The organism is Xanthomonas arboricola (assembly GCF_003353015.1).
GTDB lineage: Bacteria > Pseudomonadota > Gammaproteobacteria > Xanthomonadales > Xanthomonadaceae > Xanthomonas > Xanthomonas arboricola_E.
On sequence record NZ_QREM01000009.1, the window covers coordinates 1,312,400 to 1,359,123 of the forward strand.

Consider the following 46,724-nt stretch of genomic DNA (forward strand, 5'->3'; position numbering starts at 1 on the left):
AGCCGCCCAGAAAGGCGCGACACCAGTCGAACAAGGCATCGGTGCGCGCCGCCAGCGGTGCACCGTCGTCGATCAGCAGCAGCTCGAAGGCGAAATCGCGGTCTTCCAGCTGCGCCACCGTGGCCTGACGCATCTGGTCCAGCGCCCCGCCCTGCCTGGGCGCCACCTGCGCGGTGTCGGCCAGGATGCGCGCCAGCCAGTCGCCACTGTCGGCACCCCCGCCGGACAGCCAACCGCACAATCCACCATGCAACTCCGCTGCGGAGGAAGCCAGCTCCAGCTGGCGACTTTCGTTTTGCACGGCGGTTACATCGGGCAGATCCATCGGGTCATCCAGGCTGGGAACGGAAGGTACCGGCACGGGCGCCGGCGATGTGACTCCCCAGTGTATCAAGGCACCCTGCATCGGCCGCCAGCGGCACGTTCCATGCAGCGTTCCACGCGCATGACGCCGGCTGGGCCGAGGCCCGTGCCAACCCTTGTCGGGGTTGGCCCGACGGCGGGTGAGCGGGCGGCAACCGGGCGCTTGACCGCCGCGCGCACGCGCCCCTATCGTGAGCAGATGGACAACGCCGCTGCCCTCGCCCAGATCCGCGCACTTGCCGCCCGTGTGGAGGCCCTGGTCGAGCGCAGCCAGCGGTTGACCGACGAGAACCGCAGCCTGCGCCATCAGCAGGAACAGTTGATCGGCGAGCGCGCGCAACTGCTGACCAAGAACGAGCAGGCGCGCTCGCGCGTGGAAGCGATGATCGTGCGATTGAAATCCCTGGAGCAGCACACGTGAGCACCAACGAGCCGGTCAGCGTGCGTATTCTGGATCGTGAATACACGGTTGGCGTCACTGCCGAGGAACGCGAGAGCCTCACCGCTGCGGCGCGCCTGCTGGACCTGCGCATGCGCGAGATTCGCGGCAGCAATCGCATGGCGGCGGTGGACCGCGTGGCGGTGTTGGCCGCACTCAACCTGGCGCACGAATTGCAGCAGCTGCGCGATCAGCAGGCACGCTACGACCGCGAACTGGCCAGTACGCTGGACAACTTGAATCGCCGCCTGGACAGCGTCGCCGACACGCCGCGTTGAGCTGCAGTTCGCACTGTCGTCGCAAATATGAACTTTCAATTGCGCCGGCCGACGAATGGGCTAGCCATCGCGCAGCAGAGGTCTATACTTCACCTGCGTTCTCTGCTGTAAACGACAGCGTGCAAAACATTCGCCTTGTCCCTTAATTACGACCACGGGGGCGCGACGAAGCCGGGAGTGCAAGTCCGCCTTGTAGCGGGAAGCCCGATGGCCTCACAACGTCCCCACTTGAACCCCGGGTTCAAGGTCGTTTCGCCCGCATCGTTCACGGCGGAGAATGCAAGTCTGAAACGGCGCCTTCGGGCGCCGTTTCTTTTTGCGTGCCTGGAACATCTTGTGTGCCTGGAACATCCGGCATGCGCGCGCAGCGCGGCTGCGCCACTGCGGCGATCACTGCGTCCGGACATGATGCGTGCATGCGCGACGCGCAACCCGGCCACCGCTTCACGCACATGCGCTCAGCGACAGGCCAGAGCCGTGCAGGAGCTGGCAATCCGTCGATACACACGCACTAGGCAGGCGCATCCACGCCATCGACAATACCGGCCTGCCTATCGCTGCGAGACACCATGACCGACGACCGAGATGCCTTGCGCCAGCAGTTGCGCGCACTGCGCCGCAGCCTGCCGGCGACGCAGCGACTGGCGGCCGCCGATGCGCTGGCCGAGCGCCTGCTGGCGCTGCCGTTTGCGCCGCAGACCGGTGCGGTGGCCGGGTACTGGGCGATGGATGGCGAAATCGCGCTGCACCGTTGGCAACTGAGCCTGCCGGCCGGCGTGCGTTACTGCCTGCCGGTGCTGGACGGGCGTATGTTGCGCTTTGCGCCGTGGCGGCCGGGGCAGGGCCTGGTCAGCAATCGCTACGGCATCCCCGAGCCGGACGTGCAACGCACCGACCTGCTGGCACCCGAGGAGATGGCGCTGGTGGTCACGCCGTTGACCGGCTTCGACGCGCAGTGCCGTAGGCTGGGCATGGGAGGCGGCTGGTATGATCGCAGCTTCGCGTTCCGGCATCGCCAGACGCCGCCGCCCTGGCTGGTCGGCGCCGGCTTCGCCGCGCAGCAGCTGCCCGCCTTGCCCACCGAGTCGTGGGATGTGGCAGTGGATGCGATCTGCACCGAACACGCCACCTTCCTGAAGGACAACGCCGTTTCCGTATGACTGCCCGCAAGCGCTACTGGTTGATGAAGTCCGAGCCGGACACGTTTTCCATCGATGATCTGGAGCGCGTCGGCACCGAGCCGTGGAACGGCGTGCGCAATTACCAGGCGCGCAACTTCATGCGCGACGGCATGCAGGTCGGCGACGGGGTGTTTTTCTACCACTCCAACTGCAAGGTGCCGGGCATTGTCGGCATTGCCAGGGTCGCCAGCGCAGCATATCCGGACGACACCCAGTTCGATCCCAAGTCCGACTACCACGACCCCAAGGCCACCCGTGAAGATCCGCGCTGGATGCTGGTGGACGTGGCCTTCGAACGCAAACTCAAGCGCACCATCGCACTGGACGAGATCAAGCAACAGGCCGATGCGCTGGGCGAAGGCTTCCCGCTGATCGCCCGCGGCAACCGCCTGTCGATCCTGCCGGTGACCGCCGCGCAGTGGAAATTGCTGCTGGCGATGGAATAGCCGGGATTGGGGATTGGGGATTGGCCCCCTGCCCGCCCGCGTTGCACCGCTTTGACGAATCCCGAATCCCCAATCTCTAATCCCGAGCTCTTACCCATGTCCGAAGCAAAACGCCTGGCCGCCGAAAAAGCGATCGATTACGTGGAAGACGGCATGATCGTCGGCGTCGGTACCGGCTCGACGGTGGCCTATTTCATCGATGCCCTGGGCCGCATCAGCCATCGCATCAAGGGCGCGGTGTCCAGCTCCGAGCAGAGCAGCGCGCACCTCCGGCGCCATGGCATCGAGGTGCTGGACCTCAACCACACCGGCAACCTGTCGCTGTATGTGGATGGCGCCGACGAGTGCGACCCGAACCGCTGCCTGATCAAGGGCGGCGGCGCGGCGCTGACCCGCGAGAAGATCATCGCCGAGGCCAGCGAGCGCTTCATCTGCATCGTCGACCCGAGCAAGCAGGTGCCGGTGCTGGGCAGGTTCCCGCTGCCGGTGGAGGTGATTCCGATGGCACGCAGCCTGGTGGCCCGCCAGATCCTGGCGCTCACCGGCGGCCAGCCGGTATGGCGCGACGGCGTGGTCACCGACAACGGCAACGTGGTGCTGGACGTGCACAACCTGCAGATCACCGACCCGGTGGCGCTGGAGCGCAGCCTGAACCAGATTCCCGGCGTGGTCTGCGTCGGCCTGTTCGCGCGTCGCCCGGCCGATGTGGTGATCGTCGGCGGCGAGCCGCCACGGGTGATCTGAGCGATCGCATGCGCATACGCGCAGTTGCAGCCCGGTTTGCGAAGCGACCACGGGCCTGAGCGATCACATGCAATGACCGTACAGCGCGCCACACCTGCTTGACGCACGCGGCCGCTTGGCAGATGGTGCGGCATCCCCGCCCGCTGGTATGCCGCATGCGTCGTCTTCGTTTTCTCGCCCTTGCGTCCTTGATCCTGCTCGGCGGCTGCGCCAGCAGCGGCGGCAGCTGGGTGGAACTGGCCGGCACGCGCTACCAGGTGGAGCTGGCGCAAAACGATGCCGACCGCGCCAAAGGCCTGATGTTTCGCGATGCCATGCCCGACGATCACGGCATGCTGTTCGTCCACGACCGCCAGGAACCGCTGGCGTACTGGATGAAGAACACCAAGATCGCGCTGGACATCCTGTATTTCGACGAGGAGCGCCGGCTGGTCTCGCAGCAGCGCGACGTGCCGCCGTGTTCGGCCGGCGATGCCTGCCCGCCCTACCCCAGCAAGCGTCCGGCCCGTTACGTGCTGGAACTCAATGCCGGCCAGGCCGCCAGGATCAACCTGCAGGACGGCGCCACATTGACCCTGAGCCCGGACATCCCAAAGCTCAAGTAAATCTCATACGACAGGCCGTTGCTGTCAGGAAGTACCGGACTTGAACCCGGCGCCGCTTGCCGACACTCTTGGGGCATGGTCGATATGCTCCCACTTCCCCATTGGACTGCGCTCGCCAGCCTGGACGACGATGCCGTGCCGTTGATGTCCACCGCGCTGCTGATCGCGCGCGACGAGTACCCGCAGCTGGACGCCGAGCTGTACGACACGCTGGTGCAAAGCCACGTCGAGCATCTGCGCCGCGAGGTGGAGGCGATCGACCTGTGGCCGTTGAAGATGGCCGCGGTCAATCGCTATCTGTTCGACGAGCTGGGCTATTCAGGCAATCACGACGAGTACTACGACCCGCGCAACAGCTACCTCAACCAGGTGTTCGAGCGCCGCCTGGGCAACCCGATCTCGCTGGCGATGGTGCAGATCGAGGTCGCGCGCCGGCTGGGCATTCCGCTGGCGGGCGTGTCGTTTCCCGGGCATTTCCTGGTGCGCCTGCCGGTGGACGACGGCGTGCTGGTCATGGATCCGTTCAACGGCGGCCGCCCGCTGGGCGTGGACGAGCTGCGCGAGCGTGCGCGTCCGCACCTGGGTGGCGAGATTCCCGACGACCGCGCCCTGGCGCAGATCCTCGACCCCGCGCCGCACCGCGCGATCCTGATCCGCATCCTGCGCAATCTGCACGGCGTCTATGCCGATGCCGAGCATTGGGACCGCGCCGCACGCAGCGCCGACCGCATCCTGAAGCTGGTGCCGGACCAGCCCGAGGCGCTACGCGATCGCGGTCTGGCCTATCTGCATCTGGGCCATCGCAACGGCGCACGCCACGATCTGTCGCGCTACCTGCAGCTCAATCCCGGCGCGCAGGACGCGGCCAATCTGCACGAACATCTGGTCGAATTGAACAGCCAGCGCGCGCGGGCGCACTGAAAAGCATCGCCTGTCCGGCCGTGGCCGGCACTGTGCCCACCCGCGCAGGCGATGTCATGGCGCGCAAAGCGCAGCCACCCGGCTGGGCAGCCAAGGCTCAGTCGATCTCGACCATCTCGAAGTCGTCCTTGGTCACGCCGCAATCGGGGCAGGTCCAGGTGTCGGGAACGTCTTGCCAGGCGGTGCCCGGGGCGATGCCTTCTTCGGGGATGCCGTCGGCCTCGTGGTAGAGAAACCCGCAGACGACGCACATCCAGGTGCGGTAGGTGGTCGTGGATGTCTCGCTCATCGGATAATCGCGGTCACGCAACGGTGGGACTGCATTGTCCCATCCCACCCACCGCTTCCGGAAGCGCTGCCATGCCCGACCTGCACAACGCCCGCGGCGTCTACCTCATCACACCCGACGAACCCGACACCGCGCGCCTGCTCGCGCGCACATTGCCGCTGCTGCCCGCGGTCGCCTGGCTGCAGTACCGCAACAAGCAGGCCAGCGCCGCGCTACGCCTGGAGCAGGCCAGCGCGCTGCAGGCGGCCTGCGCCGCGCACGCCGTGCCGTTGATCGTCAACGACGATGCGCAGTTGGCGTTGCAGGTGGGCGCGCAGGGCGTGCACCTGGGTGAAGACGACGGCGAGGTAGCGACCGCGCGTGCGCTGTTGGGCGCACAGGCCATCATCGGCGTGTCGTGCTACGACGAGATCGCGCGTGCGCACGCAGCGGTCGCGGCCGGTGCCAGCTACGTGGCCTTCGGTGCGTTCTTCCCCACCACCACGAAGGTGACGACACGTCGCGCCACGCCCGCGTTGCTACAGCAAGCGGGAGAACTGGGAGTACCGCGGGTGGCGATCGGCGGAATTGCCGCTGCGCAGGTACCCGCGTTGGTGGCTGCGGGCGCCGAGTTGATTGCGGTGGTGAGCGGCGTCTATGCCGCGCCGGATCCGCTCGCGGCAGTGCATGCCTATCGGGCCGGGTTTGCACGGTAGCGTGGCTGGCAGGTAACAGACAACAACCGTGGCGGGCCACGCGCGCTAGCGAAGACACCGGAAACCAGGATTCGAGTCGAAGCATCGTTTATTTGATGCAGTCACAAGCTGCGTGAGTCGAGGGCGCAGCACCCCGACCGCTCGTGGACACGCCGTGCATCCGTCCCTGAAGGCTCCGTGGCGGCATCCATGCCGCCAAGAGTCCCGCAATCGGTGAGGACACCGCACCAGAAAGTTGGTCGGCGCTCTTGTGAAAAGCTGTCTCTCGTGCGGTATGCATGAAGACGTGAAGCCGTTGCTCCACGATCCAACGAGGCGCATCCAGCACCGCTCTTACCGTGCACACCGACCATCTCGATTGGTCCTTGCCCGCTCACCGTCGCGGGACCCTGAGCGGCATGGATGCCGCGCCGGAGCCTACATGGACGTACTTGCGGCGCGTCCCGCGATGGTGGGNCGCTCACCGTCGCGGGACCCTGAGCGGCATGGATGCCGCGCCGGAGCCTACATGGACGTACTTGCGGCGCGTCCCGCGATGGTGGGCGGACAAGGGCCGTGCAGCCAACTCGCAGCGTCGTTCGCGGTGCCCTCACCGCTCGCGGGACGCGCCGTGCATCCGTCTCTGGAGGCTGCGTGGCGGCATCCAGGCCGCCAGGAGTCCCGCAATCGGTGAGGACACCGCACCAGGCAATTGGTCGGTGATCAGGCAAACCCTGCGTGTTGCGAGACCTACATTGAGACGCTGAGAAAGTTGGGCGCTTATTTAAAAGCTTGTTACTCGAACTGCGATGGGGGATTTTCAGACGCAACGTGGTCCAAACAATGCACGCCCAGCCCTGCTCGCAACCACGCACACCGACCATCCCGACAGGTCCTTGCCCGCCCATCGTCGCGGGACCTTACGCGGCATGGATGCCGCGTAAGAGCCTACAAGGACGTACTTGCGGCGTGTCCCGCGATGGTGGGTGGGCAAGGGCCCGGCAGCCAAACTGCAGATCAACCGCTCTACAACTGATCTATGCGCGCGACTAATCCTCCATCAGCGCATACGAAGGGCGACGTGACGTGCAGACAACAAGGCAGCGACGAGTGCCATCACGCGTCGCTGCCGGACCGACCTTACCGCTTGGCGCGATTAGAAGTCGTAGCTCAATGTCACCCGGCCCGAGCGCGGTGCCTGGTAGGCCACGACCTGATCCCAGAGCGGATTGGTGGTGTTGTCGGGCAACTGCGAGAACGGGTAGATGTTGGTTGCGGTCTGCTCGTTGGTGATGTTGAACACGTCAAAGCGCAGTGCCAGCTTGCCGGCGGCAAATGCCGGCTTGTAGGTCACGCCCATGTCGAGCTGCGCGATCCAGCCCAGCCGCCCCTGCGAGCCAGGAGGCGACGCCACGCCGGTGCCGGTCTCCGGGTTGTAGCAGTAGTGGTAAGGACCGCCGGTGATCGCGCTGCCGCCGTAGCCGGCCGGGTCGGTGCCGGTGTAGTTGTCGCCGTAGTAGTTGCCCAGGCAATTGTGCGGTGCGCCCGAGATCAGGCTGAAGTTGGCCGACGCGCCCCATTGCGGGTTGAACTGATAGAAGCCGAACAGCTTGAGCTGATGACGGTGGTCGTTGGATTGATCGCCGTTGAAGTGCTCCATCAATGCCGCGTGGTCCCAGCTCTGGGTGGTCGAGACCGAGGCCTGGCCCTGGTAGCTGCCCAGCGCACCGCCGGTGCGCCACAGGTCCGAACGTACCTGGCCTTCGGTGGTGCCGTAGCTATGCGACCAGACGTAGTTGACCTTGGCGTACCACTTGCCGTCGAACGGACGTTCCAGGTTGAATTCGACCGCCGAGTAGTTGCGCTTGAATTTCGGGAAGCCGGCCGCCTCGCGGCTCACTGATACCTCATGGAACTGGCCATCGGTGCCGATCACGCCCCAGGTGTTGGTCTGGCCGGGATTGATCAGCGATGCACCGGCAACCTGCGAGAAATCGATGGTCACACCCTGCGCGGCCGCGGCGTTGATCAGCGCGGTGTTGGCGACGTCGTAGTTCTGGTCGTCGATACCCGCATTGAGGCGACGATGCGTGCCGCGCACGCCCAATATCCAGCCGGTGTCGAGCTGCTTGGTGAAGCCGAGGATGATTTCGTCCTGGTTCTCGCCCTCGATGTCCTTGACCACCGCGGTGCGCACATCGGCGATGCGGCCGAAGCGCGAGTTCGCCGACACCGCCGACCCCAGCTGCTGCGCCAGGACCGGCGTGCCATCGGCATTGACGCCGCTATAGGTAAAGTAGGTATCGGTAGTGATCTGAGGTGTAAAAAGACTCACTGCCGATAGCGGCAGGCCAAGATAATAACGGCCGATGTTGCCGAACACCTTCAGGCTGGAATCGCCGTTGACGTCCCAGCTGAAGCCCAGGCGCGGCGCCCAGGCATTATCCACTTCGATGTAGGGATCGCCGAACGGGGTGTAGTTGGTGAACTCGTCCTTGCGCAGGCCCAGGCTGAGCAGCAGGTTGTCGGTGACCTGCCACTTGTCTTCGATGTAGTAGGCGCGCTGTTTGGCCTCATACGAATACAGGCTGGTATTGATGTTGCGTACCACGTAGTAGCCGCTGGAGCCGTTGACCGGATCGACCAGGCCCGGGCTCGGTGCGCCGATGCCGCCGGCCTCGTTGGCGGACTGGCTGACCAGCCCGCCCGACCGTACACCGTTGGGATCATCGGTCTGGCCATAGGTCCATGCAAAGCCCGGGCCGGAGAGCACTGAACCGACGTCAATCCCTTCGGACTTCTGGTTGTCGATACCGAAATTGAGTGTGTGGTGGCCGATGCGCCATTCCAGATTCAGGCGCTGATTGTCTTTTTTGTATTCGCGGTCGGGTGAACTGACTGAGGTAACCAGCTGATTGCCGAGACGCGCCGTTCCGCCTGTGTAAGCCGGATTCTGCAGTGCGGCGCTGGTGATGAAGGGCCCATTGGCCGCATTGTAGTTGGAGGGCGTCAGCTCGTCGGGCGTGTTCATCTTGCCGTATAACGCGGTCACAGTGAGGTTGTCGTTGAGATAACCGGTGTATTTGCCAGTGAACAGCGTCGGCCCGATTTTCAAGGTGGAGTCGTTATTGTAAAAGCTGCCGCGCTGGCGATCGACATAGTTATAGCGGTAGATTGAACCGCTGGCCTCCGCTTCGTCGCTGGCACCAGTCACCTCGATCAGGTGGTCGTCGGTGATGTTCAAATCAACTTTGGCGTACCAACGCTTTTGCTTGTAGTCGTAGTCAGTAAGGCCGCCTACACGGCCGTTATCGGAGTCGCGATTGGTGGCGACGCGTACGCCCTCAGAATCCACCTGTTCGGCTGCCAGGAAGAAGAACAGCTTGTCCTGAATGATCGGGCCGCCCACATAGGCGCTGTAGGTGGTCTGGCTGGCCTCAGCCTCGCTCTGGGGCTGGTACAGGCCATTGGCCAAACGGGCAAAACGGTACGCAGCGTTGCCGATGGTGGTGCCCTGGCTGTCCGGGCGCCAGTAGATGTCGCGCTGGTTGGCCTTGAGGCCGTTCGGCTCCCAGATCACTGCAGTGCCGAACTTCCACTCGTTGGTGCCGCGCTTGCCGATCTGGTTGATCACGCCGCCATTGGAGCGGCCGAACTGCGCGCCATAGCCGCCGGTGAAGATTTCCTGCTGGTCGATGGCGCCGTACGGCAACGTCAAGCCGCCCAGGTTGTTGCTGATGGTGGTGGTGTTGAAGCCGTTGAGGTAATAGGCGTTTTCGCTGGCGGCCGAGCCGCCGAAGCTCGGCAGCGAGCCGCCGAGCGGGCCATTGTCGAAGCCGCCGCTGTTGACCACCACGCCCGGTGCGAGCAAAGCGATCGCCTCGGCGGTGCGCCCCAGCGGCAGCTGCTGCAGCTGTTCGGAGGTGATCACCGTGCGCGTGTCCACGCTGCTGACGTCGATCGTGGTGAGACTTGCGGCGCTGACGGTGACGCTGTCCAGGGTCTGCACGCCGCTGCCCGCGCCGCTGGCGGCAGCGAATGACACGTCGGTGTTGGCGCCGACGGTGATCGCGACGTTCTCGCGGGTTTCCACCACCGCGCCATCGCGCTTGACGGTGACCTTGTAAGTGCCCAGCGGCAGATTGCCGGCGGTGTAACGGCCGCGCGCATCCACCGGCACTTCGCGGCTGAAGCCACTATTGTTTTCCACCAGCACGCTGGTGCCGCTGCTCTGTCCCACGCTGCCGACGATGCTGCCGCTGGTGGACTGCGCGTGGACGCTTCCCATGGCCACGACCAGCGCCAACGCCAAGGCACGCTTCTGGATACTACGGTTCATGCTGTCTCCCCAAGTCTGGAACTGTCGGCAACGCGACAAAAATGAACGGCGCCTGTGGCTACCGGAATCACACTCTCTGAACATCTGCTGGAAGAGGCCAATGACCGCGGGTCATCTGCTCATGCCAAACCGTCGATCCCGTCCCGTTCGATCATAGGCAGCCGCGTTGCCCCACCCGCCCGCTCCGACGGGTAGGCAGGCACCTGGTGGGTAGGCGGACGGGGGCCGCAAGCCTGACAATGGCGGGTGCGCTGCCCGCAGTCGGGCAGCGCCGCCCCCCATCGGCACCACTCAAGGATCTGCGCGCATGAACCACACCCGCTCCCACGCCCTGTTCGCCCAGGCGCAGACGCTGCTGCCCGGCGGCGTCAACTCACCGGTGCGTGCATTCAAGTCGGTCGGCGGCGAACCGTTCTTCGTGGCACGCGCCGATGGCCCGTACCTGTATGACGTGGACGACAACCGCTACATCGATTACGTGGGCTCGTGGGGGCCGATGATTGCCGGCCACAATCACCCCGCGGTACGCGAAGCGGTGGAGCGCGCGATCCGCGATGGCCTGTCGTTCGGCGCACCGTGTGCGGCCGAGGTCACCATGGCCGAGACGATCCATCGGCTGGTGCCGTCCTGCGAGATGGTGCGCATGGTCAATTCCGGCACCGAAGCCACGCTGTCGGCGGTGCGCCTGGCGCGCGGCGCCACCGGGCGCAGCCGCATCATCAAGTTCGAGGGCTGTTATCACGGCCATGGCGACTCGTTCCTGGTCAAGGCCGGCAGCGGCATGCTGACCCTGGGCGTGCCGACCTCGCCGGGCGTGCCGCCCGGCCTGAGCGAGCTGACCGCCACCCTCTCCTTCAACGACTTCGAAGGCGCCACCGCCATGTTCGACGAGATCGGCGCCGACGTGGCCGCGGTGATCATCGAGCCGGTGGTCGGCAACGCCAACTGCATTCCGCCGCAGGCCGGTTATCTGCAGCACCTGCGCACGCTGTGCACCCGGCACGGCGCACTGCTGATCTTCGACGAGGTGATGACCGGTTTCCGCGTTGCGCTGGGCGGTGCGCAGGCACACTACGGGGTGACCCCGGACCTGAGCACCTTCGGCAAGATCATCGGCGGCGGCATGCCGGTGGGCGCCTACGGTGGCCGGCGCGACCTGATGGAGCAGATCGCGCCGGCCGGCCCGATCTACCAGGCCGGCACCTTGTCGGGCAACCCGGTGGCGATGGCGGCCGGCCTGGCGATGCTGGAGCTGGTGCAGGAGCCGGGCTTCCATGCCCGCCTGAGCGCGGCTACCGGCGTGCTGTGCGAGGGGCTGGAAGAGGCCGCGCGCGCCGCCGGCGTTGCCGTCACCACCAACCAGGTTGGCGGCATGTTCGGCCTGTTCTTCAGCGACGAGATCGTGGAGAGCTACGCGCAGGCCACTGCCTGCGACACCACCACCTTCAACCGTTTCTTCCACGCGATGCTGCAGCGGGGCGTGTACCTGGCACCGTCGGCGTACGAGGCCGGCTTCATGTCCAGCGCGCACGACGCGGCGGTGATCGAGGCCACGCTGGCCGCCGCGCGCGAGGCGTTCGCGGAAGTGGCGCACTAAGACGCATCCAGGCCTCGCGTTGCCGGCGCGTCGGCTCGGCGACGCTGGCCTCTGTGGCGCGTTGAAAACGAGGTGCGATCGCCTGCGTCTCGGTGGCCACTGGTGACGCTGGCCGCAGGACCCTTCGCATCGGCGCAGGCCCAAGCAGCCTTTGCAGGCCCGCGCCGACGCGGCACAGGCGCGGCGCCAGCGTTACAGCCGGTTCCATAGCGTCCAGACGGACCCGGCCGTTCCTTGCGCTTGCGCACATCCCGCGCCATCGCTCGATTCATTGCTGCACCGGCGCAGCGACAGGCTTTGCTTTTGTCTTGAGGCTGTCATACCTTTCTGAAAGGTGCCCACGGATGGGCATGGGTGGGGACCCTCGAAGCAGCCGATGAGACGTTGTCGCCGATGACGGTGACGCCCTCTGCATCGCCGCTGTTTCATCACGGTCTGCAGCGTGTCGAGCCGGCGCGCTGCCGACGCTTGCCAGGGCCGCCCTCGCCTCATGCTCAAGCCTGTTGCGTTGCTCACGCCGCGCCCCTCACCGCCGCGCGATTCCGCTCTTCCCGATTGGCTGCTCGCCAGCAAGCTGGAGCCGCCGCTGCCGCGTCCCGGCGCAGTGATGCGTGGCACCTTGCTGGCGGCGCTGGATCAGGCCCAAGCCCGGCCGCTCACCCTGCTGCTGGCGCCGCCCGGATTCGGCAAGACCACGCTGCTGGCGCAGTGGCATGCGCAGCTGCGCGCGCGCGACCATGCCGTGGCCTGGCTATCGCTGGACGAAGAGGACGCCGATGCCGCGCGCTTCCTTGGCCACCTGGCATTGGCGATCCAGCACGCAGGCGCCGATCCGGCACTGTGTGCGGCGGTGCTGCACGACCGCGACCAGGATCCGCGCGAGGCGGTGACGGTGCTGCTCCGCGCGCTACGCGCTGCGCCCCGGCGCATCAGCGTGATTCTCGACGATTACGACCGGCTCGGCAGCGGCATCGTCGACGAGCTGGTGCTGCGCCTGGTCGAACACGGCGGCGGACGCCTGCACCTGTTGCTGGCCACCCGGCGCGTGCCGTCACTGCCGCTGGCGCGACTGGACCTGCAGGCGCAGCTCAGCCGTCTCGGCAGCGCGCAGCTGGCACTGGATGAGACCGAGGCGCAGGCCTTGCTGGGACCGCAGGTACCGGCGCCGGTCGTGGACGAATTGCTGCGCTACACCGAAGGCTGGCCGGTGGCGCTGCATCTGGCGCGCCTGTGGCTGGAAGGCGGCACGCAGCGTCAACAGGAGGTGGCCGCGCGCTTCTCCGGCCGCAGCGCGCAGATTGCCGCGTATCTGGCCGAGCAGGTGGTCAACGACCTGGATGCCGACACGCGCGACCTGCTGTTGCGGACCAGCCCCCTGGAGCGCGTCAACGCAGCGCTGGCCGATGCGGTGCGTCAGCGCGACGACAGCGGCCGGCTGCTGGCGCGGCTGGAACATTTCCACGGCCTGCTGGTACCCATGGATGGCGAGCGCGAATGGTTCCGCTATCACCCCTTGTTTGCCGACTTCCTGCAGCAACTGCTCGATCGCGAATATCCCGGTCAGACCACGCACCTGCATCAACGGGCCGCCCGCTGGTTTGGTGATCATCGGCACCTGGCCGAAGCGGTACGGCACGCGTCAAGAGCCGAGTGCGGCGACCTGGCGGCCAGCTACATCGCGCGTGCCGGCACCTGGCAATTAGTGCTGAGCCACGGCACGCACGCGGTGCGCGCACTGCTGCGGCATTTCGAACACCGCACCATCCGCGATACCCCGGCGCTGAATCTCACCCAGGCGCACCTGCACGCCAGGCTCGGCGAGTTCAGCCATGCGCGCCTGTTGCTGGAACGCTTCCGCGACTTCCCGGCTGCGCTGCGCGAGCCCTTGCAGCGCGATTACACGGTGGTGGTAGCGCTGTTGCGCGATCGCCTCGACGAGATCTGCAGCAATCCGCATGGCCTGACCCAGATCGCTGCGCAGGCGTCCGCGCTGGATGAGGACGACCACCTCGGCCGTGGCATGCTGCTGTGCATCTGCGCCACCACCGCCATTGCGCAGGGCGCCTTTGCGACCGCCGAACGCTACGCCCTGAACGCGCGCGATGCGATGCAGCGCGGTGGCAGCGAAGCGGGCGCAAGCCAGGCGCTGCTGGCGCTGGGCCAGAGTTTTTTCTATCGCGGCCAGCTTGGCGACGCCGAAGCCTGTTACCGGCAGGCCCTGAACTGGTGTGCCCGCTCCCCGCAGCCGGATCGCGTGCTCGAGGCCGCCGGCCAGTGCCTGCTCGCACAACTGCATTACGAACGCGGCCACCACGACGATGCGGCCGACCTGCTGCATCCGGCACTGGAACTGCTGGAACAGCACGACGGCGGCATGGACGTGCTGGCCGCCGCCTACGACACCGCGCTGGGACTGGAGCGTGTGCGCGACCACAGCGGGCGTAGTGCCTTGGCGCTGCTCGAACACGTCGAACAGATCGCGCACGGGCGCAAGTTGATGCGCCTGTCGGAACTGGCTGCGGCCTGGCGCTTGATGCTGTTGCTGGAGCATCCGGGCAATGCCGCCATCGATGTACTGATTGCACGCACCGGCGGCGAATCCGGATTGGCGCATACGCTGCGCTCGCCGCACCGCTGGCGCGACCGCGCGGCGATGGGCTTTGCGCTGGCACGCTGGCATCGGCTGGCCGGACGCAGCAGCGCCGCGCTGAACCTCCTGGGCCAGATCGAACAGGCCTGCCTGGCCAACGACAACCTGTGCCACCTCGCGCGCACCCGCGCACGCATCGCCCTGGTGCTGCAGCAACGCGGCGAACTGGTCGCGGCGCTACCGCACCTGTATAGCGCGCTCGACCATGTGGCGCTGACGCAAAGCTGGCAGGCGATCGTCGAACTCGGCCTGCCGGCCAAGGCGATGCTGCGCTCGCTGCGTCAGCACGACCCGCAAACCGTCGGCGGCACCACCCGCGCACTCACCATCCAGGCCCTGCTCGAACGCCTCAGCGGCGACGAGGACCCGGCCGGCGACATCTTCAGCCAGCGCGAGCTGGAAGTACTCGCGCAACTGGCACGTGGGTATTCCAACAAACAGATCGCACGCTGTTTGCACCTGTCGGAAAACACGGTCAAGTTCCATTTGAAAAACCTCTATCGCAAGCTCGATGCACGCAGCCGCGAAAGCGCGTTGGCGCAGGCCTCGCAACGGGGATTATTGCGCGCAGCGGATCCACCCGGCAGTTCGGCGACGGTGCCGGGCTGATCGCCAGCGACGGTGCCGACGCGCGGCAAGACGGCACACCAGGCGGGCGGTGCGGTGGTAAAACCTGCACGCGGCGGCAAGCCGGGCTATCTCGACATCCACAAGCGGCCCGGTCACCAGACCCCGTAGGGCCTGGCGCAGCAGCTCGCCTTCATTTACGCGCAGGTGTCCGCGCGCCGTCTACGACGGTCGCGGGCGCTGCCATCCGCTCCGCTCCTGCTCTCCCTGGAGCACGCGGCGGGTGCGCGTGCCAGCTCCCCTGCACATCACTCCTGCCACGGCCACGTGCGCCGGCGGCAGCTGATACCTCACCCGAAACTCAGCGTGCCCTTCATCATTGCCCAGTGCCCCGGGAACGAGCAGAAGAAGGTGTAGTCGCCGCCCTTGCTCAGCTTGCTGGTGGGAAAGCTCACCGTGGTGCTGTCGCCGCCGCCGATGACCTTGGTATGTGCGATCACGCGCGCGTCGGCCTTGGGCAGATAACTGTCGGCGATGGTGGCGCGTACGCCGGCATTGGCCACTGCCTGGAAGTCGGCGGACTTGGTCAGCACCCAGTTGTGCCCCATCACCGTGGCGGCCATCTTGCCGGAGTGCCTGAGCGTCAGGTCCACCTGCGTGCAGTCGGGCGCCAGCTTGATCGCGCTCTGGTCGAACTTCATCTGGTCGTTGCCGGTGATGGTAACGGCGCAGGTGCGCGCCCATGCCGAAGGCGCCAGCAGCACCAGTCCAAGCACCGCAATCGTCGAAAACAGCTTCAAGGGAACACTCCTGCGATAAAAGATGCGCGACGCCCAGCGCGCCTGGTCACCCCAACGCGTTCGCATGCGCCGGTGTGACCAGAGTAACGCCTCATGCGTATCGGAAAAAAGCATCCATCGGATCATGCACATCGGCCGTGGCCTCCGGCAGCGGCAATGGGCCACGCTTGCCGGCCATCACCTGCACGAACGCCTGCTTGAAGCGCGCCATCTCCGCGTCGGTGCCGACCGTGATCCGCGACCAGGTCGGCCACACCGGCCAACTGCGTCCGATGAACACGCCATGGGTGGCCATGTCGTCCTTGAAGCCGGCAGCCGGACGCTTCACATCGACCATGAAGCAGTTGCTCTCCGAGGCGGTGCAGGCATAGCCCTGCCTGGCGAGAAACGCCATCACGTCCTTGCGTGTGGCCGCGGTGCGTGCGCGCCGCTGCGGCACCAGTGCAGGATCGCGCAGGCTGGCCAGGCCTGCGGCAGCCGCGGTCACCGGCAGGCTGTTGACGCTGTAGAACATCAGCTTGGCCAGCAGGTCCGGGCGTGCGGCCGCGTAGCCCAGGCGGATGCCGGCCATGCCGTAGAGCTTGGAGAAGGTGCGCAGCACCACCACGTCCTCGCCCGCGGCAACCATGTCGACCACGCTGCTGGTGCTCTGCGCAAAGTGGATGTAGGCCTCGTCGACAACCAGCACGCTGCCCTTGGGCTTGTGCGCCAATGCATAGTCCAGGTCCTTGCGCGCGGTGACCGAGCCGGTGGGGTTGTTGGGATTGCAGATGTAGATCACGCCGGGGCTGGCGTCGGCGGCGCACATCGCCTGCACATCGTGCGAGAAGTCCTTGCGCAACGGCACCTTGATCAGTTTTGCGCCATTGCGGCTGGCGGCGCGCCAGCCGGATTCGTAGGTGGGATCGGCGGTGACGAGCGCAGCGCTGGGCGAGGTGAACGCCAGCATCGTGTAGTCCAGTGGCTCGGTGGAACCGGCGTAGGCCATCAGGTGATTGACCGGCAGCTTGAGCTCGGCGGCCAGGGTCTCCATCAGTTCCATCTGCACATCGCGCAGGTAGCGCCCGCCTTGCGGCGCGATCTGCGCGATGGCCTTGACCGCGGCGGCCGACGGGCCATCGGGAAACTCGTTGGAACCGATCATCACCGGCGACAGCGCACTGGCCGGTGTCGGCGCGACGGCGGCGGAACGTTCGGCGGCGCCGGCCAGCAGCGGTAGCGCACTCGCACCGGCAGCGCCGGCAAACAGCGCGGAGTCACGGAGAAACATGCGGCGCGAAAGAGCAGTTTTCATGACACCCTCCAGCAGGACGACAGCACGGATTCAGGGACGAACGGCGACCACTTCGATTTCCACCCGATACAGCGGATTGCCGAGCGCGGCGATCTGGAAGGCCGAGCGCGCCGGCAGGTTGGGCTGCTCCTTGGTGCCGAAGAACTGGCGGTACCCCTCCATGAAACCGTTGAAATCCATCTTGCCGCCCATGGCCGGATCGCCGACCAGAAACACCTGCATCTTCACCACATCGCCCATCCCCAGGCCGAGCGCCGCGAGTTGCTGCTTGATCTGGTTCAACACGCTCACCGTCTGCGCCTTGGTGTCGCCGTAGGCGGCAATCGAATCCTTCGGTGCGCTGGCATCCACCACCGCCGGCACCTTGCCGCTGACATAGACGGTGGCCTTGCCGGCGGGAATCTCCACCGCGGCGGCGATGGGGAAATCGCTGTTGGGGATCTTGTGGCGGATCACCTCGGCGGCATGCGCAGCGGCGAGCCCCGCAGACCACAGCAGGGCAGCAGCGAGAACGGTGGTCACTGGACGGAACATGGCAACTCCTTGCATGAGAGAGAAAGGGAGAATCAGTGGCGCAGCAATTTGACGTCCTCGACGGTGACGCGCTCGGCATGAGCGTTGCCGAAGTGCGTGCGCACATAACTCACCACCTCGGCCACCTGGCGGTCGTTGAGCATCTCACCGAACCCGGGCATGCCCGCATGGCCGTCGAGCACCATCATGGTGACGTAGGGGCCGGCGGCCAGCTTGGGGTTGCCGGCAAGCGCGGGGTAGTCGCCCGCACCCTGCGCACCGCGACCGCCCGGCATGTGGCAGCCCTGGCAGATTGCCTGGTAGACGTCCTGGCCGGATGCCTTGGCAAAGCCCTGTTGCGGGAACAGCTGGGTGGCATCGGAGCTCTGCGCCCGCGCATCGTGGGCGCCTGGCGGCACCAGCAACGCAGCGATTGCAGCGACGAACGTGGCTACGACCATTCGTGATGACAGGCTCATGCGCGACCTCCTCCGGCCAGCACCCTGCGATGCAGACGGCCCACGACATCGTGCGCGGACAGGATCGCGCCTTCCTGCCAGGCCGGGATATAGGAGACGTGTTCACCGGCCAGCGCCAGGCGCCCGTCGATCTGGCACAGCGGCGTGTAGTGTTCGGCACGCGCCTGCTCGCTCCACATGCCGAAGCAGCCGTGCGTGAACGGCACGCGGTGCCAGCCGACCGAAACACCGTTCTCGAACTCGCGCGGATACTGCGGATGCAGCTGCGTGCCGTACTCGACCGCCTTGCGCACGCGCTGCTCCGGGGACATCGAGGTGAACTGGTAGGCATCCAGTCCCCACACATACGCACCGAGCAGCACGCCCTTGCCGGGACTGTGATAGTTGGTGCTGGGATAGCTGATCAGGGTGATCGGCAGATCGGTATAGCTGATGCCGCCGTAGATGGCCTCGTCCTCTTCCCAGAAGCGGCGCTTGAATTGCAGGCCCACCTTCACCGATGCCGCATACGGCACCTGGCCGATCGCGGTGGTCATCGCGTCACTGGCGGTGACCGGAATGCGGCTGAGTACCGACAACGGAATCGTGCAGATGCACCAATCGGCGCTGGCGATGCGTTCTTCGCCGCCGTGCGCGGCATCCTGCCAGGACACGCGCACACCGTTGCCGTCCTGATCGATCCTGGTGACCTTGGCGTTGTAGGTGATGGCATCGCCGAGCCGGGACGCAAATGCCTTGCCGATCTGGTCCATGCCGCCCACCGGCTGGAACATGGTGGTCTGCATTTCGTAGTTGTTGCCGGCCGCCAGCGTGGTCCACAGACGCGAGCGCAACACGTCCTGCACGCTGAACGGATCGGAGAACTCCGGCTTGCCCGACAGGCCGCCACCGGGATACCGCGCGAAACCGCGCCGCTCGCTGCTGTCCTTGCCCTTGACGTAGCCGAACTTCTGGTCGAGCGCGCCCCAGGTGCGCAGGGATTCCAGCAGCACTTCCTGGTCTTCGCGGCTCACGCTCGTGTCCAGCGCCTGCTGCTGGGTGCACTTGGCCAGCAACTCGGACACGTGGCCCTTGTAATCGGCATCGATGGCGCGAAAGCGCTGCGGTTTGCCGCCAAAGCCTTGCTGGCTGTGCAACAGCGCGTTGTAGTTGACCTGGTTGAACGCCTCCAGCGCCACGCCGAATTGTTTGCAGTAACCCAGCACCGCCTTGTGGTGATGCGGAATGCGCCACGGCCCCGGATTGAGATACAGCCCGTCATCGAACTGGCAGTGTTGCGTTGCCCCGCCGAGCTCTGTGTAGCGGTCGCCGCCGCGCAGCGTCCAGTTACGCCCGCCGGGGCGGTCGTTGTATTCCAGCAACTGCACGCGGTACCCCGCCTTGTGCAGTTCGAAGGCCGCCGCCATGCCGGCCAGCCCCGCCCCCAAGATCAGCACCGAGGCGCCCTTCGGGTCGCCATCCAGCTGCAGCGGCCCCTTGAAATCGGATTCGGCCGCCATGCCCAGGCTGCTCATCGCCTGATACATCATCGCGCCGCCAGCGGTCATGCCGATGCGCGCCAGCAGTTGCCGCCGTGTCATCGCCCCAGAGTGGTTGCCTTGCATCAACGCGTAGTCCTTGCATGTCATGGATCGAGTCCGACGGACACCACCGATGGTGCGGCCGGCAGTGACGCCGGCCACATCACTCCCTCAGAACGTGTAGGCCAGGCTGGCGAACAGCTGGCGTGGGGCGATCAGCTGGTACGAACCGGAACTTTCGTTCGGGAACACCGCGCCGATTGCATCGTCCTTGTCGAACAGGTTGTAGACCGACAACTGCAATCTGCCGCCTGCAAGAAAGCCGCTGTCCTCGCCCTGATAGCCGACGCTGCCGTTGACGATGAAGGTGGCATCGACCTGGTCGGTATTGAGCGTGTCGCCGTAGCGCTTGCCGGTGTATTTGGTGTCGAGGTTGGCGAAGAAATGCTCGCCCTCCCAACCGCCGTTGAGGCTGAACATCACCTTGGGCGAGTCCGGCACTTCGTTGCCTTCCACCTGCACCAGGCTGCCGCTGACCGGGCCGAAATAGTTGTCCTGGAACTCGGACTTGTTCCAGGTCAACGAGGCGCCCAGCCGCCAGCCCGGCGCCGGCTTCCACATGCCGGACACTTCCGCCCCGTAGGTCTGCACGTCGCCGACGTTGGCGTAGACGGTGGGCGCGACCACCAGCGGGTCCGGGTCGGTCAGCGCGATGATGCGGTTTTCGTAATCGATCTTGTAGGCGGCGACGTAGCCGCTCCACTGGCTGGATTCGGCGCGGATGCCGATATCGATATTGGTGGATTCCTCCGGCGCGATATCCGGGTTGAACGCGCCCGAGGTCAGCGCCAGCCGCGGCGCCGAGCTGAAGTTCTCCGCATAGTTGGCAAACACCTGCACACCCTCGGCAAGCTGGAAGCTGGCGCCGACCTGGGGCTGGAACCAGTCGCTGTTCTTGATGGTGACATCGCGGCGCACGCCGACATTGAAATCATCGAGATTGGCGATGCCGTTGTAATCGCGTTTGACATCCAGCCCCTTGGCGCCGAATTCCATGGTGAGCCGGTCATCGAGCAGGCGCAGCGTGTCCTTGATGTAGAGCTGCTTCACCTCGGTGGAGAAGTGATTGTCGTAATAGACCACGATCGGCAACGCGCCCTTCAGCAGCGCGCCGGTGGCCGGGTCCAGGTTGTACAGCGGGCGCACCTGGTCGAAGTCGTAGTTTTCGTACCACGCACCGACTTCGAGCTTGTTGTGCTCGGTCTCCCACGACACTGCGCTGGTTACGCCGTAGCGATCGCCGCCCATGATTTCCTCGCGCCGGGTCATCGCACCGACGCGGATGACATTGCCGTTGGCATCGACGATCTGCGGGTCGTTGATGGCGATATCGGTGCGACCCGGCGTGCCGGCGATGGCGTCGTTGTACAGGCCGGTGGCGGTGCTCGGCGGCGTGCCGCCGACGCCATAACCATGCTTGTTTTCGTAGTAGCCGGTGAAGGTGACACCGATCGCATCGTTGAACAGGAAATCGCCGTGCAGGCTGAGCAGCGAATCGCGGCGGCCGTTCTTCCATTCGCTGTAATGCTCGGCATCCACTTCCGGATTGCCGGTGATGCGTTCATGCAGATCCCACGCCACCGACCCGTCGGAGTTGTACGACTGCACGTCGTAGTCCTTGCGGTTGTTGTAGATCCAGCCCAGGGTCAGGCTGCCCACGTCCCAGGCCTGTCGGATCTTGGCTTCGAAGTGATCGCTCTTCTGCGTGGCCGGCTCCATGTCCCACACCCCGCCCTGTGTACGCGAGGCAGACAGGTACGCGCTGGGGCCGCCGTCCCACCAGTCCGGCGTATCCAGGCGCACGAAGCTGCGCACCAGATCGTCCGAGCCGATGGTCTGGGTGAGGTTGCCGCTCCAGCTGTCGCCGCCCTTCGGTGGCAGGCTGGTGTAACGGATCGCGCCGCCCAGTGCGTGGTACGAAGGCTGGGTGACATCGCCGGAGCCGGCCGACACGGTGACGTCGAGCAGGTTCTCGCTGGACACGTAACGGGTGATCGGGCCGCCTTCGCGGGTGTCGAAGGTTTCGATCGGGATGCCGTCCAGGGTCACGCCGATCTGGTTGGCGGAAAAGCCGCGGATGGTCATCGAGTCGCCGAACTCGTACAGCCCGAACGGATCGGTGGTCTGGACATTCACGCCCGGCAGGCTGGCCAGTAGCTGCTGCGGCGCCACGCCGGGCACCTGTGCCTGGATGTCGTCGACGGAGATGGAGGCGGTGGTGCGCGTGGAGCCGGTGCCGACCACGCTGATCGCGTCCAGCGTGCGCGCTTCCTGTGCCAGGACCGGCAGGCTGTGTGCGCCAGCCAGCGCCAAGGTCATCGAGGCCAGCGTGCGACCACGCGTGGCGGTGGTGAGAATGGCGGCAACCGACGCCGCCAATTGATCGGTGTTCAAGCGCTTGCGCATGCAATCGACCCCCTGGATGGTGTGACGTGCTGAGTGACCGGGCCCGCTCCCCAAGACCGGCTGACACCGCGGATGCGGCATGCATCGACCATACCCAGCGCAGTTCCGCTCCACGCGCCGCGCGGAGGGTAGGGGCGGTGCGGGTGGGTAGGTCGCTGCCGGATTCAACGATCTGAATAGGCGCGTTCCCCACCCACCTGCGGGCACCCCCGGCATACCAGGTACTGCGCACTTGCCATGCCGCGCCGAATCGACAACGCTGCGCAGCCGCATCCCGAGTCTGCTCATGCCGCCTGCCGTACCGGCCCTGTTACTGCTCGACTTCGACGGCGTGCTGGCCAGCTACGCGCGGCCGCGCCGTCTGGCCGCGCTGGCCGCTGCGGCGGGATGCACGCCGCAGCGTGTGCAACAGGTCTTGTTCGAGCAGGGCCTTGAGCGCGCCTACGATGCCGGCGCGATCGACACGTCGGCCTATCTGGCGCAGCTCGGCGAGGGGCTTGGCGGCATGATCGATCGCGCCACCTGGATCGATGCGCGCGTGGCGGCGTGCCGCGCCGACCCGGCGATAGGGGCACAGGTAATGGCGGTGTCTGCAACGACCGCGGTAGCGGTGCTCACCAACAACGGGCCGTTGATGGCGGAAGCGATGGAGCGGATCGTGCCGTCGTTGTTTCCGCTATTGCAGGGCCGCGTGCTGTGCAGTGGCGCCCTCGGCGGCCGCAAGCCGGAGCTGCATGTGTATCAGCGCGCGCTCGCGCGGCTCGATGCGACCGCGTCGCGCACCTTGTTTGTCGACGACCTGTTCGTCAACGTGCGCGGCGCACGTGCCGCCGGCCTGCATGCGGACACGGTGCGCGATGCGCGTGGATTGCGGAGGGTGTTGAAGCGGTACGGGCTGGGGTGAAGGGCCGGGATTGGGGATTGGGGATTGGGGATTGGGGAATCGGGAATCGGGAATCGGGAATCGGGAATCGGGAATCGGGAATCTTTGAGCATCGCGGAACACCTGTCACTCTCTCGGGGTGACGCAAGACGCTGCTCGCAGCATTGACGCTTCGGCGTCCACGATCAGGGACCGCGTTGGCGCCTAGAGTCGGTGTCGGGTTAACGACGAACGCAGAAGCGAGCCCCTCTCCCGTCGGGAGAGGGGTTGGGGTGAGGGTACGGTAGAGCGATAAAACTCAAACCTCCATGCCCCCCGCCGTTATCCAATCGCTGCTGCAAGAGGGCAGCATCGCGCGATACGCAATCCGCATCAGCTACGCAACGCGGTCTTCATGCAGATCCTGCAACTGCCGCGCAGGTACGTGCGGCAGCAACGCCACGGCTCCTGACAGGGCCTGGCGCAAATCGGGAAACACAACGACCTGCACCTCCTCCCCAACCACGCTCACCGGCACAGCGCCGGCCGCGATGGCGCAAGGAAGCGCAGAGGCCGATCACTTCTGCGCGGCGTACTCGGCAACGGCCAGGCGCAGGCGCGCCAGGCCATCGGCCAACTCGGCATCGGTCAGATTCAGTGCCGGCACGAAGCGCAGCACATCCGGCCCCGCCTGCAACAGCAACACACCATGCTTGGCCGCAAAATCCAGGATCGCGCCGGCCTGCCCGGCATGCGCCGGTGCCAGCACCGCGCCCAGCATCAGGCCGCGTCCGCGGATCTGCGCGAACAGGCCGAACTCGGCATTGAGCGCCTCCAGGCCGGCGCGCAGCGCCGCCGACTGACGCTCCACATTCTCGGCGATCTGCGGCGAAGCCAGCTTGCGCAGCGCCACGCGCGCCACCGCCGCGGCCAGCGGATTACCGCCGAAGGTGGTGCCGTGCGCGCCGAACTGCATGGTCTCGGCCACCTTCGGGCCGGCCAGCATTGCGCCGATCGGGAAGCCGCCACCCAGCGCCTTGGCCAGCGTCACGATGTCCGGCGTCACCTGCTCCTGCCAATGCGCGAACAGCGTGCCGGTGCGGCCCATGCCGCACTGGATCTCGTCCAGCACCAGCAGCGCATCGTGCTGGTCGCACAGCGCGCGCACGCGGCTCAGGAAACCCGGCACGGCCGGCATCACCCCGCCCTCGCCCTGGATCGGCTCGACCATCACCGCGGCCACGTCGCCCGAGGCCATGGCCGCCTCCAGTGCCGCCACGTCGTTGAAGTCCACATAGCGAAACCCGCCAGGCAGTGGCTCGTAGCCTTCCTGGTACTTGGGCTGAGCGGTTGCGGTGACCGCGGCCAGGGTGCGCCCGTGGAAGCTGCCGCGGAAGGTCACGATCACGCGCCTGTCGGCCGCGCGGCCCTGAGCGCTGGCCCACTTGCGCACCAGCTTGATCGCCGCTTCGTTGGCCTCGGTCCCCGAATTGCACAGGAACACCTTGTGCGCGAAGCGCGAGGCGGTCACCAGCTCTTCGGCCAGCTGCAGCGGCGGTGCGCTGAAGAACACGTTGCTGGTGTGCCATAGCTTGCCGGCCTGCTCGGTCAGCGCGGCCATCAGGTCCGGATCGTTGTGGCCCAGCCCGTTGACCGCGATGCCGGCGGACAGATCCACATACTCGCGGCCCTGGTCGTCCCACACGCGACTGCCCTGGCCACGCTCCAGCACCACCTGGCGCGGGCGGTACACCGGCAGGTAGTAGTGCGCGAGGGACAGGGGCGAATCGGCAACGGTGCTCATGATGGTGGGTCGCAGAAGCGGAGGGAGAACGCGCATTCTCGCGCATTCGCCGGCCTGCGGCACAATGCACGGATGCGCCCTTTCTCCGATCCCCAGCTCACTCCCGCCACCGACGACGGCTGGCGCCGGCAGTGGTTTGACATCATCTACCGGCACGACACCCGTCCCTCGCGCAATTTCGACCTGATGCTGGTGATGGCGATCCTCACCAGCGTGGTGGTGATCATGATCGACAGCGTGCCGCGCATCCATTCGCATTCGGCGCACTGGCTGGTGCCGCTGGAATGGGCGTTCACGGTGCTGTTCACGGTCGAATACGCGTTGCGCCTGGCGGTGGTGCGGCGCCCGCTGCATTACGCCCTCAGCATCTGGGGCGTGATCGACCTGCTCTCCATCCTGCCCAGCTACCTGTCGTTCTTCGTCCCCGGCGCGCAGACGCTGCTGGTGGTGCGCGTGCTGCGCATCCTGCGCCTGTTCCGCATCCTCAAGCTCACCCGCTACATCGAGGAAAGCGGGCAGCTGGTGAACGCGCTCTGGCGCAGCCGGCGCAAGGTGCTGGTGTTCCTGTTCAGCGTGCTCACCATCACCGTGATTGCCGGCGCCACGATGTATGTGATCGAAGGCCCGCAACACGGCTTCACCAGCATCCCGACCAGCATGTACTGGGCCATCGTGACCATGGCCACGGTGGGCTTCGGCGACCTGGTGCCACAGACCACGCTGGGCCGCTTCGTCACCTCGGCACTGATCCTGATCGGCTACAGCATCATCGCCGTGCCCACCGGCATCTACACCGCCGAACTGGCCAGCTCGCTGCGCGAGGGCGGCCACGCCGGCAAGCGCGATACCCGCAACTGTCCGCGGTGCGGGCTGGAAGGCCATGCGCCGGACGCACGTTACTGCCGGCAATGTGCCGAACCGCTGCCGGAACTCTCCAACGGCTAAATTGTCTTGGAGTGGTTTGGAGTGGTTGGGCAGTGCGGGTGGATCAGGTGTGGAGCGGCTGATCTGCGGCTTGGTTGCAGGGCCCTTGCCCGCCCACCCTCGCGGGACACGCCGCAAGTACGTCCTTGTAGGCTCTTACGCGGCATCCATGCCGCGTAAGGTCCCGCGAGGGCGAGCGGACAAGGACCCGTCGAGATGGTCGGTGTGTGTGGTCCAAGCAATGCATGGCGTGCGTTTTCTGATAACGGCGGATCCTGCCAACTTTCCAACACAACGCGATCAACAGGCTGGCTTTCATCCAGTCACCGACCAACTTTCTGGTGCGGTGTCCTCACCGGTTGCGGGACCGTGTGGCGGCATGGATGCCGCCACCGAGCCCCTACGGACGGCTTCACTGCGTGTCCCGCGAGCGGTGAGGGCACCGCGCCCTCGACCAACGCGGCTCCAGACCAACTCAAGATTTGGCGGCCATTCGGAATAGCGCTGAGTGTGGAACCTGCCAGTCACTGTGCGATGCGATTTGACAACGCAGCAGTGAAGAGCGCGCAGCATCAATGCGACATGCGATTGCTCATGTCGATCAGATCGTTGTAGCTGGCCAGCACGGCCTGGCGNCCTGCCAGTCACTGTGCGATGCGATTTGACAACGCAGCAGTGAAGAGCGCGCAGCATCAATGCGACATGCGATTGCTCATGTCGATCAGATCGTTGTAGCTGGCCAGCACGGCCTGGCGCGTACCGCCCGGTGGGAGCGAGCCGCTTTCCAGCAGCATCTGCTCGCTCTTGTTCAATGGTGTCTTGGTGCGGATACGCTCGACCAGTCGTCCCGACTCGCGTGCCAGCTTGTCGGCAGAACGCTCCATGTGGCCCCACATCGCATCGCCCTGGCCGATCTTGGCCTTCTGCGCCTCTTCCAGGATGCCCTGGTAGCGTGCGAGCTGGGATTGCGCTGCGGCAAGATCCGGCGTCTCGCTGTCGAGCACCTGCACCAGCTGCTTGCCTTCGCCGATGATCTTCAGGTGATACCAGGAGGCGCTGCGGCCTTCTTCCTTTTCGATCGCATCGATCTGCGCCTGGCGACGCATGTCTTCGTTGCGTTCGAGTGCGGCATTCATCGCTTCGCCGGCTTCGAAGAATGCGTGATAGGCCTGCATCAACGGCGCGTGCAGTGCCTTCATGCCCTTGCCGTCATCGCGCAGATACTCCTCGCGATCGTAGTAGCGCACCGCTTCGCCGATACGTTCGTTGAGCGTGGTGAAGCGTTCCTGATAGGTCTTGGCCACCGGATCGAGCTGGGGGTTGGCGGGCGTTTGCGCCAGTGCCGCGGTCATCGGCGCCCCGCATTCGTCCACGTGATGCGACAGCACCGTGCCCGGTGCATGGATACCGCTTTCCTTGCCGGTCGGGCCCGCCTCGGGGTCCTGCATCCAGCCGATGTATTGCTGGTAGCTCTCATGGATCGGCTGCTCGACACCGTTGAAGCAGGTGATGTAGGCATTGATCTTGTCGGCGCCTTCCACCGCGGCGGCGGGCGCGTTTTTCTGGCAGCCGGCAAGCAGTGCGGCAAACGCGATCGCCGCGGCGAGCGGCGCATGACGAAGTTGGTGGGTCATCTTGTGTTCCATTGATGGGTTGAAGAAGGTGGCGCCGCAGCGTGCGGCGGAAAGGCATCCGGCGCAGCCAGTCGCCCGGCACGCGCGCGATGGCTGGAAACAGCACTGATTACTGGCGATTGCTTTGGAACACCAGCGCGTTATAGGCGTTGAGCAACTTGCGCGGCGAGCCTTCCGGCGCCAGCGAGGGGCTATCCAGCCAGCCCTGCTCCATCTTGCTGTAGGGCGTTTTCTCGACCACGCGCTTCACCCGCGCCTTGGCTTGTCTGCGGAAGGTTTCTGCAGCGGTTTCGAAGCTGTTCCAGTCCAGCTTGCCCGGCTCCTGGTCGGCCACCTTGGCGTGCGCTTCATCGGAGAGACGGTTGAAACCGTCCAGCAGCGCGTTGGCTCGTGGCACGTCGAACTGCTCTTCTTCCAGTGCATCGGCGATCTGCTTGGCGTCGAGCATCATCGCCAGCCGGTAATACTCGCGTGTGCGGCCTTCGCCCTGCTCCAGCGTCTTGAGTTTTTCGCGTTGCGCCGCATCGTTTTGCACGTCCAGTTCGGCGCTGAAGGCGGCGCTGGCATCGGCGTAGGTGGACAGTGCCTCCATCAGCTGCGGGTGCAGCTGCTTGCCCTTGGCAAACTGGTCGTCCTCGTAATCCTGGCGGGTGTAGTAATCGGCCACTGCGTGACTGATCGGCTGCAGTGCCTTCAATGCCGCGCGATAGTCGCCTGCTGCCTTGTCCAGCGTCGGCAGCGCTGGCTTTGCCACAGCGGCCGCGCTGACCGGCGCGTCGCACTGCTGCATGTCGCCATCGTCGATATCGTACGGACCGGTCATGCCGGACTCGCCACCGGTCGGGCCGGCAAACGGGTCCTGCATCCAGCCGGTGTAGTACCTGGCGCCGGCGTGCACTTTCGCGTTGACGCGGTTGAAGCAGTCGATATAGGCGCCGAGCTTGGCAGTCACGCCTTGCAGGGCGTCCGGCTGTCTTCCGGTCGTTTTGGTATCGGCACCGCTTGCAGGCTGCTGCGACCTGCCGCCACAGGCGGCCACCAGGACGGACACGCAGGCGGCCAGAACAAGCACACGAAACTTCGAAGACACGCGCGGTACATCCTTGTTGGAAACGGTTTCAGCCGCACACCATAGCAAACCCGACGGTGAACCGGGTGTGCGCGCTCCAGCTCCGACCTCCAGCTGGGCCGCCACGGCGCGGCCGCTGGTCGGCCGCACCCGCACTCGCGGCAACTGCGCGGCCAACGCCCGGTCGCGCTCCGTCTCCCGCCAACGGGCGCGGGCCGTGATGTTGGCCGCGCTCAGTCGAGAAACAGGTCCGGCAGCAGCGCACGCGACGGGTCGACCGCGTAGCCGCTCAGGTCGGTGATGCCGGCCTGGGCCAGGACGTCGTCGTCGATCAGGAACTGGCCATGGAATCCAGCCGCCTCACGCGTCAGCACCGCGTGCGCCGCGCCGGCCATGATCTCCGGCCGGCGGCACGCGGCCGCGTCCACGCCGTCGATCATGTTGATCGCATCGGTGGCGATCACGGTGCGTGGCCACAGCGCATTGATCGCCACGCCTTGCGGGCCGAATTCGGCTGCCAGCCCCAGGGTCACCAGGCTCATGCCCATCTTTGCCAGGGTGTAGCCGGTATGCGCGCCCCACCACGCCGGGTTCAAGGACGGTGGCGGCGCCAGCGTGAGGATGTGCGGATTGGGCGCCTGCAACAGATACGGCAGGCATGCCTGTGCACACAGAAAACTGCCGCGCGCGTTGACCTGCTGCATCAGATCGAAGCGCTTCATCGGCGTGTCCAGCGTGCCGCGCAACCAGATCGCACTGGCGTTGTTGACCAGGATATCGATGCCGCCAAACGCCTCGACCGTGGCGGCCACGGCCGCACGCACCTGGTCGTCGTCGCGGATATCGCACTTGAGTGCCAGCGCCTGCCCACCGGCCGCCGTCACCGCCGCGGCCGCGCTGTGGATGGTGCCGGGCAACTTGGGATTGGCCACCGCCGACTTGGCCGCAATCGCCACATTGGCCCCATCCCGCGCCGCCCGCAACGCAATCGCCAAGCCAATCCCGCGCGAGGCACCGGTGATGAAGAGGGTTTTGCCGTTTAGGGTCATGGGATTGGGGATTTGGGATTGGGGATTCGCAAAAGCTTATAACCCGCGCAAGAACGGTGCGGGATTTGAGCTTTCGGATTCGCAAAAGCGTGTCGCCTCACCCCTCGCATCGACCAACCCACAGCCCAAGCCATGCGCCGTTGCGAATCCCCAATCCCAACTCCCCAATCCCGGCACTTCAGGGCTTCGGCCCCTGCCCCTCGTTGTCTTCCCAGTGCAGCACGCGGCGGGTCACGAAGCGGTAGACCGGTTTGCCGGTGGCGAACCACAGCTTGCGTACCCAGGAGGTGCGCTTGAGCACGCGGCGTTCCACCGGGGTGAGCGCGGCCGGGCAATACATGCGCTTGTGCTTGAGCAGGTGACGCAGGTCCTCGCGGGCAAGCAGGCGCATCCAGGGTGCGCGGGGATTGCCGCGTACCGCCAGCTGGAAATCGATGACCGCCGGGCTGCCGTCGTCCTGCACCAGCCAGTTGGCTTCCTTGGCCAGGTCGTTGTGCGCCACGCCGCGCCGGTGCAACTGCTGCAACAGCTTGCGCGCACTGCGGAAGTAGGCCAGATCGCCGCGCGGCGGGCGCCGGTACATCGCATCGCCGGCCAGGTAGCTGCGATCCAGATGGCGCCCGTCCCAGTGGAGCAGACGCGGGGTGCGCGGCAGGCCGTCCAGCTGGCGCAGCGCCAACGCCTCGCGCCGTGCCAGCCACCACGCGACGCCGCGCAACAGCCGCGGCGCCACGCTCAGATCGCGCCGCACGAACAGGCGATCGGCCTCGCGGATCAACAGGATGCGCCCGAAGGTATCGGACTTCAGCGGCAGATTGGCGGCGGGATCGTCACTCATCCCCCATTGTAGGCGGGGCGCCGGCATCGTCGCAGCGCGCGTTACGCGTGCGGTCTTGTCCGCTCGCAACCTGAGGTGAAGCGGACAGGCCGATGTGATGGCGGCGGGGTCATCTCGTCGCCATGCCCACCTATAATCGCCGGATGAATTCATGGATCGACGCCACGCTGGAGTGGATCGGACACCACCCCACCCTGGCTGGCGTGGCGATCTTTGCCATCGCATTTTCCGATGCGGTGATCGTGCTCGGCGCCATCGTGCCGGCGCTGCCGTTGCTGTTCGCCATCGGCGTGCTGATCGGGCTGGGCCAGATCAACGGTCCGTATGCGGTGGCCTGCGCCGCGCTGGGCGCCTTCGTTGGCGATGTGCTGAGCTTCTGGGTCGGCCATCGTTGGGGTCACCAGTTGCACACCTACTGGCCGTTCCGTCGCTACCCGCAACTGCTGGAGCGCGGCGAGCTCCTGTTTCGGCGCAATGCCTTCAAGAGCATCCTGATCGCCCGTTACGTGGGCGCAGTGCGGCCATTCGTGCCGGCCATCGCCGGCATGTCGCACATGCCGTTCAAGCGTTATCTGGTCGCCAGCAGCCTGGCCTGCATCTCCTGGGCGCTGTTGTTCCTGGTGCCCGGCTGGGTGCTGGGCACCGCCTACGACGCGGTGGCCGCGGTGGCCGGCCGCCTGTTCGTGGTGGTCACCTTGCTGGCCGCAGTGATCGGCCTGGCCTGGGCGATGGTGCTGTACTCCTACCGCTGGTCGGCCGGCCATCTGGATGCCCTGCTGGCGCGGCTGCTGGAATGGTCGCATCGGCATCCGGTACTGGGTAACTGGTCGGTCAGCGTGTTCGACCCGCGCCGCCGCGAGTCGGTGCCGCTGGCGATGATGGCCTTGATGCTGTTGCTGCTGGGCTGGGGCTGGTTCGTGTTGCTGATGGTGGTGCTGGCGCATGGCGAGCCGCTGCGCGTGGACCTGGCCGTGCACGATCTGATGCTGGCACTACGCAACCCGCTGGCCGACTACCCCATGGTGGCACTGGCCTCGCTGGGCGACTGGCAGGTGCTGCTGCCGGCGATCGCGGCGGCGATGGGCTACCTGGCCTGGCGGCGCCGCTGGATGGCGGTGACGCACTGGGTGATCGCACTGGCCTTCGGCCTGGCGTTGACCCAGTTGCTGGGCGCCACCGTGCAGGTGGTGCGCCCGCCGGCGGCCAGCAGCGGTTTCGGGTTTCCGTCGGTGGCGGTCACCATGGCCACGATCGGCTTCGGCTTCTTCGCGCTGCTGATCGCGCGCGAGCTGCCGGGCCGGCGCCGGGTGTGGCCGTATCTGGTCAGTGGCGCGATGGTGTCGCTGATCGGCTTCGCGCGCCTGTACCTGGGCGCGCACTGGCTCAGCGACGTGGTCGGCGGCATGCTGTTCGGCATCTTCTGGCTGCTGGTGCTGGGCATCGCCTATCGCCGCCGGGCCACCCGCGCGTTCTGGGTCAAGCCGGTCTCGTGGATCTTCTACGGTGTGTTCCTGACCTGCGCGATCGTGTTCGCGCCGCGCAATCTGGACACCAAGCTGGCCAAGTTCGAACCGCCGCCGCCATTGTTGATGGAATTGCCCGCCAGCGACTGGTGGAACGGCCAGTGGCGCCTGCTGCCCGCACGCCGCAACGAATTCGACGACGACCAGCGCTGGCCGCTGGACGTGCAACTGGCCGGCCCGCTGGCACCGCTGCAGCGCCAGCTGGAAGCACGTGGCTGGCGGGTGCAACCGCAAGCCGGCTGGGAACAGGCGCTGCATCTGCTCGATGTCAGCGGCCGCCCGGACGAGGCGCCGATCCTGCCGGCCACGCTGGACACCCAGGTCGAAGCCCTGCTGATGGTGCGTCACGCCGCGCCCGGCCATGTGCATGTGTTGCGCCTGTGGCCGGCGGCCGCGCGCCTGCAACCCGGCGCCCAACCCCTGTGGGTGGGCAGCACCCAGACCCTGCGCTACAGCCGGCACTTCAGCCTGATCGGCCTGTGGTATCCGCTGCGCGGGGTCGACCCGGCACTGAGCGCCTTGCGCCAGGCACTGGACCCCTTGCCGCATCGCCTGGAACAGCGACGACGCTCGCAGGTACCGGTGATCCTGATCGACACCACCTCGGGAAATGCACTGCGGCCAGAGGACAACGACAACGCTGCACCGCAGACGGAAACCACGGCAGCCGACCCGGCGGCATCGGGCCCGTCACAACCGCGCCGTTGATCGATCGGGCTACAGCGGCGATCGGCCTGTGACCGCACGCGCAGCCCTGTAGCCAAGAGCTGCCAGCAAAGCCCCTTGAACGCTGTAGCGATGGCGGCAACGCGTTCGCGTCGCCTGGATGCAGCGGAAGGTTGAGGTCAAAAGCCCTGGTGAGTCGAAGGCGCGGTGCCCCGACCGCTTGCGGGACACGCCGTGAACCCGTCCGTGGGGGCCTGGTGGGGACAGTGTGGCGGCATGCATGCGGCCACACTGTCCCGCAATCGACAAGGACACCGCCCCGGGACGTTGGTCGGTAGGTACGTAAAAGCTGGCGGTCTCGCGAGTTGCATTGGCCTGCTGATGCGGGTCGCAGAATTACATGTGAGCTAGCGCAGTAAAAGCACCTCATGCATTGCTCGCACCCTGCACACCGATCCATCTCGACAGGTCCTTGTCCGCCCACCATCGCGGGCTCTTGTGCGGCATGGATGCCGCGTAAGAGCCCGCGATGGACGAATGTACGGCGTGTCCCGCGATGGCGGGCGGGCAAGGGACCCTGCAGCCAAGCCGCAGATCAACCGCTCTACAACCGACGCATCCGCATCGGTCGATTACCTCCCAGGGCGACCGAAAGCTTGCGCTTCAGCGCCGTTTGGATACGCACAAACCGCATTGGTGCAGGCGCGATGCACTCACCACAGCACGCCATCCACCGGCTGCACCGGCTCCGGCGCCTGTTCGCCGATTGCCTGCAATGCGTCGATCTCCACCGTGCGGCACATGCTGTCCAGCGGCAGATCGTGGATGGTGTTGGCGAACGGATCGACCAGTTCGTCGCCGATCTTGAGTACCGCCAGGAACATCAGGCCCGCCACCGTCGACCCCACCGGCGTTGCGTACTGCAACGTCTCCACCAGGCCGATCGGCAGCAGGACGCAGAACAGCCGCGTAAACAGGTTCGGATAGAACCGGTATTGATACGGCAATGGCGTATTTTTCAGCCGCTCCATGCCGCCCTGCGCGTTGGCGATATCCACCAGGATGCGCTCGACACTGGCTTGCTGGATGCTATCGATCCAGCCATCGCGACGCGCCTGCTCGACGTCGCGCCCGGTGATGTCGAGCAGGCCATTGGCGACATTGGTGCGCGTGATCACCGCGGCGACTTCGTCGGCATGCAGGCGCGGTTCCAGCGCCATCGCCACCGGAAGCCGCCGTAGCTGGCAACGCAAGGCATTGACGTAGGCAATCTGGCGCAACGCGATCCGGCGGCCCAGCGCTGCCGCCTCCGGCGCGGACAGGATGCTGATGCCCAACCGCACCAGATTGCGCGATGCATTGATCATCTGGCCCCACAGCACACGCCCTTCCCACCAGCGCTGGTAGGTCGAGTTGGCACGAAAGCCCAGGAACAACGCCAGGGCCGAGCCGAAGATGGTCAACGGCAATGCAGGCGCGCGGAACGGCAGCACGTAGTAGATGATCGTGATCAACACGTCCCATACGAACAACACCGCCAGGGTCCGCCAGACCTGGCTGAACACATCCGCCACACGCGGTTTGACATCGATGATCAAGGCACACTCCGTGGATCGATAACGAGTGACGCCAATGCGCGCAGTGACTGCACGGATGCCATCGGGAGCGCACTCAAGCGCGGCGAGTGTGCCGTTGCAGGGGTGCAAGCGCGGTGATGGGTCACGCGCGCCGTCGTCTTAGTATCACGGCATCCAGGCGAGCAACTGGTCCAGGCGCCGGTGCGGATCGTGCTGCTGCAACAGCGACAGACGCTGCTGCTCGGTCAATGGCAGCAGTTCGGCCAGCCGCCAGCCGACCCACGCCGCCTGGTCCAGCAGCTCCGGGCCGGCGGAGGCGGATTCGCCGCCGACCTGTTCGAGCAGGCGCTCGAGCACGGTCGCCAGCAAGCCATGCTCGGGCCGCAGTTCGTCGTCGCTGTCGGGCTCGCACCAGCTCACCTCGCCCACCACCAGCCCGTTGTCGCGGATGCGCGAGCGCCGCACATGGAAGCGACGCGTGCCGCGCAGGCGCAGCACCAGCACGCCGTCGGCGCCGACATCGAAATCCTCGATACGTACTTCGGTGCCGAATGCCGCCGGCGTTGCCGGCACGCCGACCTCGCTGCCATCCAGGATCAGGCACACACCGAAGCTGCTGCCTGTACGGCCGCTCTCGCGCACCAGATCCAGGTAGCGGCGCTCGAACACGCGCAGGCCCATCGCCGCACCTGGCAACAGCACGCTGTGCAACGGAAACAGCGGCAAGGCGCTGGTGTCGTTGGTGGTCGTGAGGTCGGTCATCGGGACAATTGCGCCAGGAAGCGGCGCGGCGCGCCGTCGAAACCGCCATTGGACATGAACACCACATGGTCGCCCGGCTGCGCGATCTCGCCCAGCGTCTGCAGCAATGCCTCCACGTCATGCGCCACGTGCGCATCGCCGCGCACCTGCGCGATGATCGGTTCCGCATCCCAGGCCAGTTCCGGCCGATGCAGGAACACCACCGCATCGGCATCGCGCAAGGACGGCGCCAATGCCTGCGCATGCGCGCCCAGCCGCATCGAATTGCTGCGCGGCTCCATCGCCAACAGCACACGCGCCGCACCGACCTTCGCGCGCAGGCCCTGCAGGGTGGTCGCAATCGCAGTGGGGTGATGGGCGAAATCGTCGTACACGGTGATGTCGTGTGCCTGCCCCAGCAGCTCCAACCGCCGTTTGACGCTTTGAAAGCGTGCCAGCGCCGGCATCACCGTCGCCGGATCCACACCCACCGCATGCACGGCCGCCAGTGCTGCCAACCCATTGAGCACGTTATGCCGCCCGACCAGCGGCCACTGCACCTGGCCGATCTCCACCCCACGCTGCAGCACCGCGAAGGCACTGCCGTCGGCGGCGATCAAGCGGGCGCTCCAGTCCAGCGCCGCATCGAAACCGAAGCGCTCCACCGGCGTCCAGCAGCCCATCGCCAGCACCTCGGCCAGGCGCGCATCCTCGCCGTTGACGATCAGCCGCCCGCGCGCCGGCACCGTGCGCACCAGATGGTGGAACTGGCGCTGGATCGCGGCCACGTCCGGAAAGATGTCGGCGTGGTCGTACTCGAGGTTGTTGAGGATCGCCACCAGCGGCCGGTAGTGCACGAACTTGCTGCGCTTGTCGAAAAAGGCGGTGTCGTATTCGTCGGCTTCCACCACGAACTCACGCCCCTGGCCCAGACGGGCCGACACGCCGAAGTCTTCGGCCACGCCGCCGATCAGAAAACCCGGGGCACGCCCGGCGGCGTCCAGCAGATAGCTCAGGATGGTGGTGGTGGTGGTCTTGCCGTGGGTGCCCGCAACGGCCAGGGTGTCGCGGCCCGGCAACACCTGCTCGGCCAGCCATTGCGCACCGGAGCTGTAGCGACGGCCGGCGTCGAGCACCGCTTCCACCGCCGGGTTGCCGCGCGACAAGGCATTGCCGATGACGACATCGCTGGCATCTGCCGAGATATTGGACGGCGCGTAGCCTTGTACCAGCGCGATGCCAAGGGTTTCCAGCTGGGTGGACATCGGCGGATAGATGGCCTGGTCACTGCCCTCTACCTGCCAGCCCAGTTCGCGCGCAAGGGCGGCGACACCGCCCATGAAGGTCCCGGCAATGCCGAGGATGTGGAGTTTGGTCATGGCTCACATTGTCGCCGATCGCCGGAGTTGCGGGCCATTCCATGCAACCGCCGGGCGCAGCGTCAGGAAACCCCTACCCTGCTGTCGGGATTTTCCCGATATGCGAACTGCGTCACATCCATCACTATGCTGAACGCCAGTCGCAGCACCCCTTTGGTCCTACTCCCCAAGAGGCCAAATCCCCAGGGAGCTCATGCTGTGGGGCTCTGAGCAAGCTCATTACTGGCGTTATTCTGCCCCGGGCGTCTTGTACGCCCGGGGTTTTTCTTTTGCGCAATCAATGGGTTGCGAGCCCGCGCAATTGCCGGCGAAAGGCCGGACGCACGGACCGGCCCACCCCGACTCAGCGACCGAGCGCGGTGCCGATACGCGCCAGCACCTCATCCAGCGAGCCCACCCCGTCCACGCGTGCCAGCTTGCCGCGCTGTTCGTAGAAACCGATCACCGGCGCCGTGGAATCGGTATAGACCTGCAGGCGCTTGCGCACCGACTCGGGATTGTCGTCCTCGCGGCCCTCGGCCTTGGCACGGCCGGCGATGCGCTCGACCAGCAACTCGCTGGCGACATCCAGTTGCACCACCGCATCCAGCGGCTGGCCGATCTTGCCGAGCAGGTCGTCCAGCGCATTGGCCTGCGCCACATTGCGCGGATAGCCGTCGAGGATGAACCCCTTGGCGACATCGGCCTGACCGAGCCGCGCCTCCAGCATGCCGAGCAGGATCTCGTCGGAAACCAGATCGCCGCGTGCCATCACTTCCTTGGCCTTCAGGCCCAGCGGTGAGCCGGCGGCCACTTCGGCACGCAGCAGATCGCCGGTGGAAATATGCGGGATCCCAAACGTGTCTTTGAGACGTGTCGCCTGGGTGCCCTTGCCCGAACCGGGCGGTCCCAACAGAACCAATCGCATCAGTGGACTCCACTTTCGAATAAAAACGCGTTGCGGTTGGCGGCGTTAGACTCAGGTCTTCGCCAGCGCTGACCGTATGGTCGTGCAGCTTACCGCATCCGGGGAATGTCCCGGCACTGTCCCCTGCGCCATGTCCCATGTGAGGAGCCGTCCCCCTATGTCCACTGGCAACTTGTTGTATGCCCAATCCGGCGGCGTCACTGCCGTCATCAACGCCACCGCCGCCGGCGTGATCACCGAGGCGCGCGCACGCAAGATCAAGGTACTGGCCGCACGCAACGGCATCCTGGGCGCACTGCGCGAGGAGCTGATCGACACCTCGAAGGAGTCTGCCGCCACGATCGCCGCACTGGCGCAGACCCCGGGTGGCGCGTTCGGCTCGTGCCGCTACAAGCTCAAGTCGCTGGAAGAAGACAGCGCCAAGTACGAGCGCCTGCTCGAGGTGCTGCGCGCACACGATGTGCGCTGGTTCCTCTACAACGGCGGCAACGACTCGGCCGATACCGCCTGGAAGGTCTCGCAGCTGGCCAAGGCCTATGGTTACCCGCTGCACTGCATCGGCGTGCCCAAGACCATCGACAACGATCTGGCGGTGACCGACACCTGCCCCGGCTTCGGCTCGGCGGCCAAGTACACCGCGGTGTCGGTCCGCGAGGCCGCACTGGATGTCGCCGCCATGGCCGACACCTCCACCAAGGTCTTCATCTATGAGGCGATGGGCCGCCACGCCGGCTGGCTCGCTGCTGCCGCAGGCCTGGCTGGCCAGGGCCCGGACGATGCACCGCAGGTCATCCTGCTGCCCGAGCGCGCCTACGACCAGGCCGTGTTCCTGGCCAAGGTCAAGCAAGTGGTAGAGAAGGTCGGCTGGTGCGTGGTCGTGGCCAGCGAAGGCATCCAGGACGCGCACGGCAGCTTCGTCGCCGATGCCGGCGGGGCGGCCGACTCGTTCGGCCATGCACAACTCGGCGGCGTGGCCTCGTTCCTGGCCGCGCAGGTCAAGCAGGAGCTCGGCTACAAGGTGCACTGGACGCTGCCCGATTACCTGCAGCGCTCGGCACGCCACCTCGCCTCCAAGACCGACTGGGAACAGGCCCAGGCCGTCGGCAAGGCGGCGGTCCAATACGCCCTCAAGGGCATGAACGCCGTGATCCCGGTGATCGAACGCGTCAGCGACGCGCCGTACCGCTGGAAGATCGTGCCCGCCCCGCTGCACAAGGTGGCCAACCACGAAAAGAAGATGCCGCCCAGTTTCCTGCGCAAGGACGGCTTCGGCATCACCGAGCGCGCCCGCCGCTATTTCGCCCCGCTGATCAAGGGCGAGGCCCCGCTGGCCTACGGCAGCGACGGCCTGCCGAAGTATGTGGCGCTGAAGAATGTGGCGGTGGCGAAGAAATTGCCGAAGTGGGAGGGCTGACAAGAGGAGCACGGCCGCCAGCCTAGGCGATTGTGACAGCGCCGGCGCTGGGCTTGAGCTGCGCAGCGATGCAGCCAATTCCGACGGCCGAAGCCAGCGAGTGCGTGTACCGGAATGCTTTCCTGTTCCGGCTGGCGCTGTGCCAATTCCGCTATCTATTGACCGTCGCCGGGCCCGGCAGAGGAGAGTGCCCGGCCGGCAAATGCCGCGACCTGCTGTAGGGATTTTCTTACAAAAATTGGCAAAGCAAGCCAGGCCGCGCCTGGGCGACTCCCCCTGGGAGGGCAGCCCTACCTCATTAGTAGAAATTTGGTTAAGTGTGTGCCACAGTTCGCACCAAACCTGCCTCATCGCGCATAGGGATCATGGCTTCAGCAGGCAACCCTCTCCAACATCCCGAGGCGGCAGCCCCTGTCGCAGGTGCCTGCCCGCTGAAGAAGCGGCCTCACTCAGTCGCGACGAGCCGATGATTTATAACGCCAGCGCTGCTGGCTGACCAAGCAAGCGGCCTTCACTTCTGTTCCCGCTGCACTGTTCCTGCCAACTATCTATACCGCAAAGATCGACGAGACTCGCCATGACCGCACGTCCCCGCCGCCTCCGCCATCCGATTTCCCGCCTTGCCGCCGGCCTGCTGCTAACCATTGGGCTGTGCGTGGGGCCTGCCAATGCGCAAGTGGTCGTCACTAACCCGACGGGAGAGTCGAAGGATATCGCGGAGTATGCGGAACAGGCCAAGCGATGGACCGACACGGCCAAGCAGTATCAACAACAGCTGCAGCACTATCAGCAGCAGCTCATCAAGTGGCAGCGTCTGCAGTTCAATGAGCCTGAACTGGAAAACAAATTTGTCACGCGCAAATTGAATCACGGGCTGGACGCCTACTGTCCCGGAGCTTCCGGCATTGCCGGCCTTTTTGAAAAAATGATGCCGATTTCTCTGGATTCGCTTACTGGCGACAATTTGCAGAAAACGCAAAACGAAATCTGCAAGCAAATTGTGATTGCGCAAAACTCACAGTACAACGAGGCGATTTTGATGATCCAGCGCCTGGTGGAACGTTCCAGAGACTTCGAACGTCTGCAACGCCAGCGCGATAAGGTGGGAGACAAGGAGGGTGCGCTCGCTGCGAACGACAACGAAATTCAGCGTTATGCGGCACGCAACGCGATGGAGCTCACCCACTGGGAAGCCAGGATGAAGGCCTATGACATCTACATCGCAGGCCTCAAAGATGACCAGAGCCTGCTGGCCAAGCGCGCGCTGGAAGGTGACAAGAGCGACATCCTCGGGCAGGTCATCCAGGCAGCTGCGTTAAAGATTGCGCTGTCCAAGTAAATGAATTAGCAGGCAACCAAAGCCTCATCACGGTACATAGGCAGACAGCAATGGACGTTTTTTTTCAGGGCGGGATGAACTGGTTGCAGCCGCTGGCGGACGCCAACCTTGGCGACTTCGTTTTCTTCAAACTGGTCAGCGATTATTTCAATCGGGAAATCCAGGAGTTCGGCCTCGACTTGATGAAGGAAACCATGAAGTGGGTCAGCACGATCGCGCTGACGGTAACCACGCTCTGGATCCTGATTCTGGGCTACCGCATCGCCACCGGGCAATCGCGCGAGAGCGCGATGGCCACCATGATCAAGGCGGCCAAGGTCGCCATCATCATCAGCGTGGCGTCGGCGGTNCTGGGCTACCGCATCGCCACCGGGCAATCGCGCGAGAGCGCGATGGCCACCATGATCAAGGCGGCCAAGGTCGCCATCATCATCAGCGTGGCGTCGGCGGTCGGGGCCAATGGAGCCATGCTGCACAAGACCATGACCCAAAACCTGGACAAGGAAATCCACGGTCTGTTCACCGGTGACGACGACAGCACCGCTGAGGATGCCATCGACGATAACCTGGCCTATACCCAGCTCGCCCTGGCGGCGCTGGATGCCGTCCGGGTGGATGCCAGCGAGCCGGAGATGCTGGAGAAAAAAGGCAGGGCCGTGATGCTGGCGGGCTTTGGCACCGCCAGCCCACCGATGGCCGCCGGCGCGATGTTGTTGCTGTTCAAGTTCACCATGGCCTTCCTGATCGGCATCGGGCCGATCTTCATCCTGGCGCTGGTCTTCGACCAGACCAAGGACCTGTTCAAGAAGTGGCTGTTCTACCTCATCGGCACCTTGTTCTCGATGGCCATGCTGTCGGTGGTNGCGCTGGTCTTCGACCAGACCAAGGACCTGTTCAAGAAGTGGCTGTTCTACCTCATCGGCACCTTGTTCTCGATGGCCATGCTGTCGGTGGTCACGGCCATGGTGCTCAAGTTTACCGCGAAGGTGGCCGCGGCCTACTGGGCGGTCAAGTTCATTAAATTCGGCGATGCCGAAGGCTTGTCCAGCCAGGCCCTGCAGCAAGGCGGCATCGGCCTGATCATGACCCTGCTCATCATCACCGTCCCCACCATCGCCGCCGCGCTATGGCAGGGCAATATGGGCACGTTCCTTTCCTACACGGCATTCAACAACACAGCAGCCCCGGGACCTCAGGGCCAGCCGGCTGGGTCGTATATGCCGCAGCAGGCTCCTAGAAGTAACAGTCAAGGAGATGAGCGCAGCACAGAGACGGCGAACGCTACTAAGGCAATCGCTGGAGGTTCAACTACAACATATACCCAGTCTCCAGGCTCACGAGGAAATGCCAGCCGAAGTGAAGGCAGTGCCACTTAGCCAACCTAGTTATTGGATACAGTGAATTTTCAAATGAAGATACATAAATTTTTACTTGCGTTCATTTTCATGAATGCCTTCCCTGCTATGGCAGAACAGGGCTGTCCCCCTGGGCAATACCCTATCGGCGGACAAGGTGTAGCGGCATGCGCGCCAATCCCTCAAGGAAGCTCTAGCAATCAAGCTCCTCGCCCACTCGGCAAGTGGCTCAAGACTTGGGGCGCCATTGCCCATGATCCTGTTGATGGCGTGCTAGGTGTTTCGTCAGGAAAATTTTCTAAACGAGATGCTGAAAAAGATGCACTTATGAAATGTACCGAAGCTGGAGGAACTAGGTGCAAAGACTGGGCAAGCTACCAAAATCAGTGTGCAGCAGTTGCAGGCCCGCAAAGAAATGGAGTCAATGTTGCTGGAGCATTACAATTTTCTAGGGGTCCATCTCTTGAAGACGTGAGACGCAAAGCGGAAAACGACTGCACATCTTCAGGCGGTCTTACATGCACCATTCTTTATTCGAATTGCTCGGAACAAGTATTCAAAGCCTACTAAATATCACTTTTCCAATAAAATAATATTTTATGGATAGTCTCATACTACTAGCGTCATTGCTCCCATCGACCGTCAGCTTCACCTCTCTCGCGAAATACCGCCAAGGTTATTATTGTCAGCTCCCCGTAAAATTGGTCCATCCATAGTTAGAGGTCTCCGGGCACACTAGCCATCAAGGAGACCAACGATGCGCAAGAGCAAGNGCGCTGGTCTTCGACCAGACCAAGGACCTGTTCAAGAAGTGGCTGTTCTACCTCATCGGCACCTTGTTCTCGATGGCCATGCTGTCGGTGGTTACGGCCATGGTGCTCAAGTTCACTGCGAAGGTGGCCGCGACCTACTGGGCGGTCAAGTTCATTAAATTCGGCAATGCTGAAGGCCTCTCCAGCCAGGCCCTGCAGCAAGGCGGCATCGGCCTGATCATGACCCTGCTCATCGTCACCGTCCCCACCATCGCCGCCGCGCTATGGCAGGGCAATATGGGCACGTTCATGGCCTACTCGGCGTTCAACAACACAGCAGCTCCTGGACCCCAAGGGCAGCCGGCTGGGTCGTATATGCCAGCGCAGGTGGCAAGAAATAGCAACCCGGGTGAAGAGCGGGGTGCAGACTCGACGAGCACCAATAAAATAATCACTGGCAACACTAATTCGACACCCATTCAAGTAGCCGGCTCGCGGGGAAATGCCAGCAGAAATGGAGATAATAGTATTTAAACACCTTCATTTTCGCCAGAAAGAAGTTTTTATGAACCTCAATGTAACTATATCTTTTCTGATTTTAATCACTACATTCTCGGCAGCGGCAGAACAAGGCTGCCCACCCGGACAGTATCCGATCGGGGGACAAGGGGTGGCGGCATGCGCCCCGATTCCTCAGGGTGGTTCTGGCCAACACGACCCTAAACCGATAGGTAAGTGGATAAAAACGTGGGGAGCAGTCGCACACGACCCTCAAAATGGAATTCTCGGTGTTTCGCTAGGAAAATTCTCCAAGCGTGAAGCAGAAAAAGATGCGCTTACCAAGTGCTCCGAAGGCGGAGGGACTAACTGTAAAGCCTGGGCAAGCTATCAGAACCAATGCGCTGCCATAGCTGGGCCTCAAAAAGATAGCAGAGACGTACCCGGCGCACCATATTTTGCTAGAGGAGCTTCGTTGGAGGACGTCCAAAATAGAGCTATAGATGGGTGTATTTCAGCGAACGGACTTAAGTGCGCAACTCTCTATTCAGCATGTTCAGAGCCAGTATTTAAAAGTTATTGATTTATCATCATCTCTAGAGGAACAGCTATAAAGCTTTCCCTGGACAGTGCTGAGGTGCTGTCCAGTCGGACCCAGCGCTAGGGCGACATCAGCTTTATGATGACCATGCGCATCATCACCATACCGACCTCGCCGCCGCGCTATGGCAGGGCAATATGGGCACGTTCATGGCCTACTCCGCGTTCGGGACTGCAGCAAGCCCTGGACCCCAGAGGCAGCCGGCTGGGTCGTATATGCCGCAGCAGGCTGCTAGAACCACAAATGAAACGTCTCAAGAATACATCTCCGACCAACTCTCCGGTTGCGAACAGGCCGCTCGGTCCATCTGGCGGCGCTGAATCTACGCCAGTGTCAGGATCTAGGGGAAACGCCTTGAGAAATGACAGCAGTTCTGCTTAGGTTAAAGAGTACCGACATTTAAGAGATTAATTGATATGCAAGCTAAATTGGCGCCACTGCTCTTTCTGGCAATTGTATTTTCAGCAAGAGCAGAACAAGGCTGCCCTCCTGGCCAATACCCAATTGGCGGACAAGGTGCCGCTGCATGCGCACCGATTCCGCAAGGAGGTGGAGGCCACCGAGAACCGCGCCCTTTAGGAAAATGGATCAAAACATGGGGAGCTGTTGCGCTTGATGAATCTGAAACAGGCGCAGTAGGGGTTGCTACCGGTGAGCTTTCAAAGAACAAAGCCAAGAAGGCTGCTATATTGAGCTGCACAAAAGCCGGCGGCAAAGATTGTCGAGATTAGGCTACTTATTTTAACCAATGTGCAGCGGTTGCAGAGCCTCATAAAGATGGGAAATCTTCCGGAGGAAAACTGCAATTCAACAGCGGCCCGGAGCCTGAGAAAGTCAAGGCTGAAGCTGAAAAAAATTGCACATCCCTGAACAACGGTGAGTGCAGAGTAATTTACTCAAATTGCTCGGATCAAATTTTTGAAAATTATTAGACTCATAAAATATAAATAAATTTACATGGGAAAATTAAATTCACGAATAGAGAGTCCCCAATCAACTAGAAGGTATTCACGAGATCCTTCGAGAATTTAACTAAGATCGTTTTCTGTAGCACTACTATAAGCTTCCCCGCGTGGACCCTGCTGGTGGTCACTACGAATTGGCCCCTACCAGATCAACGATCTCTTCACCTTTTTACGCGATGGGCATGCCCACCGATTGCTGGTTCACCGACGCCCCTGCTACTGGCGCGTCGTTTCACATCTAACGTGTTGATCTATGGCTGGCTTCGAACCTCTGCCGATCCTGCCATTTCACGTCACCGCGCTGGCTCGATGTTGGATTAGTGCAGATAGCACCATGCGCGCCTAGACTGCGCATCTCCATTGCACAATCTCCGCAGGCAGCAGAAGCATCTCCATGACTCCCAAGATTGTCGGCCGTTTCGCTTTTCTCCTCATGCCTTTCTTCTTTGCAGGATGCAAGCCCATGAATGCCCCCAGCGAACCCTCGTCCCCCTACAACGTCGACACCGATCCGGTCTATCGGAAGAACCCGCATCCAGTGCAGGCGTATCGCATCACCATGATGATTGAAGATGCGCCAGGGCCCTTTGACTGGATCTCAGGCACAGCGTTTTACGAAATGACCAACCGCGATGCCTGCACGCCTTTTGATCGTTCGCTGGGCATGTCGACAAAGCAAAAAGAGGATGCAATTCCCATACACTTCGAGAAGCGTGATGCATCCACCTATGTGGCGACGATCTATGCCGATGGCATAGTCGATGCAGACTACTACGGCAAGGGCATGTGCGTATTTGAACTCAATGGAGTTGGCATCTCATTGAAAGCCACTGGAAAGAAAGAGGAAACACGATTTCAGCCAGTCCTCTTCAAGAGCGAGATTCATAGCTCAGCACCCAAGATCACCTATTTCTGGAAAGGTCGTTACCCCAAGGAAGATATGGAAAACTTCCCGGATGGCGGTCGACTTTCTGTCGATCAATTCAATGATGACGCGCGAAACAACATCTTCAAAGTCACCTTGACTGCAGAGAGGGTTCAGTTATGAGCCTCACAAGCCAGCAATATGCAGCGCTTTCGAAGGATGTTTACGACCGCCCCGAGCAAGTCGGAGCGAACAGCAGCCCAGTAGATATTGGTGGAATTTCTTATCGCCGCCTGGAGTATGCCGATAGCGCATCCGGCTACCAGGGCATCATTTATCAACGGATCGACACAAACGAAATTATCGTTGCTCATCGAGGAACAGAATTCGAGCGTCAACCAAAACAAGATGGTGCCCACGCGGATGGTGGCATGGTTGCAGCACGTCATAACCGCCAGGTGGAGGATGCGCTTGAACTGACACAACACGCGTTCGCTTATGCGCAAAAAATAGGCAAGGATGGAGCGGCCCCGGCAGTCACCGTCACCGGCCACTCGCTTGGCGGCGACTTGGCGCAGGTCACGGCACATCACTACGGCCTAAAGGGCGAGACCTTCAACGCCTACGGCGCCGTCAGCCTAGACCGGCGCATCCCCGAAGGCGGCACCGATGTAGTCAATCATGTGATGGCTGGCGATGCAGTCAGTGCTGCAAGCAAGCACTACGGTCAGGTGAGGGTCTATGCCTCGTCCCGAGAGATCGCCTTGCTGGAAAAGGCTGGCTACGAAAATACCCCCGGCGTGTTGGATGCGCGCAATCCAGCTGTAGCCATCCCGCTCGGTGACTCACACCGCATCCATAACTTCCTCCCGGTGGATGCCAACGGCAAGCCGGATCGCTCGGTGCTGGAAGATCCCAAATCGCAGCAGTTGGCACAGCAATATGCGCCGATGATCGACAAGTACCGCGACGATGTAGCGCTGCTGCGGGGCGGCCTGACCCTGGCATCACGCCACTTGCAGTCCATGAACGTGGCAGATGGCATCAATCATCTGCGCGGCCCTTTGGCCCCCGGTGCCGGTGCGGCCGAGATGGCAGCCGAGCGCTGGAAGGAAACGCAGCAGCGCATGGAGCGCGAAGACAAGACTGTGTATGTGCCCCCTGGCTGGAAGCTGCCCCTGGGCAATTCCCCCGAGCGCTGCGTAGATCCGGGCGCGGCTGCCATGTCAAATGATCCGCTGTATCGCTCCATCCACAGCAAGCTGCCGCAGGGCACCTCCGATGCCGTGGCCATGCATGCCATCGTCGAGGCCAAACGCGCTGGCATCGTCGACGTCGACCAGCTGCGCAGCGTCACCGTGCAGGACGGCAACGCCTGGATCGTCGGCAACACGCCGGGATTCCGCGCCAAGGTCGATCTGGCAGCCGAGGTACCGCCCGTGCAGGAAAGTCTGCGCCAGTCACAGGCGCTAGACAGCCAGCGATCCCAGGAGATGGCCCAGCCCTCGCCTGCACGTGTACTCTGAGAACCATTGTCCTTGCAGCATGGAGCGCGATGCGTATGCAAGCCGTCACCGCACTAGCCTGCTTTTCGTCCGGCTCTAGACCTGAAAAGCGCGGTCTTGAGCTGATGGAGCGGGCTATGAGGTGGGTCAGCACGATCGCGCAAACGGTGACCACGCTGTGGGTGCTGATCCTGGGCTACCGCATCGCCACCGGGCAATCGCGCGAGAGCGCGATGGCCACCATGATCAAGGCGGCCAAGGTCGCCATCATCATCAGCGTGGCGTCGGCGGT

The 46,724-nt window shown here is 64.2% G+C and carries 37 protein-coding genes, 1 other RNA gene and 5 pseudogenes (1 of these 43 cut by a window edge); 25 read left to right on the forward strand and 18 right to left on the reverse strand.

What is annotated here, in order from left to right; genetic code table 11:
• On the reverse strand, positions 1 to 325 hold the 5' portion of the coding sequence (locus tag C0541_RS16175) for a YecA family protein (protein ID WP_024938111.1). Its footprint begins 218 nt before the window's first position; the window shows 325 of its 543 coding nt (coding positions 1–325); it begins with the start codon at positions 323 to 325; its stop codon lies off the left edge, out of view.
• Between the two features lie 237 nt (positions 326 to 562).
• Between C0541_RS16175 and C0541_RS16180 the strand changes: the two genes are divergently transcribed.
• From C0541_RS16180 to C0541_RS16215, 8 genes are all read left to right on the forward strand, one after another.
• Positions 563 to 784, forward strand: coding sequence for a TIGR02449 family protein (locus tag C0541_RS16180; RefSeq protein ID WP_024938110.1), 222 nt, complete (start codon positions 563 to 565; stop codon positions 782 to 784).
• A complete protein-coding gene (locus C0541_RS16185) occupies positions 781 to 1,080 on the forward strand; it encodes a cell division protein ZapA (RefSeq protein ID WP_115049862.1) in 300 nt (99 codons plus the stop codon). Before C0541_RS16180 ends, C0541_RS16185 begins: the two co-directional genes overlap by 4 nt.
• Before the next feature lie 96 nt (positions 1,081 to 1,176).
• Positions 1,177 to 1,361, forward strand: a non-coding RNA gene (gene ssrS / locus C0541_RS16190) — 6S RNA.
• Between the two features lie 288 nt (positions 1,362 to 1,649).
• Complete coding sequence (locus C0541_RS16195; RefSeq protein WP_115049863.1) at positions 1,650 to 2,240, forward strand: 5-formyltetrahydrofolate cyclo-ligase; 591 nt, start codon at positions 1,650 to 1,652, stop codon at positions 2,238 to 2,240.
• The gene (locus tag C0541_RS16200) at positions 2,237 to 2,707 is read left to right on the forward strand and encodes an EVE domain-containing protein (RefSeq protein ID WP_161960104.1); all 471 of its coding nucleotides are present in this window, start codon (positions 2,237 to 2,239) and stop codon (positions 2,705 to 2,707) included. Before C0541_RS16195 ends, C0541_RS16200 begins: the two co-directional genes overlap by 4 nt.
• 96 nt (positions 2,708 to 2,803) lie before the next feature.
• Entirely contained in the window at positions 2,804 to 3,451 is a 648-nt protein-coding gene (gene rpiA, locus C0541_RS16205; protein ID WP_115049864.1) for a ribose-5-phosphate isomerase RpiA, read from the forward strand.
• 155 nt (positions 3,452 to 3,606) lie between these two features.
• A complete protein-coding gene (locus tag C0541_RS16210; protein WP_115049865.1) occupies positions 3,607 to 4,056 on the forward strand; it encodes a DUF192 domain-containing protein in 450 nt (149 codons plus the stop codon).
• 75 nt (positions 4,057 to 4,131) lie between these two features.
• Positions 4,132 to 4,977, forward strand: a complete 846-nt coding sequence (locus tag C0541_RS16215; protein WP_115049866.1) for a SirB1 family protein — start codon at positions 4,132 to 4,134, stop codon at positions 4,975 to 4,977.
• A 97-nt stretch (positions 4,978 to 5,074) separates the two neighbouring features.
• On the opposite strand, the gene C0541_RS16220 is transcribed toward C0541_RS16215, so the two are convergent.
• Positions 5,075 to 5,314, reverse strand: coding sequence for a rubredoxin (locus C0541_RS16220; RefSeq protein ID WP_047124717.1), 240 nt, complete (start codon positions 5,312 to 5,314; stop codon positions 5,075 to 5,077).
• Between the two features lie 23 nt (positions 5,315 to 5,337).
• On the opposite strand from C0541_RS16220, the gene thiE reads away from it, so the two are divergent.
• Positions 5,338 to 5,961: a thiamine phosphate synthase gene (gene thiE / locus C0541_RS16225; RefSeq protein ID WP_115049867.1), complete on the forward strand. Its 624-nt coding sequence runs from the start codon at positions 5,338 to 5,340 to the stop codon at positions 5,959 to 5,961.
• 1,135 nt (positions 5,962 to 7,096) lie between these two features.
• On the opposite strand, the gene C0541_RS20920 is transcribed toward thiE, so the two are convergent.
• Positions 7,097 to 10,279, reverse strand: a complete 3,183-nt coding sequence (locus tag C0541_RS20920; protein WP_161960105.1) for a TonB-dependent receptor plug domain-containing protein — start codon at positions 10,277 to 10,279, stop codon at positions 7,097 to 7,099.
• 307 nt (positions 10,280 to 10,586) lie between these two features.
• On the opposite strand from C0541_RS20920, the gene hemL reads away from it, so the two are divergent.
• Positions 10,587 to 11,876 carry a glutamate-1-semialdehyde 2,1-aminomutase gene (gene hemL, locus C0541_RS16255; RefSeq protein ID WP_115049871.1) on the forward strand — a complete coding sequence of 430 codons (1,290 nt, stop codon included), beginning with the start codon at positions 10,587 to 10,589 and terminating at the stop codon, positions 11,874 to 11,876.
• Between the two features lie 490 nt (positions 11,877 to 12,366).
• The gene (locus C0541_RS16260) at positions 12,367 to 15,135 is read left to right on the forward strand and encodes a LuxR C-terminal-related transcriptional regulator (protein ID WP_115049873.1); all 2,769 of its coding nucleotides are present in this window, start codon (positions 12,367 to 12,369) and stop codon (positions 15,133 to 15,135) included.
• A 308-nt stretch (positions 15,136 to 15,443) separates the two neighbouring features.
• On the opposite strand, the gene azu is transcribed toward C0541_RS16260, so the two are convergent.
• The 6 genes from azu to C0541_RS16290 all read right to left on the reverse strand — a co-directional run bounded on the left by azu (position 15,444) and on the right by C0541_RS16290 (position 22,153).
• On the reverse strand, positions 15,444 to 15,893 hold the full coding sequence (gene azu, locus C0541_RS16265) for an azurin (RefSeq protein WP_115049875.1): 450 nt from the start codon (positions 15,891 to 15,893) through the stop codon (positions 15,444 to 15,446).
• Positions 15,894 to 15,984: 91 nt separating this feature from the next.
• The gene (locus C0541_RS16270) at positions 15,985 to 17,187 is read right to left on the reverse strand and encodes a pyridoxal phosphate-dependent aminotransferase (protein ID WP_115049877.1); all 1,203 of its coding nucleotides are present in this window, start codon (positions 17,185 to 17,187) and stop codon (positions 15,985 to 15,987) included.
• Between the two features lie 30 nt (positions 17,188 to 17,217).
• A complete protein-coding gene (locus C0541_RS16275; protein WP_115049879.1) occupies positions 17,218 to 17,721 on the reverse strand; it encodes a RidA family protein in 504 nt (167 codons plus the stop codon).
• A 32-nt stretch (positions 17,722 to 17,753) separates the two neighbouring features.
• Positions 17,754 to 18,179 (reverse strand): c-type cytochrome, encoded by a 426-nt coding sequence (locus C0541_RS16280; RefSeq protein ID WP_115049881.1) that lies wholly within the window; start codon positions 18,177 to 18,179, stop codon positions 17,754 to 17,756.
• Positions 18,176 to 19,783, reverse strand: a complete 1,608-nt coding sequence (locus C0541_RS16285; protein WP_161960136.1) for a flavin monoamine oxidase family protein — start codon at positions 19,781 to 19,783, stop codon at positions 18,176 to 18,178. Before C0541_RS16285 ends, C0541_RS16280 begins: the two co-directional genes overlap by 4 nt.
• A gap of 87 nt (positions 19,784 to 19,870) precedes the next feature.
• Positions 19,871 to 22,153 carry a TonB-dependent receptor gene (locus C0541_RS16290; protein WP_193725953.1) on the reverse strand — a complete coding sequence of 761 codons (2,283 nt, stop codon included), beginning with the start codon at positions 22,151 to 22,153 and terminating at the stop codon, positions 19,871 to 19,873.
• Positions 22,154 to 22,451: 298 nt separating this feature from the next.
• Here C0541_RS16290 and C0541_RS16295 point away from each other — a divergent pair, with 298 nt between their 5' ends.
• Positions 22,452 to 23,069 (forward strand): HAD-IA family hydrolase, encoded by a 618-nt coding sequence (locus C0541_RS16295; RefSeq protein ID WP_115049887.1) that lies wholly within the window; start codon positions 22,452 to 22,454, stop codon positions 23,067 to 23,069.
• A 535-nt stretch (positions 23,070 to 23,604) separates the two neighbouring features.
• On the opposite strand, the gene C0541_RS16300 is transcribed toward C0541_RS16295, so the two are convergent.
• A complete protein-coding gene (locus C0541_RS16300) occupies positions 23,605 to 24,831 on the reverse strand; it encodes an acetylornithine transaminase (RefSeq protein ID WP_115049889.1) in 1,227 nt (408 codons plus the stop codon).
• A 72-nt stretch (positions 24,832 to 24,903) separates the two neighbouring features.
• On the opposite strand from C0541_RS16300, the gene C0541_RS16305 reads away from it, so the two are divergent.
• Entirely contained in the window at positions 24,904 to 25,776 is an 873-nt protein-coding gene (locus C0541_RS16305; RefSeq protein ID WP_115049891.1) for an ion transporter, read from the forward strand.
• 671 nt (positions 25,777 to 26,447) lie between these two features.
• On the opposite strand, the gene C0541_RS16315 is transcribed toward C0541_RS16305, so the two are convergent.
• From C0541_RS16315 to C0541_RS16330, 4 genes are all read right to left on the reverse strand, one after another.
• The gene (locus tag C0541_RS16315) at positions 26,448 to 27,389 is read right to left on the reverse strand and encodes a YiiG family protein (RefSeq protein WP_238601344.1); all 942 of its coding nucleotides are present in this window, start codon (positions 27,387 to 27,389) and stop codon (positions 26,448 to 26,450) included.
• Between the two features lie 109 nt (positions 27,390 to 27,498).
• Positions 27,499 to 28,479, reverse strand: a complete 981-nt coding sequence (locus C0541_RS16320; protein WP_115049895.1) for a YiiG family protein — start codon at positions 28,477 to 28,479, stop codon at positions 27,499 to 27,501.
• A gap of 212 nt (positions 28,480 to 28,691) precedes the next feature.
• Positions 28,692 to 29,507, reverse strand: coding sequence for an SDR family oxidoreductase (locus C0541_RS16325; RefSeq protein ID WP_115049897.1), 816 nt, complete (start codon positions 29,505 to 29,507; stop codon positions 28,692 to 28,694).
• A 178-nt stretch (positions 29,508 to 29,685) separates the two neighbouring features.
• On the reverse strand, positions 29,686 to 30,345 hold the full coding sequence (locus C0541_RS16330) for a serine/threonine-protein kinase (RefSeq protein WP_115049900.1): 660 nt from the start codon (positions 30,343 to 30,345) through the stop codon (positions 29,686 to 29,688).
• Positions 30,346 to 30,488: 143 nt separating this feature from the next.
• Between C0541_RS16330 and C0541_RS16335 the strand changes: the two genes are divergently transcribed.
• Positions 30,489 to 32,576: a bifunctional DedA family/phosphatase PAP2 family protein gene (locus tag C0541_RS16335; protein ID WP_115049902.1), complete on the forward strand. Its 2,088-nt coding sequence runs from the start codon at positions 30,489 to 30,491 to the stop codon at positions 32,574 to 32,576.
• 671 nt (positions 32,577 to 33,247) lie between these two features.
• On the opposite strand, the gene C0541_RS16340 is transcribed toward C0541_RS16335, so the two are convergent.
• The 4 genes from C0541_RS16340 to C0541_RS16355 form a co-directional block, all read right to left on the reverse strand.
• Complete coding sequence (locus C0541_RS16340) at positions 33,248 to 34,132, reverse strand: bestrophin family protein (protein WP_115049904.1); 885 nt, start codon at positions 34,130 to 34,132, stop codon at positions 33,248 to 33,250.
• A 144-nt stretch (positions 34,133 to 34,276) separates the two neighbouring features.
• Positions 34,277 to 34,873 (reverse strand): LON peptidase substrate-binding domain-containing protein, encoded by a 597-nt coding sequence (locus C0541_RS16345; RefSeq protein WP_115049906.1) that lies wholly within the window; start codon positions 34,871 to 34,873, stop codon positions 34,277 to 34,279.
• A complete protein-coding gene (mpl, locus tag C0541_RS16350) occupies positions 34,870 to 36,231 on the reverse strand; it encodes a UDP-N-acetylmuramate:L-alanyl-gamma-D-glutamyl-meso-diaminopimelate ligase (RefSeq protein ID WP_115049908.1) in 1,362 nt (453 codons plus the stop codon). Before mpl ends, C0541_RS16345 begins: the two co-directional genes overlap by 4 nt.
• Positions 36,232 to 36,574: 343 nt before the next feature.
• On the reverse strand, positions 36,575 to 37,138 hold the full coding sequence (locus tag C0541_RS16355; RefSeq protein ID WP_115049910.1) for an adenylate kinase: 564 nt from the start codon (positions 37,136 to 37,138) through the stop codon (positions 36,575 to 36,577).
• Between the two features lie 157 nt (positions 37,139 to 37,295).
• Between C0541_RS16355 and C0541_RS16360 the strand changes: the two genes are divergently transcribed.
• The 11 genes and pseudogenes from C0541_RS16360 to C0541_RS21765 all read left to right on the forward strand — a co-directional run.
• Positions 37,296 to 38,552, forward strand: a complete 1,257-nt coding sequence (locus C0541_RS16360) for a 6-phosphofructokinase (protein WP_115049912.1) — start codon at positions 37,296 to 37,298, stop codon at positions 38,550 to 38,552.
• Between the two features lie 577 nt (positions 38,553 to 39,129).
• Positions 39,130 to 39,891, forward strand: a complete 762-nt coding sequence (locus C0541_RS16365; protein ID WP_115049914.1) for a hypothetical protein — start codon at positions 39,130 to 39,132, stop codon at positions 39,889 to 39,891.
• Positions 39,892 to 39,941: 50 nt separating this feature from the next.
• A pseudogene (locus C0541_RS21760) lies at positions 39,942 to 40,205 on the forward strand (type IV secretion system protein); the annotation flags it as partial.
• Positions 40,206 to 40,241: 36 nt separating this feature from the next.
• Positions 40,242 to 41,267 (forward strand): annotated as a pseudogene (locus C0541_RS16370) (type IV secretion system protein); the annotation flags it as partial.
• 33 nt (positions 41,268 to 41,300) lie between these two features.
• Positions 41,301 to 41,816, forward strand: coding sequence for a DUF4189 domain-containing protein (locus C0541_RS16375; protein WP_115049918.1), 516 nt, complete (start codon positions 41,301 to 41,303; stop codon positions 41,814 to 41,816).
• Positions 41,817 to 42,019: 203 nt separating this feature from the next.
• Positions 42,020 to 42,532 (forward strand): annotated as a pseudogene (locus C0541_RS16380) (type IV secretion system protein); the annotation flags it as partial.
• A gap of 31 nt (positions 42,533 to 42,563) precedes the next feature.
• Positions 42,564 to 43,079: a DUF4189 domain-containing protein gene (locus C0541_RS16385; protein WP_115049921.1), complete on the forward strand. Its 516-nt coding sequence runs from the start codon at positions 42,564 to 42,566 to the stop codon at positions 43,077 to 43,079.
• Positions 43,080 to 43,513: 434 nt separating this feature from the next.
• Positions 43,514 to 44,029, forward strand: a pseudogene (locus C0541_RS16395) (DUF4189 domain-containing protein).
• Between the two features lie 496 nt (positions 44,030 to 44,525).
• Positions 44,526 to 45,110: a hypothetical protein gene (locus C0541_RS16400; protein WP_115050432.1), complete on the forward strand. Its 585-nt coding sequence runs from the start codon at positions 44,526 to 44,528 to the stop codon at positions 45,108 to 45,110.
• Positions 45,107 to 46,453: a hypothetical protein gene (locus C0541_RS16405; protein WP_115049923.1), complete on the forward strand. Its 1,347-nt coding sequence runs from the start codon at positions 45,107 to 45,109 to the stop codon at positions 46,451 to 46,453. The genes C0541_RS16400 and C0541_RS16405 overlap by 4 nt, the downstream gene beginning before the upstream one ends.
• A gap of 92 nt (positions 46,454 to 46,545) precedes the next feature.
• Positions 46,546 to 46,724, forward strand: a pseudogene (locus C0541_RS21765) (type IV secretion system protein); the annotation flags it as partial.

Coding starts and splice junctions, on each gene's coding strand:
- C0541_RS16180 (WP_024938110.1), top strand. CDS start 563: ATGGACAACGCCGCTGCCCTCGCCCAGATCCGCGCACTTGCCGCCCGT.
- C0541_RS16195 (WP_115049863.1), top strand. CDS start 1,650: ATGACCGACGACCGAGATGCCTTGCGCCAGCAGTTGCGCGCACTGCGC.
- C0541_RS16200 (WP_161960104.1), top strand. CDS start 2,237: ATGACTGCCCGCAAGCGCTACTGGTTGATGAAGTCCGAGCCGGACACG.
- rpiA (WP_115049864.1), top strand. CDS start 2,804: ATGTCCGAAGCAAAACGCCTGGCCGCCGAAAAAGCGATCGATTACGTG.
- C0541_RS16210 (WP_115049865.1), top strand. CDS start 3,607: ATGCGTCGTCTTCGTTTTCTCGCCCTTGCGTCCTTGATCCTGCTCGGC.
- C0541_RS16215 (WP_115049866.1), top strand. CDS start 4,132: ATGGTCGATATGCTCCCACTTCCCCATTGGACTGCGCTCGCCAGCCTG.
- thiE (WP_115049867.1), top strand. CDS start 5,338: ATGCCCGACCTGCACAACGCCCGCGGCGTCTACCTCATCACACCCGAC.
- C0541_RS20920 (WP_161960105.1), bottom strand. CDS start 10,279: ATGAACCGTAGTATCCAGAAGCGTGCCTTGGCGTTGGCGCTGGTCGTG.
- hemL (WP_115049871.1), top strand. CDS start 10,587: ATGAACCACACCCGCTCCCACGCCCTGTTCGCCCAGGCGCAGACGCTG.
- C0541_RS16260 (WP_115049873.1), top strand. CDS start 12,367: ATGCTCAAGCCTGTTGCGTTGCTCACGCCGCGCCCCTCACCGCCGCGC.
- C0541_RS16270 (WP_115049877.1), bottom strand. CDS start 17,187: ATGAAAACTGCTCTTTCGCGCCGCATGTTTCTCCGTGACTCCGCGCTG.
- C0541_RS16275 (WP_115049879.1), bottom strand. CDS start 17,721: ATGTTCCGTCCAGTGACCACCGTTCTCGCTGCTGCCCTGCTGTGGTCT.
- C0541_RS16280 (WP_115049881.1), bottom strand. CDS start 18,179: ATGAGCCTGTCATCACGAATGGTCGTAGCCACGTTCGTCGCTGCAATC.
- C0541_RS16285 (WP_161960136.1), bottom strand. CDS start 19,783: ATGCAAGGCAACCACTCTGGGGCGATGACACGGCGGCAACTGCTGGCG.
- C0541_RS16295 (WP_115049887.1), top strand. CDS start 22,452: ATGCCGCCTGCCGTACCGGCCCTGTTACTGCTCGACTTCGACGGCGTG.
- C0541_RS16300 (WP_115049889.1), bottom strand. CDS start 24,831: ATGAGCACCGTTGCCGATTCGCCCCTGTCCCTCGCGCACTACTACCTG.
- C0541_RS16305 (WP_115049891.1), top strand. CDS start 24,904: ATGCGCCCTTTCTCCGATCCCCAGCTCACTCCCGCCACCGACGACGGC.
- C0541_RS16315 (WP_238601344.1), bottom strand. CDS start 27,389: ATGACCCACCAACTTCGTCATGCGCCGCTCGCCGCGGCGATCGCGTTT.
- C0541_RS16325 (WP_115049897.1), bottom strand. CDS start 29,507: ATGACCCTAAACGGCAAAACCCTCTTCATCACCGGTGCCTCGCGCGGG.
- C0541_RS16330 (WP_115049900.1), bottom strand. CDS start 30,345: ATGAGTGACGATCCCGCCGCCAATCTGCCGCTGAAGTCCGATACCTTC.
- C0541_RS16335 (WP_115049902.1), top strand. CDS start 30,489: ATGAATTCATGGATCGACGCCACGCTGGAGTGGATCGGACACCACCCC.
- C0541_RS16345 (WP_115049906.1), bottom strand. CDS start 34,873: ATGACCGACCTCACGACCACCAACGACACCAGCGCCTTGCCGCTGTTT.
- mpl (WP_115049908.1), bottom strand. CDS start 36,231: ATGACCAAACTCCACATCCTCGGCATTGCCGGGACCTTCATGGGCGGT.
- C0541_RS16355 (WP_115049910.1), bottom strand. CDS start 37,138: ATGCGATTGGTTCTGTTGGGACCGCCCGGTTCGGGCAAGGGCACCCAG.
- C0541_RS16360 (WP_115049912.1), top strand. CDS start 37,296: ATGTCCACTGGCAACTTGTTGTATGCCCAATCCGGCGGCGTCACTGCC.
- C0541_RS16365 (WP_115049914.1), top strand. CDS start 39,130: ATGACCGCACGTCCCCGCCGCCTCCGCCATCCGATTTCCCGCCTTGCC.
- C0541_RS16375 (WP_115049918.1), top strand. CDS start 41,301: ATGAAGATACATAAATTTTTACTTGCGTTCATTTTCATGAATGCCTTC.
- C0541_RS16385 (WP_115049921.1), top strand. CDS start 42,564: ATGAACCTCAATGTAACTATATCTTTTCTGATTTTAATCACTACATTC.
- C0541_RS16400 (WP_115050432.1), top strand. CDS start 44,526: ATGAATGCCCCCAGCGAACCCTCGTCCCCCTACAACGTCGACACCGAT.
- C0541_RS16405 (WP_115049923.1), top strand. CDS start 45,107: ATGAGCCTCACAAGCCAGCAATATGCAGCGCTTTCGAAGGATGTTTAC.